Origin of the sequence: Streptomyces sp. NEAU-W12 (assembly GCF_026242095.1) — a bacterium.
Taxonomy (GTDB): domain Bacteria; phylum Actinomycetota; class Actinomycetes; order Streptomycetales; family Streptomycetaceae; genus Streptomyces.
Genome location: NZ_JAPJDM010000014.1, coordinates 1 through 57671, shown reverse-complemented (window position 1 = coordinate 57671; position 57671 = coordinate 1). Strand labels below are relative to the sequence as shown.

General features: G+C 71.7%; 51 protein-coding genes and 3 pseudogenes. 29 read left to right on the top strand and 25 right to left on the bottom strand.

Translation table 11 applies throughout. The annotated features are described in order from the left end of the window. Window positions 1-76 precede the first annotated feature (76 nt). The 4 genes from ORI94_RS19050 to ORI94_RS19035 all read right to left on the bottom strand — a co-directional run bounded on the left by ORI94_RS19050 (window position 77) and on the right by ORI94_RS19035 (window position 3738). Window positions 77-1279 (bottom strand): flavin-containing monooxygenase, encoded by a 1203-nt coding sequence (locus ORI94_RS19050; protein ID WP_266077124.1) that lies wholly within the window; start codon window positions 1277-1279, stop codon window positions 77-79. A 166-nt stretch (window positions 1280-1445) separates the two neighbouring features. Beyond that, entirely contained in the window at window positions 1446-2123 is a 678-nt protein-coding gene (locus ORI94_RS19045) for a pyridoxine/pyridoxamine 5'-phosphate oxidase (RefSeq protein WP_266077122.1), read from the bottom strand. Between the two features lie 64 nt (window positions 2124-2187). Next, window positions 2188-2613, bottom strand: coding sequence for a pyridoxamine 5'-phosphate oxidase family protein (locus ORI94_RS19040; protein WP_266077120.1), 426 nt, complete (start codon window positions 2611-2613; stop codon window positions 2188-2190). Between the two features lie 489 nt (window positions 2614-3102). Beyond that, a complete protein-coding gene (locus ORI94_RS19035) occupies window positions 3103-3738 on the bottom strand; it encodes a TetR family transcriptional regulator (protein ID WP_266077375.1) in 636 nt (211 codons plus the stop codon). A 134-nt stretch (window positions 3739-3872) separates the two neighbouring features. On the opposite strand from ORI94_RS19035, the gene ORI94_RS19030 reads away from it, so the two are divergent. Both ORI94_RS19030 and ORI94_RS19025 read left to right on the top strand, forming a co-directional pair. Beyond that, window positions 3873-4658, top strand: coding sequence for a VOC family protein (locus tag ORI94_RS19030; RefSeq protein WP_266077118.1), 786 nt, complete (start codon window positions 3873-3875; stop codon window positions 4656-4658). Between the two features lie 220 nt (window positions 4659-4878). After that, a complete protein-coding gene (locus tag ORI94_RS19025; RefSeq protein WP_266077116.1) occupies window positions 4879-7236 on the top strand; it encodes a PQQ-binding-like beta-propeller repeat protein in 2358 nt (785 codons plus the stop codon). A gap of 714 nt (window positions 7237-7950) precedes the next feature. Here ORI94_RS19025 and ORI94_RS19020 read toward each other — a convergent pair. Beyond that, entirely contained in the window at window positions 7951-8142 is a 192-nt protein-coding gene (locus ORI94_RS19020; RefSeq protein ID WP_042169177.1) for a hypothetical protein, read from the bottom strand. Between the two features lie 247 nt (window positions 8143-8389). After that, window positions 8390-11428 (bottom strand): AfsR/SARP family transcriptional regulator, encoded by a 3039-nt coding sequence (locus ORI94_RS19015; RefSeq protein WP_266077114.1) that lies wholly within the window; start codon window positions 11426-11428, stop codon window positions 8390-8392. A 501-nt stretch (window positions 11429-11929) separates the two neighbouring features. On the opposite strand from ORI94_RS19015, the gene ORI94_RS19010 reads away from it, so the two are divergent. The 4 genes from ORI94_RS19010 to ORI94_RS18995 all read left to right on the top strand — a co-directional run bounded on the left by ORI94_RS19010 (window position 11930) and on the right by ORI94_RS18995 (window position 18063). Then, window positions 11930-12787, top strand: a complete 858-nt coding sequence (locus ORI94_RS19010) for an LLM class F420-dependent oxidoreductase (RefSeq protein WP_266077112.1) — start codon at window positions 11930-11932, stop codon at window positions 12785-12787. Between the two features lie 110 nt (window positions 12788-12897). Beyond that, window positions 12898-15489: a bifunctional FO biosynthesis protein CofGH gene (locus ORI94_RS19005; RefSeq protein WP_266077110.1), complete on the top strand. Its 2592-nt coding sequence runs from the start codon at window positions 12898-12900 to the stop codon at window positions 15487-15489. Between the two features lie 112 nt (window positions 15490-15601). Further along, the gene (locus ORI94_RS19000) at window positions 15602-16192 is read left to right on the top strand and encodes a hypothetical protein (RefSeq protein ID WP_266077108.1); all 591 of its coding nucleotides are present in this window, start codon (window positions 15602-15604) and stop codon (window positions 16190-16192) included. 734 nt (window positions 16193-16926) lie between these two features. After that, a complete protein-coding gene (locus ORI94_RS18995) occupies window positions 16927-18063 on the top strand; it encodes an ADP-ribosylglycohydrolase family protein (RefSeq protein ID WP_266077106.1) in 1137 nt (378 codons plus the stop codon). A gap of 79 nt (window positions 18064-18142) precedes the next feature. Here the strand turns inward: ORI94_RS18995 and ORI94_RS18990 are convergent, their stop codons facing one another. From ORI94_RS18990 to ORI94_RS18980, 3 genes are all read right to left on the bottom strand, one after another. Then, window positions 18143-19714 (bottom strand): sodium:solute symporter family protein, encoded by a 1572-nt coding sequence (locus ORI94_RS18990; RefSeq protein ID WP_266077103.1) that lies wholly within the window; start codon window positions 19712-19714, stop codon window positions 18143-18145. Between the two features lie 265 nt (window positions 19715-19979). Then, complete coding sequence (locus tag ORI94_RS18985) at window positions 19980-21869, bottom strand: DMT family transporter (protein WP_266077101.1); 1890 nt, start codon at window positions 21867-21869, stop codon at window positions 19980-19982. 235 nt (window positions 21870-22104) lie between these two features. Beyond that, a complete protein-coding gene (locus ORI94_RS18980; protein WP_416237847.1) occupies window positions 22105-24774 on the bottom strand; it encodes a D-alanyl-D-alanine carboxypeptidase in 2670 nt (889 codons plus the stop codon). Between the two features lie 229 nt (window positions 24775-25003). Here ORI94_RS18980 and ORI94_RS18975 point away from each other — a divergent pair, with 229 nt between their 5' ends. From ORI94_RS18975 to ORI94_RS18965, 3 genes are all read left to right on the top strand, one after another. Continuing rightward, window positions 25004-25765, top strand: a complete 762-nt coding sequence (locus tag ORI94_RS18975; RefSeq protein WP_266077098.1) for a GOLPH3/VPS74 family protein — start codon at window positions 25004-25006, stop codon at window positions 25763-25765. Window positions 25766-26009: 244 nt separating this feature from the next. Then, window positions 26010-26867 (top strand): helix-turn-helix domain-containing protein, encoded by an 858-nt coding sequence (locus ORI94_RS18970; RefSeq protein ID WP_266077096.1) that lies wholly within the window; start codon window positions 26010-26012, stop codon window positions 26865-26867. A 228-nt stretch (window positions 26868-27095) separates the two neighbouring features. Then, a complete protein-coding gene (locus ORI94_RS18965) occupies window positions 27096-27287 on the top strand; it encodes a DUF397 domain-containing protein (protein WP_042169210.1) in 192 nt (63 codons plus the stop codon). A gap of 232 nt (window positions 27288-27519) precedes the next feature. Here the strand turns inward: ORI94_RS18965 and ORI94_RS18960 are convergent. The 4 genes and pseudogenes from ORI94_RS18960 to ORI94_RS18945 form a co-directional block, all read right to left on the bottom strand. Continuing rightward, window positions 27520-28372: pseudogene (locus ORI94_RS18960) on the bottom strand (MerR family transcriptional regulator). A 138-nt stretch (window positions 28373-28510) separates the two neighbouring features. Beyond that, window positions 28511-29020: a glutathione peroxidase gene (locus ORI94_RS18955; protein ID WP_266077092.1), complete on the bottom strand. Its 510-nt coding sequence runs from the start codon at window positions 29018-29020 to the stop codon at window positions 28511-28513. A gap of 500 nt (window positions 29021-29520) precedes the next feature. Further along, window positions 29521-30348 (bottom strand): SAM-dependent methyltransferase, encoded by an 828-nt coding sequence (locus tag ORI94_RS18950; protein WP_266077089.1) that lies wholly within the window; start codon window positions 30346-30348, stop codon window positions 29521-29523. A gap of 87 nt (window positions 30349-30435) precedes the next feature. After that, window positions 30436-31482: a sodium:calcium antiporter gene (locus ORI94_RS18945; RefSeq protein ID WP_266077086.1), complete on the bottom strand. Its 1047-nt coding sequence runs from the start codon at window positions 31480-31482 to the stop codon at window positions 30436-30438. 731 nt (window positions 31483-32213) lie between these two features. Between ORI94_RS18945 and ORI94_RS18940 the strand changes: the two genes are divergently transcribed. Beyond that, complete coding sequence (locus ORI94_RS18940; RefSeq protein ID WP_266077084.1) at window positions 32214-32552, top strand: MerR family transcriptional regulator; 339 nt, start codon at window positions 32214-32216, stop codon at window positions 32550-32552. Window positions 32553-32835: 283 nt separating this feature from the next. On the opposite strand, the gene ORI94_RS18935 is transcribed toward ORI94_RS18940, so the two are convergent. The 7 genes from ORI94_RS18935 to ORI94_RS18905 form a co-directional block, all read right to left on the bottom strand. Then, on the bottom strand, window positions 32836-33144 hold the full coding sequence (locus tag ORI94_RS18935) for an SCO5918 family protein (RefSeq protein WP_266077081.1): 309 nt from the start codon (window positions 33142-33144) through the stop codon (window positions 32836-32838). Between the two features lie 49 nt (window positions 33145-33193). Beyond that, entirely contained in the window at window positions 33194-33595 is a 402-nt protein-coding gene (locus ORI94_RS18930; RefSeq protein WP_266077079.1) for a CBS domain-containing protein, read from the bottom strand. Window positions 33596-33659: 64 nt separating this feature from the next. Continuing rightward, a complete protein-coding gene (locus ORI94_RS18925) occupies window positions 33660-35150 on the bottom strand; it encodes a DEAD/DEAH box helicase (protein WP_266077076.1) in 1491 nt (496 codons plus the stop codon). 276 nt (window positions 35151-35426) lie between these two features. Continuing rightward, window positions 35427-35630 (bottom strand): cold-shock protein, encoded by a 204-nt coding sequence (locus ORI94_RS18920; RefSeq protein WP_042169227.1) that lies wholly within the window; start codon window positions 35628-35630, stop codon window positions 35427-35429. 487 nt (window positions 35631-36117) lie between these two features. Beyond that, on the bottom strand, window positions 36118-36345 hold the full coding sequence (locus ORI94_RS18915; protein ID WP_266077070.1) for a DUF5133 domain-containing protein: 228 nt from the start codon (window positions 36343-36345) through the stop codon (window positions 36118-36120). Between the two features lie 265 nt (window positions 36346-36610). Further along, a complete protein-coding gene (locus ORI94_RS18910) occupies window positions 36611-37234 on the bottom strand; it encodes an NAD(P)-dependent oxidoreductase (protein ID WP_266077067.1) in 624 nt (207 codons plus the stop codon). Window positions 37235-37352: 118 nt separating this feature from the next. Then, the gene (locus tag ORI94_RS18905; RefSeq protein WP_266077064.1) at window positions 37353-38186 is read right to left on the bottom strand and encodes an inositol monophosphatase family protein; all 834 of its coding nucleotides are present in this window, start codon (window positions 38184-38186) and stop codon (window positions 37353-37355) included. Window positions 38187-38300: 114 nt separating this feature from the next. Here ORI94_RS18905 and ORI94_RS18900 point away from each other — a divergent pair, with 114 nt between their 5' ends. Both ORI94_RS18900 and ORI94_RS18895 read left to right on the top strand, forming a co-directional pair. Beyond that, a complete protein-coding gene (locus tag ORI94_RS18900) occupies window positions 38301-39257 on the top strand; it encodes a LysR family transcriptional regulator (protein WP_266077062.1) in 957 nt (318 codons plus the stop codon). A gap of 65 nt (window positions 39258-39322) precedes the next feature. Then, a complete protein-coding gene (locus ORI94_RS18895; RefSeq protein WP_266077058.1) occupies window positions 39323-40390 on the top strand; it encodes a right-handed parallel beta-helix repeat-containing protein in 1068 nt (355 codons plus the stop codon). A gap of 183 nt (window positions 40391-40573) precedes the next feature. Here the strand turns inward: ORI94_RS18895 and ORI94_RS18890 are convergent, their stop codons facing one another. Together ORI94_RS18890 and ORI94_RS18885 are read right to left on the bottom strand one after the other, a co-directional pair. Further along, window positions 40574-40870 carry a hypothetical protein gene (locus tag ORI94_RS18890; protein ID WP_266077055.1) on the bottom strand — a complete coding sequence of 99 codons (297 nt, stop codon included), beginning with the start codon at window positions 40868-40870 and terminating at the stop codon, window positions 40574-40576. Window positions 40871-40959: 89 nt separating this feature from the next. Beyond that, window positions 40960-41358: pseudogene (locus ORI94_RS18885) on the bottom strand (hypothetical protein); the annotation flags it as partial. A gap of 249 nt (window positions 41359-41607) precedes the next feature. On the opposite strand from ORI94_RS18885, the gene ORI94_RS18880 reads away from it, so the two are divergent. The 4 genes from ORI94_RS18880 (at window position 41608) to ORI94_RS18865 (ending at window position 44119) form a co-directional block, all read left to right on the top strand. Then, window positions 41608-42057: a DUF2267 domain-containing protein gene (locus tag ORI94_RS18880; RefSeq protein ID WP_266077052.1), complete on the top strand. Its 450-nt coding sequence runs from the start codon at window positions 41608-41610 to the stop codon at window positions 42055-42057. A gap of 273 nt (window positions 42058-42330) precedes the next feature. Next, entirely contained in the window at window positions 42331-42735 is a 405-nt protein-coding gene (locus tag ORI94_RS18875) for a hypothetical protein (RefSeq protein WP_266077049.1), read from the top strand. Between the two features lie 184 nt (window positions 42736-42919). Then, a complete protein-coding gene (locus ORI94_RS18870) occupies window positions 42920-43129 on the top strand; it encodes a hypothetical protein (RefSeq protein ID WP_266077047.1) in 210 nt (69 codons plus the stop codon). Window positions 43130-43234: 105 nt separating this feature from the next. Then, a complete protein-coding gene (locus ORI94_RS18865; protein ID WP_266077044.1) occupies window positions 43235-44119 on the top strand; it encodes a universal stress protein in 885 nt (294 codons plus the stop codon). A 274-nt stretch (window positions 44120-44393) separates the two neighbouring features. Here the strand turns inward: ORI94_RS18865 and ORI94_RS18860 are convergent, their stop codons facing one another. Then, a complete protein-coding gene (locus ORI94_RS18860; RefSeq protein ID WP_266077039.1) occupies window positions 44394-45725 on the bottom strand; it encodes a phosphoribosyltransferase family protein in 1332 nt (443 codons plus the stop codon). Window positions 45726-46442: 717 nt separating this feature from the next. Then, entirely contained in the window at window positions 46443-47441 is a 999-nt protein-coding gene (locus ORI94_RS18855; RefSeq protein ID WP_266077036.1) for a polysaccharide deacetylase family protein, read from the bottom strand. A 710-nt stretch (window positions 47442-48151) separates the two neighbouring features. Here ORI94_RS18855 and ORI94_RS18850 point away from each other — a divergent pair. From ORI94_RS18850 to ORI94_RS18800, 11 genes and pseudogenes are all read left to right on the top strand, one after another. Continuing rightward, window positions 48152-49315 carry an acyltransferase family protein gene (locus tag ORI94_RS18850; protein ID WP_266077034.1) on the top strand — a complete coding sequence of 388 codons (1164 nt, stop codon included), beginning with the start codon at window positions 48152-48154 and terminating at the stop codon, window positions 49313-49315. Between the two features lie 844 nt (window positions 49316-50159). Next, on the top strand, window positions 50160-51047 hold the full coding sequence (locus ORI94_RS18845; protein WP_266077371.1) for an oxygenase MpaB family protein: 888 nt from the start codon (window positions 50160-50162) through the stop codon (window positions 51045-51047). A 60-nt stretch (window positions 51048-51107) separates the two neighbouring features. Further along, window positions 51108-51221 (top strand): annotated as a pseudogene (locus ORI94_RS18840) (aldo/keto reductase); the annotation flags it as partial. 84 nt (window positions 51222-51305) lie between these two features. Further along, on the top strand, window positions 51306-51632 hold the full coding sequence (locus ORI94_RS18835) for a transposase (RefSeq protein ID WP_416237856.1): 327 nt from the start codon (window positions 51306-51308) through the stop codon (window positions 51630-51632). 130 nt (window positions 51633-51762) lie between these two features. Beyond that, a complete protein-coding gene (locus ORI94_RS18830) occupies window positions 51763-52497 on the top strand; it encodes a DJ-1/PfpI family protein (protein WP_266077031.1) in 735 nt (244 codons plus the stop codon). Between the two features lie 61 nt (window positions 52498-52558). Further along, window positions 52559-53050, top strand: a complete 492-nt coding sequence (locus tag ORI94_RS18825; protein WP_266077028.1) for a MarR family winged helix-turn-helix transcriptional regulator — start codon at window positions 52559-52561, stop codon at window positions 53048-53050. A gap of 167 nt (window positions 53051-53217) precedes the next feature. After that, a complete protein-coding gene (locus tag ORI94_RS18820) occupies window positions 53218-53424 on the top strand; it encodes a hypothetical protein (protein ID WP_266077025.1) in 207 nt (68 codons plus the stop codon). Between the two features lie 344 nt (window positions 53425-53768). Continuing rightward, window positions 53769-54041, top strand: coding sequence for a hypothetical protein (locus ORI94_RS18815; protein ID WP_266077023.1), 273 nt, complete (start codon window positions 53769-53771; stop codon window positions 54039-54041). A gap of 67 nt (window positions 54042-54108) precedes the next feature. After that, window positions 54109-54468 (top strand): PIN domain-containing protein, encoded by a 360-nt coding sequence (locus ORI94_RS18810; RefSeq protein WP_416237855.1) that lies wholly within the window; start codon window positions 54109-54111, stop codon window positions 54466-54468. Between the two features lie 371 nt (window positions 54469-54839). After that, a complete protein-coding gene (locus tag ORI94_RS18805) occupies window positions 54840-55109 on the top strand; it encodes a type II toxin-antitoxin system Phd/YefM family antitoxin (RefSeq protein WP_266077018.1) in 270 nt (89 codons plus the stop codon). Then, window positions 55099-55566 carry a type II toxin-antitoxin system VapC family toxin gene (locus tag ORI94_RS18800; RefSeq protein ID WP_266077015.1) on the top strand — a complete coding sequence of 156 codons (468 nt, stop codon included), beginning with the start codon at window positions 55099-55101 and terminating at the stop codon, window positions 55564-55566. The genes ORI94_RS18805 and ORI94_RS18800 overlap by 11 nt, the downstream gene beginning before the upstream one ends. 286 nt (window positions 55567-55852) lie before the next feature. Here ORI94_RS18800 and ORI94_RS18795 read toward each other — a convergent pair whose 3' ends face one another. Next, complete coding sequence (locus tag ORI94_RS18795; protein ID WP_189885039.1) at window positions 55853-56029, bottom strand: HGGxSTG domain-containing protein; 177 nt, start codon at window positions 56027-56029, stop codon at window positions 55853-55855. Window positions 56030-56357: 328 nt separating this feature from the next. On the opposite strand from ORI94_RS18795, the gene ORI94_RS18790 reads away from it, so the two are divergent. Beyond that, entirely contained in the window at window positions 56358-56960 is a 603-nt protein-coding gene (locus ORI94_RS18790) for a hypothetical protein (protein ID WP_266077007.1), read from the top strand. Window positions 56961-57195: 235 nt separating this feature from the next. Then, window positions 57196-57525 carry a hypothetical protein gene (locus ORI94_RS18785; RefSeq protein WP_266077005.1) on the top strand — a complete coding sequence of 110 codons (330 nt, stop codon included), beginning with the start codon at window positions 57196-57198 and terminating at the stop codon, window positions 57523-57525. Window positions 57526-57671 lie beyond the last annotated feature (146 nt).

Below are 57671 nucleotides of genomic sequence, written 5' to 3'. Positions count from 1 at the left end.
CAGAAGCGCGTGCCAGGAGTCGAGTCGACCGGCGGGTGGGCGGCCGGGTCGGTGCGGGAGCCGGCGGCGGTGGCCGTCATCCCGGGAGCCGGGAGACGCCCGGTGCCCCGCGGCGGGTCAGTGCCTTGGCGATCTTCTCCGCGTCGATGGCCAGTTCACGGAGGTTGCCGCTGATGGGGTTGGTGAAGCCGGTGAAGTACAGGCCGGGGGCGTCGGGCGGGGTGCCGGCGCCACGGGCGAGGGGTCTGCCCCGGTCGTCGAGGACGCCGAGGTGGCCGACGAGGCCTTCCAGGGCGCGCGTGTACCCGGTGGCCGCGATCACCGCGTCCGGGCCGACGCGGTTGCCGTCGGCGAGGACGACCTTCCCGTCCTCGAACCCCTCGACGGCGGCCACGATCTCCACCGTGCCCTTGCGCACGGCGTCGACCAGGCCGACGTCCTGCACGGGGATGGCGCCTTCCAGCACTCTGCTGTAGAGGCCCCTGTCGGGGCGCGGCAGGCCCCGGGCCGAGAGGTCCGGCATCGTCGCCCTGGCCTGTGCCCGGCACAACCGGTCGACGAGCCCGACCGGCAGCCGGCGCACCAGGACTGCCGAGTTCTGGGCGGGCCAGCCCGCGGTCGAGCGACGCACGATGTGCGGGGCGGTGCGGACCGACAGCCGTACCCGGGAGGCGCCGCCCTCCACCAGGTCGACGGCTATCTCCGCGCCCGTGTTGCCGACGCCCGCGACGAGGACGTCCCGGCCGGCGAAGGGCTGCGCGTTGCGGTACTCGCAGGCGTGCAGGAACGTGCCGGTGTAGGTGTCCCGGCCGGGCCAGTCGGGCAGCCGGGGCGTGTGGTGGGAGCCCGTGGCGACCACGACCGCGGCGCCGGCCAGCTCGCGGCCCCCGGTGGCGTGCAGCAGCCAGCCGGCGCCGTCGGCGGTGCGCTCGACGCGGGAGACCTCGACCCCGGTGACGATCTCCAGGCGGTGGTGCTCGGCGTACTTCTCCAGGTACCGGACCATGTCGTCGCGGGCGACCCACCGCCCGGACCGCCGCGGTATCGGCAGGCCGGGCAGCGCGGACAGGCGCCGGGTGGTGTGCAGGCGCATCCGGTCGTAGTGGCGCCGCCAGGACGCGCCCACGCGGTCGGACCGTTCCAGGACGACGGCCCGCACGCCCCGGGTGCGCAGTGCGTACGCGACGGCGAGCCCGCCGGGACCACCGCCGATGACATAGACGGGACGGTCCTCCCGGTGCGGTGCCGTGGGGTTCGGGGGTGTGGTGGAGTCGGCCATGTGCGCGAGCGTAATCTCGCACATGCTTGATGGGTCTCGGTCAAGACCGGAATTGGTTGCGGATTGATCACGTCTGCGGGATTCGGGGGTGGGGCCGGGTCGTGGGGCGCCGGGAGGTGGAGGAAGCACCGTGCGCGAGGCGTCCCGCCCCGCCGTTGCCGATTCCTCACGGCCAGAGGAGTTCCCTGGCCCACCCCTCCCGAGACGGCCGCGGTGACCGGCGGTAGCGCAGGCGGGTGTGACGGCGGAGGGAGTCGCCCTGGAAGAACTCCACCTCGTCCGGGCGCAGGCGGTACAGGGTCCAGGACGGAACCGGGGTGTCCGGCTCCCGCCGCGCCAGCTCCCAGGCGGTCCGCGAGGCGCGGTCCAGCTCCTCGGGGGAGCCGAGGACCTCGCTCTGGCGGCCGGTGAGCGCGGAGGCCAGTGCCCCGGCCGAGCGGGCGCGCAGATCGGCGCGCGCCTCCTCGGCCGGGGCGGTGGCGACGGGCCCGCGGACCCGGACCTGGCGGCCCAGCACCGGCCAGTAGAAGGTCAGCGCCGCGTACGGGCGGGCGGCGAGGTGGCCGCCCTTGCGGCTGTGGGTGTGGGTCGCGAAGGACCAGCCGTCCGCGTCCGCGCCGTGCAGTATCACGATCCGTACGTCGGGCAGCCCTTCCGTGTCCGCCGTGGCGAGCGACATGGTGTGAGGTTCGGGCTGGCCGGCCGCCACCGCCTCGGCGAACCACCGCGTGAACAGCGGCAGCGGCTCGGCGGGGGCGGCGGCCGGATCGAACACCGGGAGGTCGGTGACCTCCGGGTCCCACACCCGGAGCGACCTCAGCAGCTCGTGAAGATCGGTTCCCATGCTCCGGTTGCTCCTGCCTCTCGCGTCGTCGTACCGCCGTGCGGACCGTGGTGCGGATCCGCTCTCACACGGATCCGAGATCGGACGACACCCAGCGTTCGGGCCGCATGCGCACGACGACCTGCTCGCCGTGGTCCTTCCAGGCGAAGGCGACATAGCCCTCGACCTTGTCGGCCGGGAGATAGCGGGAGGCGAGCTCGCGCAGCTGCTCGACGGTCGCCGGGGCGGTCTCGACGACCGGCCCTTCGACCGAGACGTAGCGGATGGTGGGGTCGAGGCGGTCGACCATGAGGGAGAACCGGCCCGCCGCGCCGATCAGCCGGTTCTTGCGGGAGTCCAGTCCCGTCATGATCCATACGTCTTCGCCGGGCGCGTACTGGTACCAGATCGGCACGGTGAGGGGCGCGCGCCCCTCACCCGAGTCGACGGCGATCGCGGCGACATGGGGCTCGGCCAGGAACTGTTCGCGCTCTTCTCGGGTCAGGGCCATTCCGGGTTCCTCCTGTGACGTCTGCGGCGTGCGGGCTGCCGTGGCTGCTGGGGTGTCACTCGGGCATGCGCTCGCGCGGGCGGGCCCGCGTCCGGGCGGGCGAGTGGTCGGCCGTCTCGCGAAGTGCTCAACGAGGGTGCGCGCGGCCGTGTTCCCTTTTCGCCGATATGGACCCCTTGCCTCCGCTCGGGTCGCCGCCACGGGCGAGGGTGTCGGGCACGGTGCGGGCGGCCCGGTCGCCACGACTGCCGTGGCGGTCGCACCCGTCGGTCTCCTCGCCGGTCAAGCCGCCTGCCGCGTCACGCAGTCGGAGGCGGGCGCGGAGGCGGGCGCGGGGGAGGGAGGGCTTCGTGGCCCCGGTGTGCGGGGCGCCGCCGGCCGGGCGGCCGGAAACGTGACAGGCGGTGGACCACCGGAGTGGTCCACCGCCTGCCGGACAGGACATGGGGCAACTGGGGAACGGAGGGAAAGGAGATCCGGGCGCCTCGCTCATCTGGTCGGCTTCTTGCCGGTGACGCCCAGATGCACCAACAGGGCCAGATTGGGCTTGAGTTCCGCCTGCTTCACGCCCCAGGAGGTGAAACCTTTCTGGTGCGAGGCGGCGGCCGCGAGCATGGTGACCAGGGAGCCGGCCATCGCGGCGGGGTTGACGTCCTTGTCGACCCGCCCCTTGGCCTGCAACCCGGCGACGGCGTCGGCCAGGGAGGTGTTCACCGAGTTGAGAATCTTCATGCGGATCTTGTAGAAGCGCTTGTCGCCCTCGGCGGCACCGAGATCGACGACACGCAGGATCGCGTCGTGGCGCTTCCAGAAGTCCAGGAAGCCCTCCACGAGTTCCTGCGCGGTCTGCCAGCCGGCCCTGCCGACCCAGGAGCGGCCCTCGATCAGTTCCGTCAACTCGGCGCCCTCGGAGGCCATGTGCTCCGCGATTTCCAGGACGGCGCCCTCGACGTCGGGGAAGTACTGATAGAAGGTCGCGGGCGAAGTCCCCGCCTTCCGGGCGACATCGATGACTTTGACATCCCGGTAGGGGGAGGAGCTGAGCATCTCGCTGAGGCAGTCGAGCAGCTTCTGCCGGGTCGCCTGCCCTCGCCGGCCGGCCACGCGGCCGTCGACGGTACGCACTTGTCCTGTCATGACGTCAGCTTACCGAGGGGCGAGGGGAGCGCGATTCGGCCGACTGCAAATGGGGTGCGGGAGGTGATCGCACCGGGTGTGCCTGGTCTGCATGGTGCGTGCGGCACCGCTACTTTGGCGGTATGGCCGAAAACAGGGCATCGGAGTACACGGAGGGCACCCCCTGCTGGGTGGACGCGCAGCTTCCCGACGTGGAGGCGGGCAAGCGGTTCTACGGCGAACTCTTCGAGTGGACGTTCGAGGACCAGCCGGAGCAGCCCGAGTGGCCCTCGCCGGTCACGCGCCCCGCGCAGTCGGTACGGCCCTCGCCGCCCCTGGGGACCGTGCGGGCCCTGCTCGGCGGCAGGCCGGTGGCGTCCCTCGCGCACAAGACGGACGGCCGGCTCCCCACCGTGTGGACGGTGTCCTTCGCGACCCCGGACGCCGAGGCGTTGTGCCGACGGATCCTCGCGGCGGGCGGACAGCTCGTCTCGGCACCGCGCGCGGTCGGCGAACTCGGCGTCACCGCACTCGTCACGGACCCCGAGGGCGCAGTCTTCTCCCTGTGGCAGGCCGGCGGACAGCCCGGCTTCGGCCGCCGGCACGAGCGGGGCGCCTTCGCCTGGGTCGAGCTCTACACCCGGAACACCGAGGCGGCCAACGTCTTCTACGGCACCCTCTTCCATGACGCCCTGTTCGGGAAGGACACCGAGCCCGACTTCGGCCGTGCCCCGGTCTCCGACGTCTTCCCGGCCGAGATGCCGCCCCACTTCCTCGTGCACTTCGCCGTCGAGGACCCCGGGGCCGCCATGGCGGCCGTGACCCGGCTCGGCGGTCGCGTCCAGGTGCCGCCCTTCGAGACGTCGTACGGCACGGTGGCCGTGGTCACCGACGATCAGGGCGCCTCCTTCGCCCTGCTGTCCCGCTGAACGGGCCCCGGGGCCGCCCCTCGGCCGCCCGTCCCGCCCCCTGTACGCCCCATATGTTCTGCATATATCACTAGACACCCCCTATGTCGTCGGGTTCGCAACCAGGGCCCCGGACAGGAAGAATCGGGGTGCGTGCCGCCACGGGGCTGCGGTGGTGAGACGCTGCACTTCGGTCGCGCACAGGCGGTGGCGCGATTCGTACGGGGAGGTGGCAGGCAAAGTGGTGGATCAGCTGACGCAGCACGATCCGCGGCGTATCGGGCCGTTCGAGGTGCTGGGACGGCTGGGTGCCGGCGGCATGGGGCTGGTCTATCTCGCACGGTCGGCGTCCGGCCGGCGCGTGGCGATCAAGACGGTCCGCACCGAGCTGGCCGAGGACCAGTTGTTCCGCGTCCGCTTCACCCGCGAGGTGGAGGCGGCCCGGGCCGTCTCCGGTTTCTACACCGCGGCCGTGGTGGACGCCGATCCGCGCGCCGCCGTGCCGTGGCTGGCCACCGCGTACGTCCCCGCGCCCTCCCTCGAGGAAATAGTGAACGAGTGCGGGCCGATGCCGGCCCAGGCGGTGCGCTGGCTGGCGGCCGGAGTGGCGGAGGCGCTGCACTCGATCCACGGCGCCGGGCTCGTCCACCGCGACCTCAAGCCGTCGAACGTCCTCGTCGTCGAGGACGGCCCGCGGGTGATCGACTTCGGGATCGCCTCCGGTGTGTCGAACACCCGCCTGACGATGACGAACGTCGCCGTCGGCACCCCCGCCTACATGTCTCCCGAGCAGGCCAAGGACTCCCGCAGCGTCACCGGCGCCAGCGATGTGTTCTCCCTCGGTTCCACCCTGGTCTTCGCGGCCACCGGACACGCCCCGTTCCACGGCGCGAACCCGGTCGAGACGGTCTTCATGCTGCTGCGTGAGGGCCCGGACCTGGACGGCCTCCCGGACGAGCTGCGCCCGCTGATCGAATCCTGCATGCAGATGGAGGCCCCGGCCCGGCCCAGCCCCGCCGACCTCCAGTCCCAGCTCGCCCCGCACCTGTTCGGCTCCGGCTCCGACGACAGCGGTACGGCCTCCGCGTGGCTGCCCGAGCGGGCGGTGAGCCTGATCGAGGGACGCCGGGGCGGCCGCCCGCCCGTCCGTCCGGCTTCCGGACCGGGCCGCAGCGCCGGCGGCCGGCCCGCGGTGCCGCCCCCGCCCCCGGTCGACCCCGTCATCCCGCCGCCCCCGCCCCGGCCGCCGGTGCCGGCCGGCGCCGCCCCCGACCCGGGCCCGGTCCTGCTGGCCGGCGCCGCCGTGCCCATCGGCCCCGGCCCGCGCGTCGCCGACACACGCGCCGCCGCCGTCAAGGCGCCCCCGCCGGAGGCCGCCCTCGCCGCCTCCTGGTCCAAGCCCCGCCCCGGCGTCAACGGCGCCGACCCCACCCCGGCCGGGATGCCCGCCGGGGCGCCGGAGCAGCCGAACGGCTGGCGGCCGTGGCGCTTCAGGATGTCCAACGACGTCTGGGGCACCCCGTCCGTCGCCGGTGACCTCGTCTACGTCACCTCCTTCGAGGTGCACGCCCTCGACGTGGCCACCGGCCGCCGCCGGTTCAAGACCCGGGACGTCGCCTGGTCGATGGCGGTCGCCGACGGCCGGATCCACGCCTCCGACGGACCCACCCTGTTCGCCCTGGACGCCCGCGAGGGCGGCGACCTGTGGCGCCTGTCCACGGACGCCTGGGTGTACTCGCTCCAGGCCGACCGCGGCACCGTCGTCACCGGCACCCGCGGCGGCGGAGTGCAGGGCTGGGAGGCGTCCACCGGCCAGAAGCTGTGGGAGGTCACCGGCTGCCAGACCGACTTCGAGTCCCCGGAGGCCGGCCCCGCCGTCCACGACGGCACGGTCTACGTCTGGCAGGACGCCCGCCTGCGCGCCCTGGACGCGCGCACGGGCGACGAGCGCTGGTCGTACCCCATCGGCGACGCCGCCTCCTGCGGCGGCGTCCCGGTCCGCCTCGCCCCCGCGCCCGACGGGCGCGTGTACGTCTGCGCGGGCACCCGCGTCCTGGCCCTGGACATCGCCGGCGGGCAGGTCCGCTGGCACTTCGAGGCCCCCGCGGTCTTCCTCTCACCGCCCGCCTTCGTCCCCGGCCCGGCCGTCGCCGGCGGCGGTGTGTACCTCGCCGACTACCTCGGCACGGTCTACGCCCTGGACGCCACCGACGGCCGTGACCGCTGGCGCATCGCCACCGAGGCCCGCTCCTCCGTGGAGCCGGTCCTGGTCGCCGCCGGGCACGTCCACGTCGGCAGCGGCAAGGGCCTCTACACCCTGGACGCCGTCACCGGCACGCCCAAGTGGCGCTTCCAGTCCGGCGGCGACATCGTGGGCGCCCCCGCGGTCGCCGAGGGCCGGATCCACTTCGGCTCCACCGACCATCTCCTGTACACCCTGAAGGCCGACGACGGCCGGCTGAGATGGAAACTCGCGACCGGCGGCGAGATCACCGGCTCCCCGGTCGTCCGGGACGGTGTCGTCTACGCCTGCAGCAAGGACCGTTGCGTCTACGCCCTGGACGCGGAGAAGGGGACGGGGACGGCACGGACGACGTGACGGCCGCCGGGGGCGGGCGCGCGGTGGTCGCCCGGGGCACGCCCCGGCGTGCGGGGCCCGTCGGGCACTCGGCCACGGCCGCCGCCTGCCGCCCGCGATCCGGGGCGGCAGGCACATCCCTGCGCGGGCGCGACGGTGGTCGTCTCCGGCACGGGCTCCGGGGGCCCGGGAGCACGGGCGGGAGGTCGGCGAAGGCGGTCGGCGCCGCGCTCCGGATGTCCCGCCCGCCCGGCGGACACCCGGCCACGGCCGCCGTCCGCCGTCCGCCGCCTGCCGTCCGCGGTCCGGGGCGGCAGGCACATCCCTGTGCGGGAGCGCCCGGTGGTCGTCTCCGGCACGGGCTCCGGGGGCCCGGGAGCACGGGCGGGAGGTCGGCGAAGGCGGTCGGCGCCGTGCTCCGGATGTCCGGCCCGCACGGCGGCCGCTCCGCGCGGCGGGAGACCGCCGTCGCGCCCGTCGTTCACGGACGGGTGACGGTCCGGGCGCCCGTCCCTCCGCGTGCGGTGCCGCGAACGGCTGTGTTCCCCGCGCTGCCCCGCCGCGCGACGGGTCCGGGAGGGCGCCGGGGAGCGGGCTGAGGGGGAGAGCCGGGGCCGGCCCCGGCCCGCCTGCTGGTTCCGGGCAGACGGACGGGCCGCGACGGCTCCCCCTCCGCGCCGCCGCGGCCCATCCGTTTCCCCGTGCTGTGTGTGCTGTGTGTGCTGTGCGGTCCGCCTACCGGGTCGGCTTGAAGGGCTCCGACGTGGCGTGGATGTCCTTGGTCTCCAGCGGCTCGTCCGTGGCGTGGATGTCGCCCTGGGTGGTGGCGCCGCCGTCCTTGCTCCTGCCGCCCTCGGCCTTGGTGTCGAGCGGCTCCGAGGTGGCGTGGATGTCGCCCTGCGGCTTGACGACCTGCTCGTCGCTCATGATTCTTCCTGCTCCCCTGTGTGGTGTTCCTGTCGTCCGGCCCGTCCGGCCACTCCCCCGAGGGTGACCGGACGGGCCGTTCCGGCCGCTCGGCCCCGGTGGACCGGTGCCGCGGCCTCTCCTGACGACCCGCCTGCCCCCCGACGCGACGGATCGACTGGGTCCACCATCCCGTCCGGCGATAAACGAACGATGAACGCCTCGACGACGGGCGCCGGCACACCCCGCGGCCCCCGCCGCGCCGCCCTCAGACCGCCTCCACCGGCGTCAGCAGGGCCCGTACCGTCGTCGCCTCCGGCGACCCGAGCGTCTCGTAGATGCGGACCGCCTCCTCCCAGCAGACGCGGGCGCGGCCCATGTGGCCGACGCCGGTGAGGGCGTGGCCCAGGACCGTCAGGACGTTGCCGCGACGCCACTCGCCGCCGATGCCGCGCAGCACCGTCAGCGCCAGCTCGGCGTTGGCCGCGCCCTGGGCGTACCGCTGCCCGGCGAGGTCGACCTCCGCCAGGCGGAACAGGGTCATGCCCTCCCACAGCCGCTGCCGGCTGTCGCGGAAGACCTCCAGCGCCTCCAGGAGCCGGTCGGCCGCGTCGACGAGCCGGTGGCTCTGGGTGAGGGCCATGCCGAGGGCGTAGCGGCCGTTCGCGCCGCGCAGGGAGTTGCCCATGGCGTCGTAGATCTCCATGCCCTCCTGGGCGAGCGCCACGGCGCTGCCGGTGCTGCCCGCGGCGAGCCGGACCCGCGAGAGGTTGCAGAGCGCGCTCGCCTCACCGGGGCGGTCGCGCAGCGTCCGGAAGTGCGCGATGGCGTGGGTCAGATGCTCCTCGCCGGCCTCGGTGCGGCCCTGGTAGAGGGCGATCACGCCGCGGGCGTTGTGGGCCCAGCACACGGGCAGCAGGTCGTCGGCCCGCCGTGCCAGCCGGACGACCTGCTCGGCCTCCTCGTCGGCCAGGTCGAACCGGCCGCCGTCGAGGTGCGCGTGCGCCAGCGTCATCAGCGCCCGCGCCTCCACCCGCGCGACACCGACCTTCCGGGCGGCGTCGAGGAGGGTGCGCGCGGTGGCCTCGTACTCCCTGGAGTTGGCCCCCGACTCCGAGAGGTCCACGGCGGCCCACAGCAGGTCGATGCTCCGGCGCAGCGTGTCCGGCAGGCCGGCGCACTGGCGGGCGAAGGACAGCAGGCAGTTCGCCTCGGTGTAGAGCCAGTCCCGCGCCGCCTCGCGGTCGGGGAAACGCAGTCCGGGGTGGTCGGTGGCGGCCAGATGGTCGACCAGCCGGTCCCCCGGCCGCTCGATCGCGTACACGCCCGCCGCCGTCGCCAGGTAGAAGTCCAGCAGGCGGGACAGGGCCGCGGCGCGTTCGCCCGGGGGCCGCTCGTCGCGTTCGGCGCAGGAACGCGCGTAGAGGCGGACCAGGTCGTGCAGGCGGTAGCGGCCGGGCGCGGCGGACTCCAGCAGGGAGGTGTCCACCAGGGACTCCAGCAGGTCCTCCGTGTCCTCGGCCGGGAGGTCCAGGACGGCCGCGGCCGCCGCCAGCGAGATGTCGGGTCCGCCGGCCAGGCCGAGCAGGCAAAAGGCGCGGGCCTGGGCGGGTTCCAGCTGGCCGTAGCCGAGTTCGAAGGTGGCCTTCACCGCGAGGTCACCCGCCTGCAGCTCGTCCAGGCGGCGGCGTTCGTCGGCGAGCTTGGCCGCCAGCACGGACACGGTCCAGGTGCGGCGGGCCGCGAGACGGGAGGCCGCGATGCGGATGGCCAGCGGGAGGAACCCGCACGCCGCGACGACGTCCAGCGCGGCCTCACGCTCCGACGCGACCCGCTCCTCACCCACGATCCTCGTGAACAGGGCCAGCGCCTCGTCCGGGGACATCACGTCCAGGTCGACCAGGTGGGCGCCGGCCAGGTCCACCATCCGCACCCGGGACGTCACCAGGGCCGCGCAGCCCTCCGTGCCCGGCAGCAGGGGACGCACCTGGGCCGCGTCGCGCGCGTTGTCCAGCAGCACCAGCACCCTGCGGCCGTCCAGCGCGGAGCGGTACAGCGCCGCCCGCTCCTCCAGCGAGTCCGGCACAGCCGCCTCCGGGGTGCCGAGGGCGCGCAGGAAGGCGCCGAGGACCGTCTCCGGCTCGGCCGCCCGGGAGCCCGCGCCCTGGAGGTCGACGTACAGCTGGCCGTCGGGGAAGACGGCCCGCGCCTGGTGGGCGACGTGCACGGCAAGCGTCGTCTTGCCGACGCCGCCTATCCCGGCCAGCGCGGACACCGCCATCACCCGGCCCTCGGCCGAGGCGAGGATCGCGCCGAGTTCGCGTACGAAGGACGAGCGGCCGGTGAAGTCGGGCACGGTCGCGGGAAGCTGGGCGGGCCGGACGGGGGAGGCGGCCGGTTCGGGCGGCGCGGGGGAGGAGGGCTCCGCCAGCTGGGGGTCCGCCCGGAGGATGCGCCGCTGGAGCTCCTGGAGGCCGGGGCGCGGGTCCACGCCCAGCTCGTCGGCGAGCAGCCGGCGGGTGTCCGCGTACACCGCCAGCGCCTCCGCCTGGCGGCCACTGCGGTACAGCGCCAGCATCAGCAGCTCGCGCAGGCGTTCACGCAGCGGGTGCGCCGCCGTGAGCGCCGTCAGTTCCGAGACGACCTCCGCGTGGCAGCCCCGCTCCAGGTCCACGTCCAGCCGCGTCTCCGAGAGCTGGAGCCGCCACTCCTCCAGTCGCACCCGCTGCGCCTGTGCGTACGGGCCCGGTACGCCCGCCAGCGTCTCGCCGTCCCACAGTGCGAGGGCGCGGTCCAGGAACGTACGGGCCGCGCACAGGTCCCCGGCGTTCTTCGCCCGCTCGGCGTCGGCGGACAACCCCTGCGCCACCCCGGCGTCCAGCGCGCCCTCGCCCGCCCCGCGCACCGCGTACCCGCCGGACTCGCTGACCAGAACGCCGGGCCCCAGCGCCTTCCGCAGCCTGGACGCGTACGTACGGACCGCGGCCAGGGCCTGCGAGGGGGGCTCCTCGCCCCACAGGGCGTCGATCAGCTCGGCCGCCGTCGCCGTCCGCCCGCCGCGGAGCAACAGGGCGGCGAGCAGCGCGCGTTGCTGCGGACTGCCGGTGCCGACGGGCTCCCCGTCACGCCAGGCGCGCACCGGACCGAGCACACTGAAACGCAGCACCGGCGGTACCGGTGACGCCGACGGAGCGGGCGACGTCGAAGACTCCGGCGATTCCGGTGACTCCTGCGGCTCCTGCGGCGCCGGTGGCTCCGCCGGCGAACCGGGACGCCGCTGCTCCGGCACGCGCGGTGCACCGTCCATGCAGTCCCCCTATGCATCCTCAACAACCACGCCAGTCTGCCTTGTTCGTGACGGATGCGGCAGTCGTGCGAGACGGCGATCACACGGGCGCGCGCACGGTCCACAAGGTCCGCACACCTTCTGCGCACACGTGCGCACGCGCGGCGCACGGACGGTGCGTCGGGAGCACGCTCCCCCAAGCTCTCGGCTTCGCTCGAGCAGGGGCCCATGACATCGCGCGGCCGTCCTCCGGACGACGACGCCACTTTCGCCACAGGCCCTTGGCGCGGCCCGGGAGGGCGGGGCGGGTGAACGCGGTCGGGACACCCGGCGGCGGGCCCGTCGCCGCCTCGGGCCGCGACTCGGCGCGGGCGCGGGCACAGCGCCAAGGGAGGGGCCGCCGCCCGGTGTTCGTCCTTCTTCCGGTCCTTCGCCCCGGAGCCTGTTCCGACCGGTCGGTATGGACAGGCGGGCCCGGCCCGGGTATTGATGACCCCGTCGTCCGCGTACGAAAGGCCGCCCATGCGCATCGCCGTCACGATCTTCCTCACCGACGAGACGATCACCCCCACCCGGCTCGCCCGTGAGCTGGAGCAGCGCGGGTACGCCGGGCTGTACCTGCCCGAGCACACGCACATCCCCGTCGAACGGACCACCCCGTACCCGGCGGGCACCGAGCTGCCCCCGGAGTACACCCGCACCCTGGACCCGTTCGTCGCGCTCGGGCAGGCCGCGGCCGTCACCGAGCGGCTCGGCATCGGCACCGGCATCACACTCGTCGCGCAGCACGACCCGATCGGCCTGGCCAAGCAGATCGCGACCCTCGACCACCTCTCCGCCGGCCGGTTCACCCTCGGAGTCGGCTTCGGCTGGAACGTCGAGGAGGCCGCCGACCACGGCGTGCAATGGCGCACCCGGCGCGAACTGGTCCGGGACCGGATGGGCCTGATGCAGGCCCTGTGGTCGGAGGAACCGACTGCGTACGAAGGTGAGTTCGGAGGTGTCCGGGCCAGCTTCGCGTACCCCAAGCCGGTCCGGAAGCCGCAGGGCCCGGTCGTCGGGCCGCGCACCCTGGTCGGCGGGGCGGCGGGCCCGAAACTGTTCACACACATCTGCGCGTACGCCGACGGCTGGCTGCCGATCGGCGGGCGCGGCCTGTCCGAGTCCCTGCCCGCGCTGCGCACCGCCTGGGCCGAGGCCGGCCGCGACCCCGGCGCCCTCCAGGTCGTCCCGTACGCGGTCCACCCCAGTCCGGGGAAGCTCGCCCACTACGCCGACCTGGGGATCGACGAGATCGTGGTGCAGCTGCCGCCGGAGCCGGAGGCGGGGGTGCTGCGGGCGCTGGACGCGTACCAGCCGTACGTCACCGACGCCCGGTGACGGCTCCCGGCGAGCACCTTCCGGGCGCCCCGCCGGGTGCTCATCCGGCACCCGCCCGGCACCCGGCCCGGCCCTCCATGCCCTGATCGCCCCGAACGTATCCTCGAGGAATGACGACATCGGCATCCGCGACCTCCGGAACCGGCCCGACCGAGAACTCCCTGCGTCGCGCCCTCAGACGGGCGAGGGACGGGGTGTCACTCGACGTCTCCGAGGCGGCCGTCCTGCTCCAGGCGCGCGGTGAGCAGTTGGAGGACCTGTCCGCCTCGGCCGCCCGGGTCCGGGACGCGGGCCTCCTGGCCGCGGGCCGGCCCGGAGTGATCACGTACTCGAAGAGCGTCTTCATCCCGCTGACCCGGCTGTGCCGGGACACGTGCCACTACTGCACGTTCGTCACCGTGCCCGGCAAGCTGCGCCGCGCCGGGCACGGGATGTTCATGTCGCCGGACGAGGTGCTCGACGTCGCCCGCAAGGGAGCGGCCGCCGGCTGCAAGGAAGCCCTGATCACCCTCGGCGACAAGCCCGAGGACCGCTGGCCCGAGGCGCGTGAGTGGCTCGACGCGCACGGCTACGACGACACGATCGCGTACGTCCGCGCCGTCTCCGTGCGCATCCTGGAGGAGACGGGCCTCCTCCCGCACCTCAACCCGGGCGTGCTGACCTGGACCGACTTCCAGCGACTCAAGCCGGTCGCGCCGTCCATGGGCATGATGCTGGAGACCACCGCGACCCGCCTGTGGTCCGAGCCCGGTGGTCCGCACCACGGCTCCCCGGACAAGGAGCCCGCCGTCCGCCTGCGCGTCCTGGAGGACGCCGGCCGCTCCTCGGTCCCCTTCACCTCGGGCATCCTCATCGGCATCGGCGAGACGTACGAGGAGCGTGCCGAGTCGCTCTTCGCGCTGCGGAAGGTCTCCCGGGCCCATCACGGCATCCAGGAACTGATCATCCAGAACTTCCGCGCCAAGCCGGACACCGCGATGCGCGGCATGCCGGACGCGGAACTCGACGCCCTGATCGCCGCGGTCGCCGTCGCCCGGCACGTCCTCGGCCCCGGCGCCTGCATCCAGGCCCCGCCCAACCTCGTGGACTCCGCGTACGAGCGGCTGATCGCCGCCGGCATCGACGACTGGGGCGGCGTCTCCCCGCTCACCATCGACCACGTGAACCCCGAACGCCCCTGGCCGCAGATCGACGAACTCGCCGAGAGGTCCCGCGCGGCCGGCTTCGAACTGAGGGAACGTCTCTGCGTCTACCCGGAGTTCGTCCGGCGTGGCGAGCCCTGGCTGGACCCGCGGCTGCGCCCGCACGTGGCGGCGCTCGCCGACCCGGCCACGGGCCTGGCGCGCTCCGGCGTTCTCCCCGAGGGGCTGCCCTGGCAGGAGCCGGACGAGGCGTTCACCGCCACCGGCCGCACCGACCTGCACCGCACCATCGACACCGAGGGCCGCACCGGCGACCGCCGTGACGACTTCGACGAGGTGTACGGCGACTGGGGCGCCCTGCGCGAGGCCGCCGCCCCCGGGATGCGGCCCGAGCGCATCGACACCGACGTACGCCAGGCCCTCGCCACGGCGGCCGGCGACCCGACCCGGCTCACCGACGACGAGGCCCTCGCCCTGCTGCACGCCGACGGCCCGGCGCTGGACGCCCTGTGCCGGATCGCGGACGACGTACGGAAGTCGGCGGTCGGCGACGACGTCACCTACATCGTCACCCGCAACATCAACTTCACCAACGTCTGTTACACGGGCTGCCGTTTCTGCGCCTTCGCACAACGCCGCACGGACGCCGACGCGTACACGCTCTCCCTGGACCAGGTGGCCGACCGTGCCCAACAGGCCTGGGAGGTGGGCGCGGTGGAGGTCTGCATGCAGGGCGGCATCCACCCCGACCTGCCCGGCACGGCGTACTTCGACATCGCGAAGGCGGTGAAGGAACGCGTCCCCGGCATGCACGTGCACGCCTTCTCCCCGATGGAGGTGGTCAACGGCGCCACCCGCACCGGCCTGTCGATCCGCGCATGGCTGACCGCCGCCAAGGAGGCCGGCCTGGACACCCTCCCCGGCACGGCGGCGGAGATCCTCGACGACGAGGTCCGCTGGATCCTGACCAAGGGCAAGCTGCCGGCGGCCGCCTGGACCGAGGTCATCGAAACGGCCCACGAGCTGGGCATCCGCTCCTCGTCCACGATGATGTACGGCCACGTGGACCAGCCCCGCCACTGGCTCGGGCACCTGCGCACCCTCGCCGGTATCCAGCAACGCACCGGCGGTTTCACGGAGTTCGTCACCCTTCCCTTCGTCCACACCAACGCCCCCGTCTACCTGGCCGGCATCGCCCGACCCGGCCCGACGGCCCGCGACAACCGCGCGGTCACGGCGATGGCCCGTCTCCTCCTCCACCCGTACATCCCCAACATCCAGACCAGCTGGGTCAAACTGGGCGCGGAGGGTGCGGCGGAGATGCTCCGCTCCGGCGCCAACGACCTGGGCGGCACGCTGATGGAGGAGACCATCTCCCGCATGGCGGGCTCCTCCTACGGCTCGTACAAGTCGGTCAAGGACCTGATCGCGGTGGCGGAGGCGGCGGGCCGCCCGGCCAGGCCCCGCACCACCCTGTACGGCGAGGTCCCAAAGGAGCGGCAGCGGGCGGCCGAGGAGTCGGACGGCCACCTGCCGGAACTGCTGCCGGTGCTTGACTGAGGGGCCGAGGGAGAAACCGAGCCGGGCAGGCCTGGCAGTAGGATGATCTGACCCCCCGGTGCCCCTGGCGCCAGGGGGTCGGAACTCCGCCCGACCTAGGAGATGCGTACCGGTGCCTGCCCGTCTTCCTTCGTGGGCCTGGGTGACCGGGCTGACCACGGGGGCGATAGCCGTAGTGGCGGTCCTGGCCGTCCAGGCGGACCAGGGGACGAAGCCCACCGCGTCCACGAGCCGCCCGAGCACACCGGCGGCGGACCCGGACGCGAAGCCGTCGGCCGATTCCGGGGACAGGGAGAAGCCGGAGGAGGAGGAGCCCGGGGCGGAGGCGGTTCCTGCGGACTCCGGCACCGGCCGCCGCATCGTCTACTCCCTCGACGCGCGGCAGGTGTGGCTGGTCGACGCCAGCGACGCCCCGCGCCGCTCCTTCGAGGTCTGGCCGGGCACGGTCGACCCCGACCCCGGTGCGTACACGATCGGCACCCGTACCGAGGCCACGACCGGCAGCGACGGCGTGGAGGTCGAGCACATCGTCTACTTCGCCGCGAAGTCCGGCGTCTCCATCGCCTTCTCCAACGCCGTCGACGGCTCCTCGCCCCCGCCCGCCGAAGGCCGCCAGACCGGCGGCATCCGCGTGGCCAAGGCCGACGGCGAGGCCCTGTGGGCCTTCGGAACGGCGGGGACACCGGTGCGGGTCGTCGAGTAGCGGCAGACCCCCGCCGATCCGACGCCGCCGAGGGCGACCAGCCGGTGTCCTCGGGACGCCGGGGCAGACACGCACGAGGTGGGCCGTCCGGCGCTCTTCGTCGACGAGGTGGCGGACGCGGCCGCCTGCCGTCACCTCGTACTCCCCCTGGGCGAACTCCTGACCGCGGAGGTTGCGCGTGGCCGGTCGGCCGTGCAGCCGGTGCTGACGACCGGGGCAGGTCCGGGACAGCGGGTCGCCGCGCTGGGCCTCGTCACAGCGACGTGTGTTTCCCGGTGCCTCCGCGTCCAACTCACCCCGTCCCTTCGCCGCCTCGTTCGTCGCGCGTCGCAGAGGCCACTCCTCGCCCACGGAGGGAGGCGCGACGTCGTCACCTCGCTTCGGGGTCACGGCGCGCTCACCTCGCCGTGGTCCTCGTCCGGCAACCGGCGGGTGGGCTGTGCGGTGGGTTCGGGATCGGGGTCGGGATCGGCGAGGACGCGGGCCGTCGCGCACCACGCGCCGCCGGCCGCGGGGAAGCGCCGAGCCCGTCGTGCGAGGGGGGCGCGGACGCGGCACGACGAGGTCCGGCGCCGTCCGGACGAGGCCGGGCGTAGGCGACCAGGTGTGGTCAGGCCGGTCACTCCGGTCACCGCTCACATACCTCTCCGTGCCCTGAACCGGCCCTGATCCGACCGCCCCGTTCGCATACAGTGCTTGGCGTCGCACGTACGCACGGGGTCCGGGAGGTCTGGGTGGACGCGACTGGCGGACCCGTGTGGGGGCGCCGCGAGCAGCAGGACTTCCGCAGCCGGGTGCGCGGGACACTGCTCGGGGTGGCCCTCGGGGACGCGCTGGGCGCGCCCGTGGACGGCCGGGACGTCGAGGCGATCCGTCAGGCGCACGGTGCCGCCGGGATCACCGGGCTCGCCCCCGCCCACGGCCGGCGCGGCGCCGTCACCCATCTCACCCAGATGACCCTGTTCTCCGTGGACGGCCTGATCCGCGCCCAGGTGCGGCGCGACACCGGTGCCTGGCACCCGCCGACCGATCTGCACCGCGCGTATCTGCGCTGGGCCGCCACCCAGCGGGACTGGGGGCCCGACGAGCGCCGCGAGGAGGACGGGTGGCTCGCCCGCGAGGAGTGGCTCTACTCCCGACGCGACCCGGCCCGCGCGCTGCTGATCGGGCTCGGGGACGAGAGGATGGGCACGCCCGAGGCGCCCAAGAACCCCCGTGAGGCGGGCCCCGAGGCGGCGGCCCGGTCGGCACCCTTCGGGCTGCTCGTCGGCTGGGAGCCGCAGCTCGTCGCCCAGCTCGCCGTGGAGTGCGCGGCGCAGACCCACGGTCATCCGACCGCCTGCCTCGCGGCCGGCGCGTACGCGGTGATCGTGCACGGGCTGGCCCGTGGCGAGAGCCTCGACACGGCGGTGCAGCGGGCACTCGCGCTGCTGGCCGCCCGGCCGGGGCACCAGCCCGTGTCGGACGCCCTGCAGCAGGCGCTGGGCGTCGTGCGGCAGGGGATGCCCACACCGGAGCGGGTGACCCGGCTGAGCGGGGCCGGGGCCGCCGAGGGACTCGTCGCCGTCGCCGTGTACTGCGCGCTGGTGGGGGAGGACGTACGGCACGGGCTGTGCCTCGCCGTCAACCAGGACGGGCCGAGCGCGGCGGCCGGTGCGCTGACCGGCGGGCTGCTGGGGGCCCTCCACGGCGAAACGGCCCTCCCGCCGGCCTGGCTGGCCGAACTGGAGGGCCGTCCCACGCTGCTGGAACTCGCCGACGACTTCGCCATGGAGATGACCCAGGGCCCCGCCCTGCACGGGCCCGACGGGTCGTCCCCGGCCTGGATGGCGCGCTATCCGAGGGGGAGGGGAGGCCCCCTGACCGGGTGACTCCCGTGGCTTTTCGGCCGCCGGTGGCTTCCCGGACGCCCGTGGCTCTCCGGACGCCCGTGGCCCGTGACGGGCGGTCCTAGTCCGTCGTCCGGGCGGGTGCCACGTCCGGGGCTCCGGACTGCGCCGGCACCGCCGCCGCGGCGGAGCCGTCGTCGCCGTCGGTGTTGACGCGCTCGATGACCGCCATCCGTTCCGGGGTGTCCTCCGGCTTCGCGTAGCCGGTCAGGACGTACAGGACCAGGGAGACGGCGAGCGGGATCGAGACCTGGTACTCCAGGGGCACGCCTCCCTCGACGGCCCAGTTGACGGGGTAGTTGACCAGCCAGAAGGCCAGCAGGCCCATGGACCAGCTGGTGAGCGCCGCGGTCGGGCCCGAGCGGCGGAACGGCCGCAGCAGACCCAGCATCATCGGGATGGCGATCGGGCCCATCAGACCGGCCACCCATTTGATGACCACGGTGATGATGTCCTTGAACGTGGGCGAGTCGACCTGTGTCGCCACCGCCATGGACAGGCCGAGGAAGACCACGGTCGTCACCCGGGCCGCGAGCAGCCCCGACCGGTCGTTCCAGCGCCGCGCCCTCGCCGACAGCACCGGGGCGACGTCCCGGGTGAACACCGCCGCGATGGCGTTGGCGTCCGAGGAGCACATCGCCATCGTGTGGGAGAAGAAGCCGACGATGACCAGGCCCAGCAGACCGTGCGGCAGCAGCTGTTCGGTCATCAGCGCGTACGAGTCGGAGCCGTCCGCCTTCTGGGACTCCACCAGCAGCGGCGACATCCACATCGGGAAGAACAGCACCAGCGGCCAGACCAGCCACAGCACCGCCGAGAGCCGCGCCGAGCGCTCCGCCTCGCGGGGTGTGGCCGTGGCCATGTACCGCTGGGCCTGGTTGAGCATGCCGCCGTTGTACTCGAAGAGCTTGATGAACAGGAACGCCAGCAGGAAGATCGTCCCGTACGGTCCGACCAGCGGCTCCGCGTGACCCTGGAGCTCGGGCTCGTCCCACACGCCGAAGAAGCCGCCGTAGTCGCCGAGTTCGACCACCACCGCGAAGAACATGGCGAGACCGGCAAGCAGTTGGATGATGAACTGGCCCAACTCCGTCAGTGCGTCCGCCCACAGGCCGCCGATGGTGCAGTAGATCGCCGTGACCACACCGGTGATGAGGATGCCCTCGTTGAGTGAGACGCCGGTGAACACCGCCAGCAGCGTGGCGATCGCCGCCCACTTCGCGCCCACGTCCACGATCTTCAGCAGCATGCCGGACCAGGCCAGCGCCTGCTGGGTCTTCAGGTCGTAACGGTTCTTGAGGTACTCCAGCGGGGACGCCACATGGAGCCGGGAGCGCAGCCGGTTGATCCGCGGGGCGAACAGCTTCGACCCGATGGCGATACCGAGGGCGATGGGGAAGGACCAGGTGACGAAGGACGTCACGCCGTACGTGTACGCGATGCCGGCGTAGCCGGTGAACATCACCGCGCTGTAGCCCGACATGTGGTGGGAGATGCCCGAGAGCCACCAGGGCATCTTTCCCCCGGCCGTGAAGAAGTCGCTGACGTCGCCCACCCGCTTGTGCGACCAGACACCGATGGCGACCATCACCGCGAAGTAGCCGATGAGCACCGCCCAGTCGAGACTGTTCATGTCCCCCCTTCCAGGGTCCGCCTTGTGAACTCCACTCAGCTGGTTGGCACTTCGCCCGAGCGGGGTAGGTCTGCGGTGGGGCCGGGGTGTTTCTGGGGCAGGGCGCGAAGTGCCCGCTCATCGTGGGTGTGTAGGCGTGATCATGACAAGCGAGGGGAGGGTCAAGAGCGCGCAAAAATGTTCACGCTGATGACCGGTGTTCATGAAGTCGAATGCGTGGGCGGGGCGGGAGCGCCGTGTCAGCCGGTCGGCGCAGCTCCTCCGGTCAGCGCAGCTCCTCCGGGCACGGCGTGCCCCGCGGCACGTCGTACGGCGCCGCCAGCCGGTACGTGCCCGGCTCCGGCGCGAGCAGCACGGTCCACTTGTCGCCGTTCTCGTCCTCTTCGGTCTCCATCAGGCAGCCGTTGAGGTTGTCGTACGTCCTCGGCCGGTCGTCCCCGTCCCCGTCGACCTCGCCGTCGGAACGGTTCCTGGACTCCTCCGTCTCCTGCGGCCCCTCCAGTTTGTTGCCGTCCGCGTCGACGATGCTCAGCCACGGGGAGTACGGGATGCGCACGACGACCCGGCCCGCCTTCTCGACCCGCATCGTCATCTCGCCCTGGCTGGCCCGCTCCACGACCGCGTTCGGCTCGGCCAGCGAGGAGGGGTCCTGCACCGCGAACAACTGCCAGTTGGCGTCGCCCCAGATCTGCTGGAGATACGGCAGCCCCCGCTGCACCAGTTCCCGCTCCCGCTTGCTGCCGTCACCGTCCGGTTCGTCCTTCGGCAGCACCACGAAGTGCACCGCCCAGCGCTTCAGCCACTCGTGATAGTTCGCCGAGTTGAGGGTGTCGTCGTAGAAGAGCGGGTTGCGCTCCATGTCGGCCTGCCGGTTCCAGCCCCGCGCCAGGTTGACGTACGGCGCGAGCGCCGAGGCCTCGCGGTGCGAACGCGCCGGGACGACCTCCACCCGCCCCTTGTCGGCACCGACCTCCTGGAGCTCGTTCACCAGCGGCGCGAGCTCCCGCGCCCAGGACGCGGTCGGCGTGGTGTGCACGACGTCGTCGACCGACTTGAAGCCGATCCACCCGACGAACCCGACGAACGCCACGACGATCGCGTACCACTTGCGGCTCCGCGGCACGGCGAACGGCAGCGCCGCCACCAGCGCCACCCCGGCGAACAGCATCGCCAGCCGCGTGATGTTGGAACCGATCTGCGAACTCACCAGCCAGACCAGCACCACACCCAGCCCGTACACCGCGGCCGTGATCCGGACCGTGATCCACTCCCGGGGCACCAGGACGTACACCAGGACCGAGAACACCAGCGGCAGGAGCACCGAACCGAACCCCATCGGCTGCGTCCCCGAGAACGGGAACAGCCAGGCCGACGCCGCCACCACCGCGGTCGGCCCCAGCCCCAGCGCCCACGCCCCCGGCCGCCGCTTCTGCAGGAACAGCGCCACCGCCACCAGCCCCACGAACAGGCCCGCGACCGGCGAGGACATCGTGGCCAGTGCCGCCAGCGGCGCCGCGCACAGGGCCTTCGCCCAGCGCTTGTAACGCCAGCGGTACGGCCAGCAGAACACGACGGCGACCGCGGCCAGCCCGAACAGCACGCCCAGCCCGAACGTCACCCGTCCCGAAGCCGCGTTGCCCAGCAGCCCGAACACGCCCGCGAGCGCGGCCCACAGTGGATTGCGCACCACCCGGCTGCGGATCAGCAGCATCGTCAGCAGCCCGGCCGACACCGTCCCCGCGAGCATCATCGTCGACCGCACGCCGAGGAACGACATCAGGTACGGCGACACCACGCTGTACGACACCGCGTGCATCCCGCCGTACCAGGCCATGTTGTACGCGGAGTCGGGATGCCGGCCGACGAACTCGGCCCAGGCGTCCTGCGCCGCGAGGTCACCGCCGCTGTTCGCGAACGTGAAGAACCAGACGACGTGCAGCGCCCCGGCGAGCGCGGTGACGGACAGCACCGGATACCGCAGCATCCCGGCACGCACGGCCAGAACGGCGGCTCCGGGCCGGGAGGCGCGGGAGGGAGCGCGGGAGGGAGCGAGGGCGCCCGGCGGCCGGTCGTCGGCTTTTGGCAAGGGTATTCGCGGGCCGGACTCCGGGCCCGGATCGGCGTTGTCGGCGCGTGTCGGCTCCGCAGTGGCCACCTGAAGGCACTCCCCGTATGGCGTCTTCGTCTCGCGTCTTCGTGTACGCGTCGTCGTAGCGCGTCGTCGTGATGCGTGGTCGTGGTGCGTGGTGCGTGGTCCGGTCACGGTGGCGGTGCGGTCACCGGCGACCCGCCCGTTTCGTGACGCTAGCACGCACCCCGCCGACCGTCGCCCGCGGTGGGCACCGGCCGGCGGGGTGCGGTGCCCACCGTTCCTCGTCGAGCGTCGTGGGTCAGGTCACGCGGGTCAGCTTGTCCGTGAAGCCCGGTTCCACGAGGTCCTCCTGGAGAGCGACCGGGACCTTGACGGCACCGCTGTCCGTGCCGTCGCCCACGGTGAGCGAGCCCACCTCCGTACCGGCCTTCGCCTGGTGCGGCACCTCTGACCCGGCGAACGTCAGCTTCACCTTCAGCCCCGGCCAGCCGGCGGCCTTGAGGTCCTCGGTGAGGACGACGGGCGTCCGGCCGCCCAGTCCGTCGTCCACGTACCCGACGACGCTGCCCTTCTTCAGCACCGTCGTCGACTCCAGTACGTCCTGCGCCGCCCGGATCAGCCGGTCGCCCGCGGAGAGCGCCCCGGCCAGGATCGTGTTGTCGGCGCCGCCCGCGGGCTGGCGCACCACGGCACCGACGATGGTCCGGATCTCGCCGTCGACGTCCTCCTTCGCGGCGAAGACGAGGTTGCCGAGCGCCGAGGTGGTGGTTCCGGTCTTGATGCCGACGACGCCGTTGGACCCCACCAGCTGGTTCCAGTTGGGGTGGTTGACACCCTTGTAGTCGTCGTACGACATCATCGCGGCGATCTCGCGGAAGGCAGGCTGCTTCATCGCGGCCCTGGCCAGCTTCACCTGGTCCACTGCCGTGCTCACCGTGGTGTTGTTCAGACCCGAGGGGTCCGTGTACGTCGTGTTGGTCATGCCGAGGTCCTCGGCGGTCTTGTTCATCTTCTCGACGAACGCCTCCTCGGACCCCGCGTCCCAGCGGGCGAGCAGCCGTGCCACGTTGTTCGCGGACGCGATCAGCACGGCCTCCAGGGCCTCCCGCTGCGAGATCTCGTCACCGGCGGTCACGTTCACGGTCGACTCCTGCCCGGCGTCGGACTGCTCCTCCGCGAGGTCGTCGATCTCGATCGCCGGACCCTCGGCGCCGCTCTTGAGCGGGTGCTCGCGCAGAATCAGATACGTGGTCATCACCTTGGCGACACTGGCGATCGGCACGGGCTTCTGCTCACCGGAGGAGCCGAAGGTACCGATGCCCTGCACGTCCAGAGCGGCCTGCCCGTCGTCCGGCCACGGGATGTCGACCTTGCCGCCGTCGAAGGTGTAGCTGTCCTCGGCGGTCAGTTCGAGTGTGGGGGCGGGGAGCGCCCGCATGTTCTGTACGACCGCGAAGACGATCACCAGAAGCGCGACCAGCGGCGTCCAGATCTTGACCCGCCGCACGGTCGTGCGCAGCGGCGTGTCCGGCGGCGGCGGGGTGTTGGTCAGCTCGGCCAGCAGATCCAGCGGCGGCTTGGGCGGCAGGGGCTGCTGCCGCGTCAGCTCCGGCCCGACCTGCGGGACGGAACGGGTGCCCTCGGCCGGGGGCGCGGACGGTGCGGAGGACCGTGCCCGGGCCGAAGGCGGCAGCCGCAGCGCGGTGGTGGCGGAGTCCCCGTCCTTCGGAAGCTTCGAGGGCTTACGGGTCTCGGGATCGTCCAGGTCCTTGAGCGGCACGAACGTGCCGGTGCGCCGGGGGTCGGACGTGGGGTCCGACCCGGCTCCGGCCTTGTCCTCGGCCTTGTCCTTGTCTTCGGCCTCGGCCTCGGCCTCGTCGGCTGTGCCGGTGCCCTTGGCCGCGTCGCCCAGCTTGAGCATGGTGGTGGGCTGGTCGACGGCGGACGCGGAGGGGCGCGGGGCCTTGAAGACGGCAGTGGGCTGATCGGTGGGGGGCTTGGCGTCGCCGGTGCCGTCGCGGTCGTCGTCGTCCGTGCCGGTGTCGTCGGCCTGGTGCGCGCTCGGCTCGGGGCCGGCCTCGGGCTTGGCGTCGGCCCTGGGTCCGGACTTCGGCTCGGAGATCGCGTCCGTGCCGCTGCCGCTGCCGCTGCCGCTGCCGTCCTCGGCCGTGGGGGTGGCGTCGTCCTCGGGAGAGGCGTCGGCGGTGGCCCGGGAGGCGTCCTCGGCGGCGTCCGGGGCGGCGTCGGTGGTGTCGGCGACGGGGCCTGTGCCGGCGTCGGTCTCCGTCTCGGTCTCGGCGGCGGGCTTCGGCTCGTCCTCCGCGCCGGAACCGTCGGGCTCGTCAGACCTCTCGGACCCCTCGGTCACGTCGGTCGCGCCGGCATCGTCGGCAGAACCGCCCTTGGGAGCCCCGCCTGAGCACTCGTCCCGGCTCGCGCTGCCGTCCCTGCCGCCCTTCGGGCCGCTCTTGGCGTCCGTGTCGCCCTCGCCCTCGCCCTCGTCGGCGTCCTCGGCCTCCTGGGCGCCCGTGGCGTCCTCGCGGCTCTCGTCCCGCTCCACCTCGTCCGCCGACCGTACCCACGCCGCGACGACGGCATCCAGCGGATCCTCCCCGCCGTCCGCGGCGGAATCGTCACGCCGGCCGGACGTCCCGTCCCCGGCCTCGACGGAGTCCGCGGCCCCGGTGGAGTCCCCGGCCTCCTCGTCGTCGGTCTGCGTGTCACGCACCGAAAGCACCCGGGTGGCCGTGTCCACGCCCCCGTGCTCCCCCACGGACTCCGACGACGTGGATGACTCCGACGTCGAAGCGTCCCGGGTCACCCCCAGCCGGGGGTCCCGCTTCCCGGCGGAGCCCCCCGCACTCCTGGCCTCGGGAACCGGACCCGCGCTCCCCGGCGTCGCTCCTTCCGACGACTCGCGCTGCTTCGACCTGTCGGGGGACTCGCCCGCCACCGATGCCTCCTCCATGCGCCGCGCGTCGCGCGTACGCCAACCGAACCGTGAACCCGTTCCGCCCGCCCGCGACAGCGCTCCGCAGCCCTGTCCGAACCATCTACCAGTGTCCTGTGTGCGGACTTCCCCCACGTGGTAGACGAGAACGACATACCTATCGGTTCCCTCACAAACCAGTCACGTGCTCTCGACAGACCAATGTGAGAGGGGTCACCCTGTCATTCATCCACGCGGGGAGGCATGGATGGGCAGGAGCCGCAGAACACTTCCGGAAGAGCTTCTGCTGCTGGCGCTGGACCCGACCACGGGTACCACTGCACAGCCGCAGTCGCTCGACCTCGGTCTGGCCGGAGCACAGCTAGTGGAGCTGGCGCTGGCCGGACGGATAGCCCCAGACGGGGATCGTATCGCCGTGGTGGTACCACGGCCGACTGGAGATCCGACATTGGACTGCGCGTTGGAGTTGCTGCGAAGGCGCGGCGCTCCGGTCCGGGCGGTCAACTGGATTGGCGGGCCGCGACTGGGGCTCCGCCAGACCTACCTCTCGTATCTCGAGCGGTGCGGCATGGTGCATGCCGTGGCCGGTCAGATGTGCGGGGTGTTGCCGACGACTCGCTACCAGGCGACGGACAACGAGATCAGCCGGGAGATCAAGGTCCGGCTGGACTCCGCGATCCGTACCGGAGTGCCACCGGACCCACGGACCGCGGCGCTCGCCGCACTGGCGCACGCCGTGGGCCTCGGCAAGCACCTGTACCCGGGGAACGAGGGTCGCTCCTCACGTTCCCGGTTGCGGGACCTGATCCGGCACGACCCGATGGGCGGCCTGGTGGCGCACGCCGTGATGGACGTGCAGAACGGCGTGGCGGCCCAGCCGCGCCGCAACCCGGCCCCGGCAGGAGGCCGTCAGGCCGCCACCGCCGACGGCAGGGGCGGACCGGAACCCGCCCGTGGCGTTCCGGCCCAACCGCGCCACGGATCCATGGCGCGCGCCGTGGCCCACTAGGACCACTGACCGGCCACGGCACCACAGACCCGGTCACGGGAGCCGCTGTCCGAGCGGGAAACCCGCCACCGTACCGACTTCGCACCGTTCCGTGCCGGCGGCACCCCCGAACCGGGGTGTACCCGCTGGATATCCGCTGTTCTCCAGCGGCAGGAAGCACCTTGGTGGCAGTCTGCTCAACACCAGATACGCAAAGTGGCAAGTACGAGTAAGTACGAGGCACGCAGTCGGAGGTGCACGTCCCGTGGCGTCCAATGTCAATCCCACCGTCAGGCGACGCCGGCTGGGCCAGGAGCTGCGCAGGCTCCGTGAGCTCAAGGGCATGACGGCGGAGGAGGTGGCGGAGCGACTGCTGGTCTCACAGTCGAAGATCAGCCGGCTGGAGAACGGCCGGCGCAGCATCAGCCAGCGGGACGTCCGCGACCTCTGCGGTGTCTACCAGGTCGAGGACCAGCGGATCGTCGAGTCGCTGATGCAGATGGCCAAGGACTCGCGCCAGCAGGGCTGGTGGCACGCCTTCGGTGACATCCCGTACAGCGTCTACATCGGTCTGGAGACGGACGCGGAGTCGCTCCGGGTCTACGAACCGCAGATCATCACCGGCCTGTTGCAGACCCGCGCGTACGCCGAGGCGATCGTCCAGGGCGGTTCGCCGGAGTCGTCCGAGCAGGACAACGACAAGCGGGTCGAGGTCCGCCTGCGCCGGCAGAACCGCATCACCGCGGAGACGGACCCGCTGCGACTGTGGGTGGTGCTGGACGAGGCGTCGTTGCACCGGGTCGTCGGAAGCCGGCAGGTCATGCGTGAACAGCTGGAGCACGTCATGGAGCTGTCGCAGCAGCCGCACATCACCGTGCAGGTCCTTCCGTTCGAGGTCGGCGCGCACTCCGGCATCAACGGCCAGTACTCCATCCTGGAGTTCGCGGACGCGGCCGATTCGAGCGTCGTCTACATCGAGGGCGTGACCAGCGACCTGTACCTGGAGAAGCCGCAGGACGTGCAGAAGTACACCGTGATGTACGAGCACCTGCGGGCCCAGTCCCTGAACGTGGAGCAGTCCCGTCAGCTGGTCGAGCGGGTCGCGAAGGAGTACGCGCGCTGACGTTCCGTTAGGCAAAGAGGCGGAATTGTACACCGCTGACATGCCTGATTGGAAGGCTCTCCTGGAATGTGCCACCCGGTCGAGTGAATGGCTCCTCCGGAAGAGGAGGGTGGCGAGTAGCGTCGATCACGCCAGCCGTCAGTGAAGGTTGGCGCAATCCGTTCTGCGGGTCCCTGCCGGAATGCGCAGCCCGGTGACAGCAACTCAGCAACTGGCTACGGAGCGAACATGGCAATTCGTCTGGGCACCACGGAAACGTGGACGACGTCCTCCTACACCAACAACAACGGTGCGTGCGTGATGGTCAGGTCGACCACCGAGGAAGCACTCGAGCTCGGGGACACCAAGATTCCCGAGGGCCCGAAGCTGGCCTTCCCCACGGACGCGTGGAGCGCTTTCGTGGCCTCGGTGAAGGCCTGAGAGGACCGCACGGAGACGGACAGCGGGCCGCCAGCAGCCCCGCCCCTACGAGGGGACACCTGCCGGCGGCACCACCACTGGCCCGTTCCAGGGCCTCGTCACAAGCCTGAAGCCTGATCCCGGCACGACTGCACGACTGAAGAGCCCTCTCGACGAGATCGCCGTCCTTGCCGAGAGGGCTCGGCTTGTGCCCGCGTCCCGCGTCCTGCCTCCCGAAGCCGCGGCTGCGCCGTCACCGCACCGGGAACGCCACGTCGCACACCGGGTCCTCGGCCCCCGCAGCGTCCCAGTCCGCGAAGTACACCTCCCGGCAGGGCCCCCTGCGGCCGTCAGCCCCTCGGCCGCCATCCACTGCTCCACGGCCTCGAACGCGGCCGGAATCTGAGGACGAGCCACCTGAGCCCTGGCGATCCGGGTGCGGGCCAGTCGCTGGGCCGGCTCCACCCGCACCGCCGTCTCCCGGGCCCGCCCCCGAGCCTCGGCCCAGGTCCGCGCCGCCGCCTCGTCGGCGACCGGTACGCACGCCTCGGCGGGACCGTCGCTCTCCAACGACACCTCGCAGTGGTGGGCGACGAACGGCACGCCGACCACACCCCCGCACGCCGACGCGGCCTCCTCCAGCCGCCCCGGCGACGACCCGATCCACGCCGGCAACTCGTCCGCCAGCGTGTGCCGCGTCTCGGTGATCAGCACCTGCCGCGGCACGTCCGCCGTCTCGACCACGAACTTCCCGTACATCTCGCAGCTCCTCCCGGGAGTCGTCCACGGAGGTACTCGGCGAGTGTCCGCTGCCCGGCGATCCGCGCCTCGACGTCCGCCCAGTGGGCGGCGAGCCGGTCGGCCGCCACGGCACCGTCGTCCGCGTCGACGACCTCGGCGATCCAAGCGAGCGGCATGTCCGACTGCCGCAACAGCGCCACCGTCCGGGCCCGCTCGACCTGGCCCGCCCGGTAGGACCGGTACCCGGTCACCTCGTCGACCCGCGCCGGAACCAGCGGCCCCAGCCGGTCGTGCAACCGCAACGCCTTGGCCGACAACCGCGCCCGCGCCGCGAACGCGCCGATCCCGAGCAGTTCCTCGTCCACCGCGCAGTCCTCCGTCGCCGGGCAGCCCTCCCGCCCGGCGACGCGAACGCTCACCCCTGCCCCAGGGGCAAGGTCAACACCCCGGTGAACCCGGGGCGCCGTACGGGGGGCCGCTCTCCTCGAGGGAGCTCCGCCCGGCTATCCGAGCGCGCCCTCGACCGCCGTCACGACCTCCGCCGACTCCGGCTCGGTCTGCGGCGAGAAACGGGCGACGACCTCGCCGTCCCGCCCGATCAGGAACTTCTCGAAGTTCCAGCGGATGTCCCCGCTGTGCCCCTCGGAGTCGGCGAAGCCGACCAGCCGCTCGTACAGCGCGTGCCGTCCCTCCCCGTTGACCTCGACCTTCTCGGTCATGGGGAAGGTCACGCCGTAGGTGGCGGAGCAGAACTCGGCGATCTCCTCCGAGGTACCGGGCTCCTGCCCCATGAACTGGTTGCAGGGCACGCCGAGCAGCGTGAAGCCCTTCGCCGCGTACTGCTCGTGCAGGCGCTCCAGCCCGGCGTACTGCGGGGTCAGCCCACACTTGGAGGCCACGTTCACGACGAGCACGACCTGGCCCGCATACTGCGCCAGCCCGGCGGAACCGCCGTTCAGAGCACCGATCTCGACATCGAGGGGAGAAGAACCGTTGGTCTCTACAGTCGTCATGACCGGATGCTAGCTCCGAAACAGCACACGTCGCTCCCGACCCCGCCACGACGGGCCACTGATTCCCCACACCACCGAACCGCCTCTCCTTCCTCCTCGCGTCCCTGGCCATCCGCGCACGACGGCCCGTCCGGTCCAGGGCTCCCACGGCCAGGGGGACGAGGACGGCGCCCCGGCCGACGACATGCGGCATCCCGGGAGAGAACGCGAAGAACGCCAACGCGACGACACCCTCTCCCGAGACGAACGACACGCCCCCGCCCCGCCGCCGACGCGCTTGGTACCCCAAAACCACGTCCGGCCCATGCTGCTCGGTCATGAGGGACTCACGGAGTGACGTGACGACACCGACTGACCCGCTCCACCGCTCCGGTGCCAGTCGTCCCGATCATCAGTCCGCCCCTCAGCAGTCCTGAAGGGTGCAGGAGGGGAGGGCGGGGGACCGGCCCCTGCCGGTTGCTCCCCGCCCTCCCCTCCTGTTCTCCCGTCGGCCGGGCCGCCTACGGCTTGCGGGCCACTCCGCCGTAGGCGTCCACGGCCTTCCCGTCGTCCTCGCCCGGCGCCCCGGCCCCGGGCCGCCATTCCGGGACCTGTACGACACCCGGTTCGACCAGCTCGAGACCGTCGAAGAACCCGGCGATCTCCTCGACCTCGCGCACGTAGTACGGCACGGCGCCGCTCGAGTTGTACGCGTTCGACGCGGCGATCATGCCCTCGCTCGTCGCCGTGCTGTCGCTGATCACGAGGTAACTGCCCGGGGCGAGCCCCGCCATGAGCCGGCTCACCAGTTCACGGGCCTGCTCGTAGTCGGCGACGTGGCCGAGCGTGTTGAGGATGATCAGGGCGACGGGCCGGGACAGGTCCAGCGTTTCGGCGGCGGCCCGCAGGACGGACTCGGGGTCGTGGAGATCGGCGTCCAGATAGTCGGTGCGGCCCTCGGGAGTGCTGGTCAGCAGGGCGTGGGCATGGGTCAGCACGATCGGGTCGTTGTCGACGTACACGATCCGCGCGTCCGGAGCGACGCGCTGCGCCACCTGATGCGTGTTGTCGGCGGTCGGCAGGCCCGTACCGATGTCCAGGAACTGCCGTATCCCCTGCTCCAGGGCCAGATGCGTGACAGCTCGCCCGAGGAACCGCCGGCTGGTGTGCGCCACGTCGACCAGGCCGGGGAAGATGCCCTTGATCTGGTCCCCGATCTCCCGGTCGACCTCGTAGTGGTCCTTGCCCCCGACGAAGTAGTTCCAGAACCGTGCCGAGTGCGGCTTCGTCGTATCGATGCGGGCGCGTGTCCCGAAACCGGCGCTGTCCTGAGTGGTGTCCTCCGACACGGCTGAGCCTCCTGTGATGAGCGTGACCAGTGGGTCCAACCTAGGCCAACTCGCCGTGGAATCCGTTCGGTTGCCGGCATGCCGTGTCTAGAAGGCGAGGACGGTGACAATGCCGAAGTAGACGGCCAGGAGCAGGACACCGTCGAATCCCACGCGCAGCCAGTTGGCCCTCTGGCGGACGAGCAGGCCGCTGAGGAGGACGGCCGTCATCGCCAGGGATCCGCTGGTGAGGAACAGTTCCTGCGAGGAGGCGGCGTGGAAGAGCGATCCTCCTCCGTAGGCGATGTCGCCCGCGACCAGGTTGAGCGCGTCGAGGCAGTTGCCGCCGATGATGGCGGCGATGGCCAGGGTCACGGCCCCGCGGCGTACGGCGGCGATGGACGTGATGGTCTCCGGAAGCGCGTTGACCACCCCCATGAACACCGCGCCGACGAGACCCGCGCTCAGACCGGTGTGCTTCATGAGGCTCTCCGCGGCATGGGCCACGGCCCACCCGCTGACCGCGACGAGCACCGCGGCGGACGCGAACTCCGTCCACAGGCGCCGGGTGCTGTGGGAGGTCACGGCCTCGTCGCCGTCGTCGCTGTCGGGGACGTCCGCCAGCGTGTCCGTGGTGCGCACGGCCCGCCACATGGGAGACCCCTGCCCGCGGATGAGTCGTAGGCCACCCCAGTACAGAGCCACCATGGCGACGGACGCAGGGTGGACCCCCAGTACGGTCACGTCCGGACTGAACGTGGCCATCAAGGCGATGCCCAGCAGCACGATGAGCAGGCAGCCGAACATCATGTTCTGCAGCGAGGCGGCGGCGTGCTCCAGGTTGGCGTCCCGGTGGAACGCGTCGGCTATCGCGATCGCCACGGTCTGCGCGGCGATGCCGCCGACGGCGTTGCTGTACGCGAGCTGCGGTTGGTCCGAGGCCGCGCTGACCGCCGTCATCACGATCCCGGACATCGAGGTGACCAGTCCGAACAGCACGGCGCCGAAGAACGCCTCGCCCCACCCCGTCCGGTCGGCCAGGACGTCACCCACACTTGCCAGCCGGACACTGCAGACCACGGTGACGCTCGTGGCCAGGACGAAGACGGCGATGCTCCAGCCCAGCGGCCACAGCTCGTTCAGGAATGCAGGCACGATCACCTTTCGCACGGTCAGGGGGCGGCAGAGTGGACCAGTTACCCCGGCCCTCCTCTCTTCATGTGCACGCCGAGGCGGTCGAATCCGCGCCCCCCGTCTCGGAGGGAAGGAGCGCCACGCGGCCCGAGCCGGGCACCACCCGTCCCGGCCCGAGCCGGGCGGCCGTGGCTGCGGCTGATGGGTGCCGGTGGAGAACCTTTCACCCGCGCGGGCTGAAATCTGTTGTGGCTGCTGTAGACATGCGCCCGTGGAGGAGCTAGTGTCTCTGTTGTAGCCAGGAAGTCGGTAAGGCGCGGCAGACACGAACTGCCCGCACGAAGGACAGAGGTACTGGCACGGCGGTGGAGTGGCGGGGCCGGAGTCAGCTTCGGGGCCCCCTCGCTGGCCGCCGGGCTCGGTGGCCGCACGAGGGTCACCAGAAGTACCGGCAGTACGCAGGATCCGCAGTACCAAGAGGTCCGTCAGCAAGGAAGAAAGAAGGAGGGCGACGCCATCAGGATCGCCCGGGCGAGAACGGTTCGCCCGGGTACCGCAGGCCCCGGAACGGAAGGTGGTCCCACGGTCACGCATCCGCGATCCCCGCACTCTCCGCCCCCCGACGGGGGCCGGTGCGGAAACAGAAGGCCGGTATGGCAAGAAGCCGGCCGATGGTGTTAGAAATCCCTCGGGGCCGTTGGTGCCGTCCGCCACCACGGCCCCTCGACGCATTCCCCCCATCAGAGGTGCAGATGACCGCAGAAACACCGCTCGACCGAATCGACGACGACGACTACCCCGCCTACACCATGGGGCGAGCGGCGGAGATGCTCGGCACCACGCCCGCCTTTCTGCGGACCCTCGGTGAAGCCAGGCTGATCACACCCCTGCGCTCCGAGGGCGGACACCGTCGCTACTCCCGTTACCAGCTGCGCATCGCCGCCCGGGCCCGCGAGATGGTCGACCAGGGCACGTCCATCGAGGCCGCGTGCCGCATCATCATCCTGGAAGACCAGCTCGAAGAGGCCCGGCGCATCAACGACGAACTGCGACGCGGTGACGTGGGGGCCGGCCACACGGCGGATGCCTGACCCGCACCCCCGGCGGGCGGGTGGACCGCAGGGTCCGTTGCCGCCGGTCGATCAGGCCGGGTGCGTCGCCCGGCCCGGGACGGCAGCCCGAGGAGACGAGGGGCCCGGGCCGCCGGGCGACCTCCGGACCGGCGGGCCCCTGCCGCGCAGGCTCACCCGCAGGAGTGATCCCCGCAGGGCGGCCGCCCGACGGCTGACGAGACCGAAAAAACGAGCCGGCCCCGGCAGCCCCCACCGTCGTGCTGGTGGCTGTCCTGGTGCCGGCTCGCGTTTGTCCCGTCGGTCAGACGGACAAGGGGGCGCCGAGCATCGCGGAAGCCCGCTGGAGCGGGTCGACGTTCTTCGCGGGCGCGGCCTGGGAGACGGTGCGGCAGGTGAAGCCGAGCTGGGCCATGGCCCGCAGGACCTCGCCGGCGCTGAAATCACGGCGGTCCTGGTGGGTGATGACCTGGCCGACCTGCTTGGCGGGGTAGTGACGGCGTCCGATGATCACGGAGTCGCCCACGACCGGCTCGGGCTTGACGCCCTTCATCGATTCCAGCACGCCGTTCCTGGTGAGTTCGAACGGGAAGCGGGCGATGACACAACGCATGATGCCTCACAAGGAGAAGAAGGGGAGAGGGCCGGCCCGGCGAAGCGGTTCAGCGGGAGAGAGCCAGGACGACGGGGGCGTTGCCGTGCTCGTCGGCCCCGGGCCGGGCCCCGGGCCGGCGCCGCACGGCGCGCTCGGCTTCGGCCGCCGTGGCCGATGGCGAGGTGAAGAGCCCGCCGCCGTCGGCGATGTCCCGCAGGCGGACCCGGTCCGTGTACCCGGCGCCGTCCCGCACGGCGGTGAGCCGGGCCCGGGTGACCAGGCCGGTGCACCGGCCGTCCTCGTCACAGACGACGAGGTGCCCCGTGCGGGCGGCGGCCATGACGGACAGCGCCACCTCGACGGTCATGTCGTCCCAGACCTGAGGACCGGCCGCGTCCACGGCGCCGGCCGCCGTCCGGTGCACGGCGTCGGTGTGCGTTGAGCGGGACTGCGCCTGGGCCGGCGTCAAGAGATGCCTCCTGCGGAGATGGTTCGGCTTCCTGACCGGGACGACGGGAACGCGACGACAGGACCTAGGCTGCCGCGTCGGAGACGGACTGCCGTGCGGGCGCGCGCCGGGTGGCCGAAGCCGGACGGCGCCGGCCGCGGGTGGCGCGGCGCTTGGGACGCTCGGCCACCGGTGCGGTGATGACCACCGGGATGCCGGAGGGGGCCTGGGCGCCGGTGATGCGGTGCAGGGCCTCCGCGCCGGCGCGGACCTGGGTCGTCTGCGGGACGATGCCGGCCGTTGTCATGAGGCGGGTCATGGCCCGGCGCTGGTTCGGGGTGACCAGGGTGACCACGCTGCCGGACTCACCGGCGCGGGCGGTGCGGCCGCCGCGGTGGAGGTAGTCCTTGTGGTCGGTCGGAGGATCGACGTTGACGACGAGGTCGAGGCTGTCGACGTGGATGCCGCGCGCGGCGACGTTGGTCGCCACCAGCACGCTGACGTGACCGTCCTTGAACTGCTTCAGCGTACGGGTCCGCTGCGGCTGCGACTTGCCCCCGTGCAGGGCGGCGGCCCGTACCCCGCTGTTCAGGAGGTGCTCGGTCAGGCGGTCGACGGCGTGCTTGGTGTCCAGGAACATGAGCACGCGGCCGTCGCGTGCGGCGATCTCGGTGGTGGCCGCGTGCTTGTCGGCGCCGTGGACGTGGAGCACGTGGTGCTCCATCGTCGTGACCGCGCCGGCCGACGGATCGACGGAGTGCACGACGGGGTCGCTCAGGTAGCGGCGCACGAGCAGATCGACGTTGCGGTCGAGCGTGGCGGAGAACAGCATGCGCTGGCCCCCGGGGCGGACCTGGTCGAGCAGGGCCGTGACCTGCGGCATGAAGCCCATGTCGGCCATCTGGTCCGCCTCGTCGAGGACGGTGACGGAAACCTGGTCCAGCAGGCAGTCGCCGCGGTCGATGAGGTCCTTGAGGCGTCCGGGGGTGGCGACGACGATCTCGGCGCCGCCCCGCAGCGCGTGGGCCTGCCTGCCGATCGGCATCCCTCCCACGACCGTGGCCAGGCGCAGCCGCACGGAGCGGGCGTACGGCGTGAGCGCGTCGGTGACCTGCTGCGCCAGCTCACGCGTCGGTACGAGGACCAGCCCCAGCGGCTGCCGGGCCTCGGCGCGCCGGCCGGCCGTACGGGCCAGCAGGGCCAGCCCGAAGGCGAGGGTCTTGCCGGAACCGGTGCGCCCCCGGCCGAGGACGTCGCGGCCGGCGAGGGAGTTCGGCAGCGTCGCGGCCTGGATCGGGAACGGTACGGTCACGCCCTCCGAGCCGAGTGCGGCCAGCAGCCCCGCGGGCATGTCGAGGTCGGCGAAGTCCGCCGCGGCGGGGAGCGCCGGGGTGATCGTCCGCGGGAGAGCGAACTCACCCGACACCGCGGAGGGCCGGCGGCTGTGACCGCCGGAGCGGATCGGCCCGCCGGAGCGGCCCGGGACCGACGAGCCGAACCGTTTGCCGCTCCTGCCCGGATCGGCGCCGCCCGTACGGGTGCGGGCGAAACGGTCGTTCGTGCGTGTGCGGTTCATGGGGGACCTTCCTCGATGCGGCACATATCAAGGAATTCCCGCAGCGATGAGCGGCATGGAGAATTGCAAGAACAGGCCGAATGGAATGAAAAAGTGGATCGTGCGCTGCGGAGCAGTCGAGAGGCCGTGTTCCGGTACCCCTCCGAAGGTGATCCGTATGCGCAGGTCTGCGATTTCTCGCAGTGGTCCCGCAGGTGAAAACACCGCGGGACGTGCGTACAGCTGGGGCCCGCACCCCGAAGGATGCGGGCCCCAGCTGTACGGTGTGCGCCGGCGTCAGGCGGGAACGATGTTCTCGGCCGTCGGGCCCTTCTGGCCCTGCGCGATGTCGAAGTTCACCTTCTGGCCTTCGAGCAGCTCACGGAAGCCCTGGGCGGCGATGTTCGAGTAGTGGGCGAACACGTCGGCGCCGCCGCCGTCCTGCTCGATGAAGCCGAAGCCCTTTTCCGCGTTGAACCACTTCACAGTGCCAGTAGCCATGTCTTGTCTCCTTCGGGGGCAGTGAATCGACGTCCGCACTGCGCGGACGCCGTGTCGCCGCGATGATCAACCCGCCGGAAAAAAGACCGGTGCCAAAAAACACTTCCAGTGGCGCAGAAGCCGACTGAGGAGAATTTGGAATTTCGGGAACCACAACTGCAACTGGGATCGACAGTAGCACGATGTGGCGGTCGATGTACGGTGAATAATTCCGCTCTGCTCGTTACTGCAGGGAAACTGCCCGCACGGTTCCGTAGAACTCTCACTCCGCGGGTACAGATATCGTGCGGTCCGGAGCCCGCCGGTCCGTGAATCCCCGGCTCCGGCCGCCGAGGTGCGGGGCGCGCGCGACGTGCGGTCGCCCGCTTCGGCGGGGCGGGCCGAGCCGTGCGTTTGGTGGTGTGCCAAAACCGTCGGCCGGAGATCCGGGGCCGAGGTGACTCCCGGCACCAGGGCTGCCGGCCCGGCGGGTGCGGAACGGGAGCAGTCAGCCGGCCACGAGGGCGTCGTCGGCGGTACGGACCTCGGACAGCCTACGGCGCGCGGCGACGAGGGCGGAGCCGATGTCACGGGTACCGGTGGACACGCACAGGGTGTAGGCGACGTCCTCCATGCGCCGGCGTGCTTCCTCGCCGCCGTTCTCGGCGTGCACCACGTGCAGCGTCTCGTACTGCTCGATCAGGTTCTCCAGCACGGCCGGGTGTGCCATGAGCATCGGAAGCTTCCCTTCTACCGTCACCCTCATGGGTCATACGCGGAGCCGTTTGCCCCGGACTCCGGCCGCTATTCCCCATGCTCCGGGCGAACGGCCGAAGCGCGGGAGACCGGCGGGGGGCGGGCAGCCGGCGGACGGGACCCGGAGCAGGTCGCCCGCCTTCGGGTCGAACGCGCGGCAGGGTCTTCGCCCGCGTCCAGCACCGTCTCCTCGGCGCTGACACCGGGCAGCGGGCGGCAGTCCAGCAGTCCAGCGGCTCAGCAGGTCAGTGGCTTTCGAACAGGGCGATGGTGTCCGCGTCGGCGAAATGCGGCGTCTCTGCTTCCGCGACCATGAGGGCGGCGATTCCCGCGCGCGGTGCCATGGGCGGGATCATCCGGGGCTTGAAGCCCTCGGCGCGGATCAGGCGCCCGTCGCCCCGGTAGGGCTTGGTGGTCAGCGGCCCGGCGTGGACGGTGGTTCCGCCCGCGTCGCGCACGACGCGGCCGGCGACGCCCTTGGCGTCCCACTCGTGGCGCAGGACGCGCCTGAGGAGAGCTCCGTTGAAGGCGCCGAGCGCTCCTGCGGTGGCGCCCATGCCCAGGGAGGTGAGCCAGATGACGCGGGGCGCGGCCGAAACGACCTGACGGGCGCCCTCGACGAGAATCGCCGGGTCCTGCTTCCTGGTGACGCCCAGGCCGCTCACGACGACGTCAGCGCCCTCGACGGCGGCGGCGACACTACCGGGATCGGTCACGTCCGCCCGGACCACACGCAGGTTTCCGCAGGTGGGCGCCTCGACCTGTTCCGGTCGGCGGGCCAGGGCGGTGACGCCGTGTCCGCGCTCCAAGGCGCGTGCGATCAGCAGGCGTCCGGTCTGTCCGGTGGCACCGAGTACGGCGATTTCCACGATGATCTCCAGTCGGGGCAGCAGGGGAGAGGGAGAGGGCGGGAACAGGAGAGGGTGCGCGGCAGAGCACCCGGCAGCCCGGGTCGGCTCGGGGCGGACCCGGAGTGGGCGGTGCGGGTCAGCCCAGGCCGGACAGGACGTCGACGGCCTGGGCGTGCAGACCGGGAGCGGAGGCCAGGAAGTCACCGCCGGCCAGGTTCCACGGTTCCCCCCGGGTGCCGGTGACCGTGCCGCCGGCCTCGGAGACCAGCAGCGCGCCGGGCAGGAGGCCCGAGCGCACGTCGGAGAACTGCCAGAAGGCGTCCATGCGGCCGGACGCGACGTGCACGAGCTGCATCGTGGCCGGCACCGAGACCCGCACGACCAACGCGTTGGTCAGCATGGCGGTCACCGAGGCGCCCATACGGCGGAGGGCCGCCTCGTCCTCACCGGGCTTGGCCTGGCCGGTGCCCACCAGAGCCGCCCGCAGGTCGGTCTTGGCGGAGGAGCGCAGCGGCTCACCGTTGAGGAGAGCCCCCCTGCCCCGGAGAGCGGTGTAGGTGTCGCCGGTCAGCGGCAGGTGGACCACGGTCAGCACCGGGGCGTTGTCGCACACCAGCGTGGCCGTCACCGCCCAGTCGCCCATGCCGTGGATGTGGTTGATGTTGCCCTCGGCCGTGTCCACCACCCACCACTCGCCCTCGGGCAGCGGGCCACCGGCCAGTTCGTCCTCCACCCACCGGGATCCGGGGCGTGCCTCGAGCAGCGGCTGCTCGAGGACCGCCAGGACCGCCTCGTCATTGGCGTGGATGGCGCGGACGATCTCATCGAGGTTGCCGGGGCGCGCGCCCGTGTCGTAGCGCTCCCGCAGATGTTCTCCGGCCGTCTTCACAGCTGTCACGGCGCGCTCCAGGACCGCTTCGAGCCCGTCGGTCCCGGTGGAGACGGTACGGGGGTCGGAGAAGGCGTTCATGATCGCTCCTGACGCGAGAGGGGGAATGCGCCGCCTTTCGGCCGCTCGCCTTCGACGTTAGGGCCGGGCATGATTAACATCAAATGCAATCTAATTACGACTGGATTTACCCTCATGCAACTGGACTTGAATCTGCTCACCGCGCTCGACGCCCTGCTGGAAGAAGGCAGCGTCACGGACGCCGCCGCCCGTCTCCACGTCTCGGCCCCCGCGATGAGCCGCACCCTGGGCCGCATCCGCCGGGCCACCGGGGACCAGATCCTTGTGCGCACGGGCCGGACCATGACCCCCACCCCCCGTGCCCTCGCTTTGCGCGCGACCGTGCACGACCTGGTCCAGCAGGCCCAGTCGGTCCTCTCCCCCCACACGGAAGTCGACCTCGCGACCCTGGAGCGGACCTTCGTCCTGAAATGGCACGACGCGCTGGCCGCGGCAGCCGGCCCCGCCCTGCTCCACTCCCTGCGCACCGAGGCCCCGGGGGTGCGTCTGCGCTTCCTGGCCGAACCCGGTACCGACACCCACGACCCGCGACGAGGGGACGTCGACCTCGAAGCCGGATCCGGCGAACCCTCCTCGCCCGAGATCCGCCACGAGGTCGTGGGCCACGACCGGCTCGTCCTCGCCCTGCGCCCCGCCCACCCCCTGTGCCGTGGCCCGCTCACCCTCGAGGACTACGTGGCCACCGAACACGTCACCGTCTCCCGCCGGGGAAGGCTGCGCGACCCCGTCGACGACGCGTTGGAGGCCCAGGGCGCGAGCCGACGGGTGGTGGCCGCCACCCCCACCAACGCCACAGCCCTGCAGTTCGTCCGCCACCACGACCTCGTCGCGGCGGTCCCCCGGCTCGTCAGCCGCCCTCTCCTGGACGACCTCGGCCTCCGCACCCGGCCCCTGCCGCTGACCATGCCCCCCATCCCCATCCGCCTCGCCTGGCACCGGCGCTACGACAACGACCCCGCCCACGCCTGGCTGCGCGAGCGGGCCCGCACCGCTCTGCGCCACGCGTGCGGACCCGCCGGCGATGCCGCCGGATGGCCGGCCGCGGAGCCGGGGAACACACCCGATCGGTGACCTGGTGTATCCATATGGTCGCCAAGAGTGGCGGCGCCGCGGGGGTGGCCCATACCGTCGAGTTCATGAGGAAATACCAGGTCACAGGCCTCAGCTGCGCCATCGCGCCCCTCGTCGTCGGCATGGGCGCCCTCGCTCCGGCCGCCTCCGCCCGCAGTGGCTCCGAGCAAGTGGTCAGTCCGGGGCAGTCCATCCAGAAGGCCGTTGACGCGGCCGCACCCGGAGCCACCATCGTCCTGACGCGGGGCACCTACCGCGGAAGCGTCACGATCACCAAGCCGCTGACCCTCCGGGGCGCGGAGGGGCAGACCGTGATCGTGCCCGGAGAGGACGAGGAGGAGCGGAGCGCGTGCGCGGAGGCGGGGAACGGCATCTGCGTCACCGGCACGGACGCACAACCCGTCACCGGGGTGCGGGTCCGGTCGCTGACCGTCGAAGGGTTCAAGAAGAACGGCGTCCTGGCCACGCGCACCGACCAACTGGAGGTCCACCGGGTGACCGCCCGGGACAACGGCCAGTGGGGCATCGCGCAGGACCGCTCCACCCGCGCCTCGTTCCGCCACAACACCGCGAGCGGCAACGGCGACGCCGGGCTGTACACCGCCAACGTGTTCGAGGCGGACGCGGAGAGCGAGACCCTCGACACCCGTGGCACGGTGATCAGCGGCAACCGCCTGACGGGCAACCGGATCGGCATGACCACCCGTCGGCTCAGGAACCTCACCGTCGAGCACAACGCCGTCACCGGGAACTGCGCGGGTGTCTTCGTCGTGCTGCCGCGCACGGTGGGGGACCTGACCGTCCGCCGCAACGCGGTCTACGAGAACAACACCTCCTGCCCCGCCACCGCGCGCCTGCCCCACCTCCAGGGGATCGGCATCGTCCTCGTCGGTACGAAGGAGGTGCTGGTGGCGCAGAACGCGGTCCACGACAACGTGGGTGACTCGCCGTATTCCGGCGGGATCGTCGTGTTCGGCAGCATGGACGGCATCCCCAACGACCGGAACGTCGTCCGTGACAACCTCGTGCTGGGCAACCACCCGGCGGACCTGGCCACTCGCGACGACAAGGGGAAGGACAACAAGTTCATCGACAACATCTGCCAGACCTCCGAACCGGCCGGCGCCTGCTGACCGGCCGGCCCGCCGGCGGCCACCGTGCCCCGAACGGGGCCCCTCACCCCACCGGGACGTCCACCGTGACGTCCACCGGGACGCCCTCGGTGCCGGAGCGCCGAGGGCGCCTCCGGCGCCGAGGACGTCCCGGCCTGCGGTGCTTCCCGCGCTCCCGGCCGGAAACGGCCGGAGCCCCGGTGCTCAGAACCATCCGCCCCTCCGCGCGGGCTGTGGAACGGCAGTGCCGCCGCCGGCTCGCACGGCTTCCACCACCGCCTGGTGCAGTTGCCTGCTGTCCTGCTCGGAGCGGCACGGCACCGGGCTGCCGGCGAGGGCGAACCACTGCGCGGTGTCCGTGTACCGCACCGAGACATCGGCCTGCCCGCCGTCCCAGGTGGTGCGTACGGTCAGATCGCCGGTCATGATCCCGGTCCCGTCCGTACGGACGCCTCCCCGCCCGGTGAACACGCCTTTCGTCGTCCATGTCGCTCCGGCCATGACGTCGTCCTCCTGTTCCTGATCGTAGGCGAGGGCCTCCGGCAGCGCCCTTCCGGCGGGCGTCGCGGCACCGCGCCACCCCGGCGGCATCAGCCGAGGAGCCGTCGCACCCGGATCGTGTCGGTACTTCTCGTCCTGCCCCCGGCAGCCGCAGCCGCAGCCGGGCGACCGCGGCGCCCGGGCCGCCCGGGCCGCTCGGCCGTGCGATGCCGGCCCCGTCGGTGCCGCGCCCGCCCGGAGTGCGGCGCGGTGTGCCGGCAGCCCGGCACCGCAGGTGTCCCGGTCGGCCCGCGGCCCTTCTCGGGCACGGCTGGCCACCGGCTCTCCCGAGTCGTGTGCGGCCGCGCGGCATCGTGTGCCGAGCGGGCCCCGGTTGCGCAGCCGGGGCCGGGGCGGACCTCGCTTTCGTGGCCGTCGTCGCAGCGCGGAGGGCAGGGCGACTCCCCGTTTCGGCCCGGCACCTCCACCACGGTGGCACGGTGCTCCGGACCTCCGGCTGCCGACCGGTACCGTCCGCCCTAGCATGGAGCCCATGGGGCGGGGAGAGGAAAGTCACCGCGTGCGAGCCTCTACCGCGCAGGAGGACGGACGGCGCCGGACAAGCGCGCCCGCACACTCGCCACTTCTTTCCGATTGAGCCGACTGCTCTTCATGGCGGCCCCTGCCCGCGGGCAGGCGTGCCCTCCCGGGCAGCGAAAGGCAGCCACGGAGAAGCAGGAGGCAGAAGGGGAAGACCCATGCCCTCCACACACCCGTCCGATTCCGCGCACGCCCTCCACACCGCCGGAATCCGGCGGAGAGCGACGTCGAAAGCTCTGAGGGCCGACGACCGCCACCTCGCCCACCGGGTGCTGCGCATGCTCCGCGACCGGCTCACCGTCGATGCGGCCGCCCAATCCGCCGCCCGGCTCCCCGATCTGGTGCAGGGTCCCTGCCGCGACGGCCGGGGTCCCTGCCGCGACGGCCGGGGTCCCGGCGTCGTACCGCTCGAGTACGACCGCGAGGGCCACATCGACCGCTTCGTCCAGGGAGCCGAGGTCACGGCCGAGGAAGCCCTCCGGATCGCTCCGGCGGTCGGCGTCGTCGTACGCGAGCACGGCGAGCACGTCTCCCCCGGACAGCTGGAGGCGGCGCTCAACGAACTCCCGCACGACACCCGTGCGCTCCTCCTCCAGCCGACTGCCTGACCGGCTCCACGGACCCGGGCACATGACCGCACGGCGTCGACCGCCCGATCACCCCGGCGTCACTTCCCGGCACCGGGCAGGGGCGCCGGCCCCGTACCGCCTCCGCGGCCGGCGCGGAGGCGACGCCCCGGGGGACGCGGGCCGGGACCGACGTTCACGCCGGGCGCGGAGGCGAGGGACGTCTTCACGCTCGCGCTCTGCGCACGCTCCGGCGACGCGCGGTTCCCACTCGCCGACCTCCGACGGAACACCTCTCGCATACGGAAGCGCGACATGACCGGTATCTACGCACTGATCCGTCCCGACGGCGGACTGGAGTTCCGCGACGGCGTCCCGGAGCAGGTACGCAGGGACGCCGACCCGCACCACGGGGCCTCGGCCGCCTTCACCATCCAGCTCCCCGGCCGGGGCGGTAACGGCCTGCACGGACACGTCGCCGACACCTCCGCCCTGGACAGCGACGCACATCCGCCGAACCGCGTCGCCGGTCCGCTCGTGGCCGCCCTCGGCGGCCCGGACCAGTACCTCTTCGGCAACCTGACCATCTGCGGCAGCCGAACCACCCCCGACACCGGAGAAACAACCCTGTGCGGCCTCACCGAAGCACAGCGGCGACTCATCCGTGACGTCCACGGTCTGTCTCCGAGGAAACCCCAAGCGCCCGACAGGTCCGGCTGACGCCGCCTCCACGGCCGGATGCCCGGCTTCCACCCGCGGCACACCCGACGCCTGCACCCGCGCGAGGAGGTCCGGTGGGAGCACGGGCGCACGGCCCACCCGGACATGGCGGCCGGTCCACCACGGCCTGATCGCTCCGCCGAGTGACGGCCCGGCCCGTCACCGCCTCGAAAGGAAGCACGACATGACGCAGAACCACTCCCCCCGACCCGGTGCCGCCCTCGGGCCGGAAGCCCGGCTGAGCCGGCTGGAAGCACAGGTCGCGACCCTGGCCGAGGCCGTCCGGGCGCTCGCCCGGGGTCTGGAGAGCCTCCCGTCGGAGGACACTCCGCCCGAGGAAGCAGCACGCGGCGCACGACTCGCCCACGAACTCCTGCTCTCCGAGGGCATGTAGACGCACGGGGGCGCCGGAGACGACGGAGCCGAACGCAGGTGCCGGCACCGGACCCCGGCCGGCACCGGGAACGCACCGGCCGAAGAAGACACCGGGAGTCGTGCGATGACACATGCACAAGAACGCGAACCGATCGTGGTCGGCATCGACCCCGATCCCGGCAGGCGCACGGCACTCGCCTGGGCCGCCGACGAGGCGGACCGACGCCGTCTGCCCCTCCTGCTGGTCCTCGCGCAGAACCTACCGGTCCCCGGGGACCGGCCGACGGGCGGACGACCGTCCTGGGAGGAGTGGAACGAAGCGCTGCATGAGACAGGGGACCGCGCCCTGTCGGAGGCGGTGACGTTCGTCAGGTCCCGGCATCCGCAGGCGGAGGTCGCCGGGCTGCTGGCGGAGGGGCACCCGGCGTGGGTGCTGCGCGAGCAGGCGCAACACGCCACGGAGGTCGTGCTCGGGTCCTGGCATCTGAGTGCTCTCCAGGAACTGCTGACCTCTGCCGCCGTCGCCCTGCCGCTCATCGCCCACGCGCCCTGCCCCGTGGTGGTCGTACCGGACTCGGAGCACGTCGCCCAGCAGCCGCCGTACTTCGTGGTCGGGGTCGACGGCAGCTCCCACTCCGCCGCCGCCGTCGACTTCGCGTTCGAGGAGGCCGCCCTACGTGGCGCGGTCGTGCGGGCCCTGTACGTGTGGCACGCCCCGCTGCTCGGAGTCCTGGACGAGGAAGCGGCCCTCCAGGAATGCCGGCGGCTGCTGTCGGAGACAGTGGCCGGGCGTACCGCCGCCCACCCGGAGGTGGACCTGCGTCAGGAGGTCGTGCGGGGGCACCCGGTACAGGTTCTCGCCAAGGCGTCCGAACGCGCGCTCGGGCTGGTCGTGGGCACACGCGGGCACGGCGGCTTCACCGGCATGCTGCTCGGCTCCGTCAGCCAGGGCGTACTCCACCACGCCCGCTGCCCGGTCATCACCGTCCCGTCCACGCACCACCGGTAGGCCGCGCGGCCCCGCCCGGTCCACCGGAAGGAGAAGCTCCCCACGCCGGAACGCGAAACGGCAGCCGGGTCCCGGTACCGGCGCAGGGGAGCGCGCACCGGATGTCACCGGTCGACGCACCGGGGCACCGCGCGCCGTCATGGTGACGAGGCGCTCGCCCGTCATCAGAACGCCAGAGCGGCAGAACGCCAGACCGGCAGAACGCCAGACCGGCGGAGCGGCAGTGCCGCTGAGCCCGAGTCCCCGCCCGGGGACCGGGGCGTGCGTGCAGGATTCAGCGCGCCGCATGCGGGACCGGGGCCATGTGGTCGGTGAACCAGTCACGGGCCAGATCGGTGACCTTCTCCAGGGCACCGGGTTCCTCGAAGAGGTGGGTCGCGCCCGGGACGACCTCGAGCCGGCTCTCGCAGCGCAGCCGGGCCCGTGCGTCGCGGTTGAGGTCGAGCACCGACCCGTCGTGGCCCCCGACGATCAGCAGCGTGGGTGCGTTCACCGCCGGCAGCCGTGCCCCGGCCAGGTCGGGCCTGCCACCCCTGGAGACGACTGCGGCGATCCGCGCGCCGGGCTCGGCGGCCGCCCACAAAGCGGCGGCCGCGCCGGTGCTCGCACCGAAGTAGCCGACAGCCAGCCCCTGGGTCTTTGGCCGACCGCGCAACCAGCCGGTGGCGTCCGCCAGCCGTCGGGCCAGCAGGCCTGTGTCGAACACGTTGGACCTGTCCTCCGCCTCCTCCTCGGTGAGCAGGTCGAACAGGAGAGTGCCGAGCCCGGCCCGGTTCAGCCCGAGCGCGACGAACCGGTTGCGCGGGCTGCGCCTGCTGCTGCCGCTGCCGTGCGCGAACAGCACCACCCCGGCCGCGCCCTCGGGCAACGTCAACTGCCCGCGCAGCACCGTCGCACCGGCCTGCACGTCCACCTCCGGGTCCTCCGGCACCGCGTGACGCGGCTCAGTCCGGCGGGTGCTCGGCGGACGGGCCACGGTTTCTTCTTCCAGACAGGCGACGACCTCGTCGTCGTCGGTCTGGGAGAAGTCGGAGTAGAACTGCCCGATCGCATAGAAGTCCCACGGGGTGTGCGGGCATACCAGTTCGTCGGCGTCACCGCCGAGCCGTGAGGCCCAGTCGTGCGGTGCCACAGGGACGGCGAGCACGATCCGTGCCGCTCCCCTGGCACGGGCGATCCGGCAGGCCGCACGCGCCGTCGACCCCGTGGCCACCCCGTCGTCGACCACCACCACCGTGCGGCCCTCCGTGCCCACCGGTTTCCGCCCTCCCCGGTAGCGCCGGGCTCGGTTCTCCAGCACTTCCCGCTCACGGGCCTCGACCCGGGCCAGCTCGTCCGGGGCGACCCGCGCGGTGCGCACCACGTCATCGTTGATCACCCGCACACCGCCCTCGCCGATCGCTCCCATCCCCAGCTCCGGCTGGAACGGCACCCCCAGCTTGCGCACCAGGCAGACATCGAGTGGCGCGCCGAGCGCCTCCGCGACCTCCGCTGCGACCGGAACCCCTCCACGGGGCAGCCCCAGCACCACCACCTCGGTCCCCTTCAGATGCTCCAGCCGGGCGGCCAGCTGCCGGCCGGCGTCACGACGATCCCTGAAGAACACGACCCGACCTCCTCGTCCCGTGGGAACACGGTGGGCGACACGCGCCCCATACCTCCATCCTCACTCGCGCAGCGAACACCCGCGCATCACCACGCGACCCGCTCCGGCCCGGCCGTCGACGGCGACCGAAGGGGTGTTCCCCCCGCCGGCCCGCCGTGGACTCCGCCGGCGCCCGCCGCACCTCGTTCTTCGCATCCCCCGGAGCCGGATCGCGGAGATGGGGCGGCTGCCGGGCCGGGACCGCGACCGGACGGGCCCCGCGGAAGGCGGACCGCGTCGGCGGCCCCGCAGGGGGCCGGGCCACGGGCCAGCCGTGCTCCAGGGAGTGGCGGGGCCCGGATCTGCGCCGGGGCAGTGCGTGCGGCACGAGGTGATCGTGAAGCGCTCACCACCGTGGCGGCGACAAGGGCCGCTGCGGGGTGTCCGCACGCGGGCCCAGTCGCCCCGCAGGCGCCGCGGTGCCCGTCCTCGGCCGTCGGAAAGGCGTTGCGGGAACCGGTGCCGTGCCACCCGCGGTCAGCACCGTCTCCGTGCCGCGGTGACGAGCCGCCCTCGGACGAGCCGCGGTGACGAGCCGCCCCCGTGGACGAGACGGGCCCTGGACGGGACAGGTCATGGGGGAGTGCCGGCGGGGCACGGTTTTGCAGGCCGGGTGGCGCGGCGGCACCTGGCCGCCGCGCCACAGGAACGGTGTTTCCCCGGGGCGTTCCCGGGGGGTCAGTTCGCGCTGCAGGAGACCGTCGGCCAGGTCCGGTTGCCGTTGTGCTGGATGGTGACGCCCCAGTTGTTGCCGTTGCCGTTGGGCCGGGCGGTCAGTACCTGGGAGCTGGGGTAGGTGGCGCTGACGTTCCAGGTGGAGAGGACTTTCGCGGGGGAGGGGACGTTCATCGTCGCGGTCCAGTCGCTGGAGCCGGTGACCGAGACGTCGAGGTTGTACCGGTCGCTCCACTGCTGGCCCGCGGACAGGGTCACGCTGCACCCGCCACCGCCACCGCCACCGCCACCGCCGCCACCTCCGGAGCCACCGCCGTCGGGTGCCACGGCGCGGCCGGTCTGCGGCGAGATCATTCCGGCGCACAGGCCACGGCTGGCCAGCCCCTGCGCGATCCGCGGAATCGCGGCGAGCGAGTTGGCGGACCAGTCGTGCATGAGCATGATCTGGCCGTTGGTGAGCCGGGCGGCGGCCTGCACGATCGCGTCGGTACTGGCGCCGTTCCAGTCCTGCGAGTCGACGTCCCAGATGATCTCGGTCAGACCGTACCTGGCCGCTACCGACTTCACCGTCGAGTTGGTCTCGCCGTACGGCGGACGGAACAGTTTCGGGGTGCCGCCGCCCGCGTTCGCGATGGCCTGCTGGGTCCGGGAGATCTCCGAGTCGATCTGAGCCTGGCTCTGCTGAGTCAGGTGCGGGTGGGTGTAGCTGTGGTTGCCGACCCACATGCCGGCATCGACCTGGGCCCGGACCTGCGCCGGGTTGGCTGCGGCGTACTGGCCCTGGTTGAACATCGTGGCCCGCAGTCCGTTCTGCCTGAGCGCGTTGAGCAGGTTCGGCGTACTGCCGGACGGTCCGTCGTCGAAGGTGAGCCCGACGTATCCGCTGCAGGCCGCGGCCTGGGCCGGGGCGGCGTTGGCGGTGAGGGTGCTCGCGGCGGCCAGCGCGACGACGGCCAGCCGCGTGACCAGGGAGCGTATCGAGAGATGCGGTCCGGTTCTCATACGGAGTGGTTCTCCTCCGGCATCGTGGGTTCGGGGGTCGGTTCGCGCTGCGGGAGACCGTTGACCAGGTCCGGTCGCCGTGCGGGTGACGGCGACCGCTCGTGCGTTGCGCGACGCGGCCGGACCTGGCCGGTCGGGAAAGTGTTCGGCGACCGGAGGGCCGGGGCACGGTGGCGATCCGGCTCGGCAGTGAGGGAGCGCTGTCGATGGCGAACAGTTTTGATGTGGACCCGTCAACTGTCAATAGTTTCGGCACTGATCCCAAAACATTCGCTCACGATGGACGCTGCACGGGTGCGCGTTTCGCCTGGACCGGCTCGTGCATGTCGACCTGTTCGAAATCGATCACTCGGATCCATCGGGTCCTGGACCAAGATGGGAGATCAAAACTACGAATGTTTCGAAGTTCTTTACGATCTGTGATGCGAGATGTGGGTCGGGGTCGGGCGTGATCATCGGCGGGCGGCCCCCGCGGAACCGAGGATGCGGGCGGGGCGGGCAGTGCCGCGGGGCGGGCAGTGCGGCGAGGAGCACGCCGGCGAGAGGTGCGTCAGGGCCCCTGATGTGCAGGTGGAGTTCACCGTATGGATCCGAGCCGGCAACCGAGCCCTCCACGGAGATCGGCACGGTGTGCCCAGCCCCGTCAAGCCGAGCACCGGTACGGCGGCCGATATCCGCTGCCGAGCCGCTGCCAGGAGCCCGCCGTCACGATGGACAAGCCACTCCCGAGACGTGCCGCCACGGTCTCCACCGACCGCACCGGCGGGGCGGAGCGGACCAGGAATCCGTGGTGGGACAACACCCGGTTCCTCTCCGCCCTGCTGATCGTGATTCTGCACACCGGCGGCAGCATCCTGGCGCGAGAAGACGTACTGCACTCCTTCCACATCGCCACCTGGGCCTTCCGGGTGCCCGCCTTCGTCATGTTGGCCGGCGTGTTCAGCAACGCGGGTCCGCTCGGCCCCCGTTCCCTGCGCACCCTGCTGCAGAGCATCGTGCTGCCCGCCCTCGTGTTCAGCCTGCTCTACTCGCTGGAGAAGTACTGGCTGGGCAACGAGTTCATCGTGCACGTCGCCCAACTCCCGTGGACCCTGTGGTTCCTGATGTCCCTCTTCTTCTGGAGGCTGCTCCTGCCGCTGGTGGTCCAGCTGCGTCACCCCCTGCTCGTCACCACGGGCGTCGCCCTCGCCGTGGGGTACGTCGAGGAGTTCGGGCTGGCCTTCTCGGCGAGCCGCACGCTCGTCTACCTTCCGCTGTTCTACCTCGGCTGGCGGATCGGCCAGGGCTCCCTGAACACCTGGTTCACCAGCCGCTGGAGCCTGTTCGTGGCGGTCGCCGGGATCCTTGCCTCCTGCACCGTGGGAGGGCTGTGGCACAGGGACATCAAGGGCAACTGGCTTTCCATGCGCCATCCTTACTCCGTCGCCGACCCGCTGAGCCTGGAATGGGCCTGGGTCATCCGGCTGCTGGTGCTGGCCGCGGCCGCGGCGCTGGTGCTCTGTCTGCTGCGGCTGATGCCCCGGCGGCGGCTGCCGCTGATCACCACGTTGGGCGCCGGCGGGTTCACGATCTACCTCCTGCACCCGCTGGTCATCTTGCCGTTCCGGGAACTGGGCTGGATATCACGGGTGAACACCCCGGTCGAGATCGTCGGTCTGGTGCTGTGCGCGGTTCTGCTGACGATGGTGCTCGGGTCCCCGCCGGTGCGTCGCCTGGTCCGTCCGCTGACCCGGCCGTCCACCGGCTGGCTGTTCGCCCCCGTCACCCCCGTCGCCCCCGCCACCCTCACCGCCTCTGACGCCCCCGGTCCGCAGCAGCCGGAGCGGGTTCCTGCCCACGTACCCCCCGTACCGGAACCCGCGCGCACTCCGTAGTCCTCCGCGGCGGGCTCCTCGTCACTCCTCGCACGTGGCCCCCTGCCGGCGATCCCTGCCGCGGCACCCGGCACGGCACCTACGGCACCCACCGCTGGACGACCGAGCGAACCTTCGCCCGCCTGCACGGCTCTTGGCGCCTGCGAATCCGCCGGGAACGACGAGCCGCCCTCCACGCGAGGCCCGCCTCGAGCTCGCCTGCTGACCGGCCCCACACCGCCAGGCGCTGTCCATCACCCGACCCGCACCCGTCTCACTCGGACGTCAGAAGGCGGGGTCCGACAGACCGGCCGCATGCACCGCGACGGCCTGGCGTCCGCACGCGGCCGGGACCAGAGCGCCTCTGCGCGCGCCGCCCAGGCCGAGCCGCGGGCGGACGCCGGCTCCAAGCCGTCCGGACACCACGCCGCCTCCGCCCCTCGGCTTCGGGCGAACCGGCCCCACAGGCACCAGACCATGCCGGACACGGGCGCCACCCCCCGCCCCGGGCCGACCGGGGCCACCGACCGGCTCTACGCCGCAGGAACCGATCCCGTCTCCTTGGCGGCGATCAGTGGCGATCAGCGGCGATCAGCGGCACACGGCACCGGTTCACCTGCTCCCTCCCGGAAGGCCTCACCCGTTGCGTCACCTGCAGGGGCTGACCAGCGACCTCATCACGCCGGCCCTTTGTCCCCCGACTTGTCCTCCGACACCGAACCCGGAGCGGTTCGCCTGGCACAGGGCCTGCGGACCCTGCCCACCGTGCTGAACGCCTTCCCCAGCGTGGCTGCTCCGACTGACCGTCCGTCTCCTCCTGCTCGACGTAGAGTTGGAGTCCCGGCGGCAGAAGGGGGACGGCGTGGTGAAGCGCTTCGAACGTCTGGAACAGATCCGGGGGATGGACCCGTGCAAGGACGCCTCGGAGATCTACCGGCTCGCGTCGGCGTACGAGTTTCCGTGGGACTTCGCCCGGTCCCTTGAGCTCGCCCTGTACCGAACGTACGCCGTGCCCAGCATCGGCCGACTGCTCGCCCAGACCGCCGAGTTCACCGACCGGACCCAGAAGCGGTACGACGATACGGCCCTGCTCCTGGACGCCGTCGTCGAGCACGGATTCGACAGTGAACAGGGCCGCACGGCGATCCGCCGCATCAACCAGATGCACCGCAGCTATGACATCAGCAACGACGACATGCGGTACGTGCTCTGCACGTTCGTCGTGATGCCCAAACGGTGGATCGACGCCTACGGCTGGCGCAGGCTGTCGCGCCACGAAACCGTGGCCGGCGCCGTCCACTACCGCACACTGGGCCTGCGCATGGGCATCAAGGACATCCCCGGGACCTACGAAGAGTTCGAGCACTGTCTCGACACCTATGAGGCAGCCCATTTCGCCTGGGACGAGGACGCGCGGCGGGTCTCCGACGCCACGCTCGCCCTGATGGCCTCCTGGTATCCGCGCCCGCTGCGCCCCCTGCTGCGCACCGCGACGCTCGCACTGCTCGACGAACCGCTGCTGCGGGCCTTTCGCTACACCCCGCCGAGCGCCGCCACGCGCGCGTTCGTCCGCCGCGCGGCACGGCTGCGCGGGCGTGCTGTCCGTCTGATGCCGCCACGGCGCGCCCCGCACCACGCGCGGCAGAACTGGGAGATCAAGGGCTACCCGAACGGCTACCGGCTGGACGAACTCGGCACCCGCCCGGTCCGCGGCTGCCCCGTCCCGCCCGGGGAGCGGCCTGTCGCCGACTGAGCCCGCTCACCACCAGGGCCGGCCTGCCGACGGGCGACGGGCGACGGGTGACGACGGACGACGGGCGACGGCCCAAGCGATGCGGGCTCCTCCCGTTCACGTCCGATCACCGCAAGCGAGGACACCCTGCGCCGGCTCGGCACCGACGACGCCGACCTGTTCCAGCTGCACGCCTCCGAGCGATGTGCCGAGCCCCATGGACCGGCTGCTCAGAAAGAGGCGCCCCGGTCGGGCATGACCCCCCTCGCCCTGAAGCCGATGCTGTCCCATTTCCACATGGGACACGAACTCCACGCGGCCGACTCCAAACCCGTGCGCCTCCATGCAGACAAGGCGTACGACGTCCCTCAGCTGCGGCGATGGTTATGGGGTAAGCGCATCGGTGTCCGTATCGCTCGCAAGGGCATCGACTCCAGCGAGCGGTTCGGCCGACGCCGGCGGGTCATCGAACGCACCGTGTCCTGGCTGACCGGCTACCGACGGCTCAACCACCGCTACGAACGCAATCCCCGCAACTACCTGGCCTTTCTTGGACTGGCAGCCGCTCTCTGCTGCTACAAGCGGTTCCTCAAGCTGACCGTGTAGGACACGGTCCTACCCGGCCGGCGGGTTGCCTCTGGCCGGGCCCTACCGCGTTGACGTCGGACGACGGCATGGTTACAGTCTGGGTTTAAGTCAGGCTACAAGTTAGCCTGCAACCAATGAAAGGTTTGCCATGTCTGCCGAGACGTCGCCCCTCTTCGACCTCTCCCGTACCCAAATTCGCCCCCTGCAGGTCGGCATCCTGGTGGCACCGGGGTTCGCGCCGTGCGACATCATCGGGTTCCAGACCATCTTCGGGTTCACCCCGGGAGTGACCATTCACCTGCTGTGGAAGGACCGTGAGGAAGTCATCGGCATTCCCACCTTCCCCACGCGTGCCACCACGACGTTCGACGAGTGCCCGGCTGATCTGGACGTCCTCTACGCCGGTGCGGTGCCGCCAGAAATCTTCGAGGACGCCGAAACCCTCGACTTCCTCGCGGACCGCGGTTCACGGGCCGGGTGGATCGCCGGGTCGTGCGTCGGCTCGCTGCTGCTGGGCGCGGCCGGTCTGCTCGTCGGCTACCGTGCCACCACGAACTTCCACGTACATCATCTGCTGCCGTACTTCGGCGCGATCCCTGCCACCGGCAACGTCATCGAGGACCGCAACCGGATCACCGCCGGACCGGTCACAGGGTCCAACGAGATCGGCCTGCGGCTCATCCAGCACTTCTACGGCGACGACCTGGCCCGACAGCAGGAACTGGCCATGGAGTACGCACCGACTCCACTGTTCAACGTCGGGACTCCGGAACTGGCCGGCCCGGAACTGACCGCGCGGGCATTTGCCGCATCGGCCGCGATGAGCGAATCGTTCGAAGCTCTGGGCCGACGCGCCGCCGAACGACTTAACGTGACCGTCTAGCTCCTCGGCCGCGCCTCCCTCGGGGGCCCGGGCCGGCGAACACACGAATGGAGAAAACGTCATGACAGAAGGAACCGAGGCTGCAAGCCCGGATGCGGCCTCGGTGCCTGCCGGAGGCGAGACGATCACGATGCTCGTCATCGCGGGGCGCCGACTGCGGGAGCGCATCGACAGCTCGCTGACACCCATCGGGATGACCATGCGCCATGTCAGCGCGCTCGGGCACCTCAAACGCCAAAACGACCTGTCCTACAGCGACCTCGCCCGCCGAGCAGGCGTCACAGCGCAAAGCATGCGAGCCACGGTCGCCCACCTACAGCAGCTCGGCACGATCAGCGCCACCACGCCCGGCCAAGGCCAGCGGGCACGTCTGGAACTGACCAGCACCGGACACGACCTGTTGCAGCGCGCCCACCGAATCATCGCCGAGACCGAAGCCAGGACACTCGGCAGCCTCGACGACAACACGCGTCAGGTACTTCGCCACGCCCTGCCCGTCGTTATCGCGCAGACTGCCGATACGCCTCCCCCCGGCACGCGGCCCGGACGATGACGCGTCACACGCACCGTCCGGGGGCCGCACGCGCGGCTCGGCCCGGAGCCAGGACAAAGCTGCCCCCGGGAACAGCCCCACGCGGGGCTGGTGGGCGCAGGGTGCGGCTCCGGACGGCCGCTCCGTAGCATCCCCAAAGGGGCATGAGGCCTACTTCCTTACCGCGCATGGCGCGGCTCACCTCCACGGCTCTCTCCGTGGTGCTCCTCGTCGGTGCCACCGTCCGCCCGTCCGCCCGTCCGCCCGTCCGCATCCGGGTCGACGGTGCACGCCGCAACCGGCTCAACGCCGACAGCGCCGTTCGGCACGTGCTCATCCCCGCGGTCGACACGTTCACGTTCGGGCAGACCCTGGCGGAGCTGTCGACCACCTGACCCTTCTCGGCCTCGCCGCCGCCATCTGCTGCTACAAACGGATTGTCCGCCTCACCATGTAGGACACGGTCTTGGGAGTTTTCCCTGAGCCAGGCTGTGACCTGCAGAGACGTAGGCCGCAGAGTGTCCGGCCAGGGAAATTACCCTCCGTAGTTCTCACGTGTTCGCGGGGTTTCCTGGCCACATGTGTGCCGAATCTGTTCTGGCCGGTTCACGAGCTGAGGGTGAGGTCCTGGATCCGGACGGATGCCGGCACCGGTGACAAAGCTGGGAGCGGGTGGGCAGGAATCCGTAGCCTGAGACCACCGGCAGCACACGGTTCTGATCAAGCGGAGGGGATGCCGATGGCCACAGCTCCTGGCGGTGTGCCTCACCCACCGCCCTCGTCGTCGCACCCACTGCGGACCATCCGTGACATCCGTGAGTCCCTGCCGGAGGATCAGCGGCGGCATTTCGATGCGGAGCTCGCCGACACGGAGATCGAGGCACTGCCCGAGATGCTTCACCGTTGGGTGGCATTGAGCAACGACGGCTTCGAGGAGTTCCTGCTCTCCCGGCCGTTCGAGGGTCTGGAGTTCGGCGCGCGATCCTACGACGAGCAGACGGACGCCGAGTGATCTACCTGTTCGACACCAACGTTGTCGCCGACCTCACGACCCGGGCCGCGCCCGATCCGCGCGCCTCCTGGCCTGGTTCCGGTCCACGGCCCGGCCCAACCGCTTCCTGAGTGTGATCACTGTGGCTGAGATCGAGGCCGGCGTGGCCGCTGCCCCGGATCCCGTACGACAGGCGCGCTACGCCCGAGCTCTCGCTGCGGTACGGCATGAATACCGCGACCGCATCGCGCCGATCGGCGAATCGGAAGCGGCTGCCTACCTGATCATCCACAAGGCGCTCAAGGCTGCAGGCGCCGGCATCGACCCACCGGACGCACTGATCGCCGCCACCGCTCTGGCCAACGGGCGGACGGTCGCCACACGCAACATCAAACACATGGCCCGAACCGGGGCTCCGGTCGTCAATCCGTGGGAGCGGAAACTGTAGTTGAGGGGCACCTCACATGCACGTGGTGCGAGACCGGAGGCCCTGCCGCCCACCCGGGCGGCAGGGCCTCCGACCTACTTTTTCTCTGTGTCCCCGGCAGGATTCGAACCTGCGACACCCGCTTTAGAGTTCGATCCAGGCGCGGTCTGACTGCTGTCGTCGACTGGCGCGACGGCCGGTGGGAGTCGCTGGCGTGTGTCCCCGTCCGACGTCGTTGATGTCCGCTGTGGATGTCGGACGCCTTCTCATCCGTAGCTCCAACCGGATCGATCAGCGAAGGCCGTACCCGGCCGCTACGGCCGGAGGTTCGTCGGCGCGAGCCTTCGGCCGTCATGTGTCACCTGGTAGCACCCGGTGCTACCTTGGTTGGTATGAGCGTTCAGCCCGAAATCACCCAACGGGATCTACGCAGCCGGTCCCGAGAGATCATGGATGCCATACAGGGCGGCCAGTCGTTCACCGTCACCCGCGACGGACATCCGATCGGCCAGCTCGTCCCTCTTCGTCGACGGCGTCGGTTCGTCTCCCGCCAGGAGTTCGCCGCGATGTCCAGGACCGCCCCCGGCACCGACCTCGACAGGTTCCGCGCTGATCAGGACGCCACGGCCGACACCTATCCGGACGACCCCTATGACCGCTGACCGCTCGACGCATCAGCAGGGCCTCCTCGACACCAACATCATGATCCTGCGCCGCTGGGTGGCCCCCGAGGAGCTACCGGACGAAATGGCGATCACCGCCATCACCCTGGCCGAGTTGTCCGCCGGTCCGCACGAGGTCCGTCGCAACGACGAACAGAGCAGTTACGACGAACACGCCGAACGCGCCCGCAGGCTCGACGTCCTGCAACGCGCCGAGAACGAGTTCGACCCCATCCCCTTCGGTTCCGAAGCGGCCCGCATCTACGGCCGTATCTGTGCCGCAGTGATCAGCGCCGGCCGCAAGCCACGCCGCCGGATGGCCGACCTGATGATCGCTGCCATCGCCGTGGCTGAGGACCTTCCCCTCTTCACCACCAACCCCGACGACTTCAAGGGGCTGGACGACCTCCTCACCGTCGTGCCGGTCACCCGCCCGAGGGTGCCCCACGAAGGCTGACGGCAGGGCACTGGTGCAGTGGGAGCACGCCGGACTTCATGGTCCGCGCGTGGCGCGGATGTGATCACGCAGCAGGGCCGGTTCGAGGGATCAAGCCCTTCGAACCGGCCCTGCCTCGTGTGCCCCCGGCAGGATTCGAACCTGCGACACCCGTTTTAGGAGTTCGGTCTGACCGCCCGTCCCCCCGTGCTGCGCGGGGCGGCCGTGGCCGTGTCAGACCGCACGGCGCCGCCGCTGTCCGCTGTCGTCGATGTCAGCCATGGATGTCACCTCACACCGGCCGGGGTCACTTGCGCCGCTTGCGTGTCTTCGCCTTGCGTTCGGCTTCCTTGCGCTTCTCGATGGTGTACGACGACCACTCGCCACGGTGCAGGTTGCATCGCGACGCACCGACCATCGCCAGCCGTCGGCACCGAGTGCCCTTCTCCGTGAGCGCTCCACACCTGGACTGCGTACGAGCCACGTCTCCCACCCCCGGTCTCGACCGTCGTGCGGACCAGTGCAGGATTGCCGGACACATGTCCTCTGTGGAAGGCGCACTGCTCCGCGCAGCGGTGCACGGCGGCCCAAGGAGGTTGCTCGGGGGCGCACGCTTTCCAACTGTGGTGGTGCCTCGCAGTGTCGCGTACAGGGCCGTTCACCTGCGTTCACGAGCGGCCCGCTCGTGGGTTGCAGCCGACTCGTGGTCTCGCCTGAACGGCCGTGAATGGGGCTGAATGACACGGAAGCTGAGACGGAGCCCGCACATAGCCCGGGTGACGGTTGGATGCGGTCGGCGCTAGCGTGCGGCGGTGATCAGCAATGAGGGAGCACGCCTGGGTGCGGAGGCCGCACATCACCTGGCACAGACGGGCCTCTATGAGTTTGAGGCGGGGCTGACGGAGGCCGAGTTCACGCGCATCGAGCGCGAGTACGGATTCGAGTTCGCGGACGATCACCGGGCATTCCTTGCGGCCGGGCTCCCGATCAACGTCCCTCCCGAGGACGGGCAGACCTGGTCCAGGCCCTGGCCGGAGTGGCGCGGCGGCGATTTGGACAGCTTGCGTCGACAGCTCGACTGGCCGGTCGAGGGTGTTCTGCTCGACGTTGAGCACAACGCGTCCTGGTACGAGGGTTGGGGTGAGCGTCCAGCCGATGGAACGGCGGCACTGGATACGGCGCGGCGTCATCTGGCGGAGGTGCCGGTGATGGTGCCCGTGTATGCCCACCGATACCTGCCCGCCGGCCGGGGAAGCTTCGGGCATCCGGTGCTCTCGATGTGGCAGACCGACGTCATCTATTACGGCCTGGACCTGGCCGACTACATGCACCAGGAGTTCGACGAGGCGCGGGGCGAGGTCGACGACAGTTGGAACCCGCGAGCGACGGCCCTCTTCTGGCGGGACCTTCTCTGACTCTTCGAGGAGCCCGGGCAGGCGGCGGACGCTCTCAGCTTGGGAAGCTGAGGTGAGCTACGGGCGATTGTCCGGCTGACCTGGGCGGGAGCGCTGCCAGCGTCCGATTGCGTGTCGGACCGGTACCCGGTGTTCCCCGTGGTTCCCCGCACGATCTGGCACGGGTCTGGCACGTCTGCCTTCTACGGACGGCAGAGCCGGAGTCGCTAGCATCCTCCATATCAAGGGGGGAGTCATGGCACTGGGACGTAAGGGCGCACGGCGCATCGTCGTGGATGGCACGGCCTACCGCTGGCGGTTGCGACGCCGGCCGACCTACTTTCAGGGCCTGGCCTGGTCACCGTGCACGTACGCGGTCGAGCACGCGGACACCCCGGGGACGACGCTAGTGGTCACCACCAGTCAGGCGCACCCGAGCAATTGGATCGGGCGCGAGGCTGAAGCGGTACTGCCGTCCGCCGTTGCCCGAGCCATCGAACGAGCCCTGCGCGAGGGCTGGATTCCAACGGCTTCAGGATCCCCCTTCCACCTCAACCTGCCCGCCGACTTCACGCCCTGGCCCTAAGCGGAAGGTGAGCACCGCTTTAGAGGTCGTCTCATTTGGAGTGCTGGGTATTCTGCACCGTGTGGTGATGGTCGAGCGCATGGTGCCAGACGATTTGTGGGAGTTGTTCCAGCGGGTGGTCCCACCTGCTCCAACACGGCCGCAGG

Coding starts and splice junctions, on each gene's coding strand:
- ORI94_RS19050 (WP_266077124.1), bottom strand. CDS start 1,279: ATGGCCGACTCCACCACACCCCCGAACCCCACGGCACCGCACCGGGAG.
- ORI94_RS19045 (WP_266077122.1), bottom strand. CDS start 2,123: ATGGGAACCGATCTTCACGAGCTGCTGAGGTCGCTCCGGGTGTGGGAC.
- ORI94_RS19040 (WP_266077120.1), bottom strand. CDS start 2,613: ATGGCCCTGACCCGAGAAGAGCGCGAACAGTTCCTGGCCGAGCCCCAT.
- ORI94_RS19030 (WP_266077118.1), top strand. CDS start 3,873: ATGGCCGAAAACAGGGCATCGGAGTACACGGAGGGCACCCCCTGCTGG.
- ORI94_RS19020 (WP_042169177.1), bottom strand. CDS start 8,142: ATGAGCGACGAGCAGGTCGTCAAGCCGCAGGGCGACATCCACGCCACC.
- ORI94_RS19015 (WP_266077114.1), bottom strand. CDS start 11,428: ATGGACGGTGCACCGCGCGTGCCGGAGCAGCGGCGTCCCGGTTCGCCG.
- ORI94_RS19010 (WP_266077112.1), top strand. CDS start 11,930: ATGCGCATCGCCGTCACGATCTTCCTCACCGACGAGACGATCACCCCC.
- ORI94_RS19005 (WP_266077110.1), top strand. CDS start 12,898: ATGACGACATCGGCATCCGCGACCTCCGGAACCGGCCCGACCGAGAAC.
- ORI94_RS18990 (WP_266077103.1), bottom strand. CDS start 19,714: ATGAACAGTCTCGACTGGGCGGTGCTCATCGGCTACTTCGCGGTGATG.
- ORI94_RS18980 (WP_416237847.1), bottom strand. CDS start 24,774: ATGGAGGAGGCATCGGTGGCGGGCGAGTCCCCCGACAGGTCGAAGCAG.
- ORI94_RS18975 (WP_266077098.1), top strand. CDS start 25,004: ATGGGCAGGAGCCGCAGAACACTTCCGGAAGAGCTTCTGCTGCTGGCG.
- ORI94_RS18965 (WP_042169210.1), top strand. CDS start 27,096: ATGGCAATTCGTCTGGGCACCACGGAAACGTGGACGACGTCCTCCTAC.
- ORI94_RS18955 (WP_266077092.1), bottom strand. CDS start 29,020: ATGACGACTGTAGAGACCAACGGTTCTTCTCCCCTCGATGTCGAGATC.
- ORI94_RS18940 (WP_266077084.1), top strand. CDS start 32,214: ATGACCGCAGAAACACCGCTCGACCGAATCGACGACGACGACTACCCC.
- ORI94_RS18935 (WP_266077081.1), bottom strand. CDS start 33,144: ATGCGTTGTGTCATCGCCCGCTTCCCGTTCGAACTCACCAGGAACGGC.
- ORI94_RS18925 (WP_266077076.1), bottom strand. CDS start 35,150: ATGAACCGCACACGCACGAACGACCGTTTCGCCCGCACCCGTACGGGC.
- ORI94_RS18920 (WP_042169227.1), bottom strand. CDS start 35,630: ATGGCTACTGGCACTGTGAAGTGGTTCAACGCGGAAAAGGGCTTCGGC.
- ORI94_RS18915 (WP_266077070.1), bottom strand. CDS start 36,345: ATGCTCATGGCACACCCGGCCGTGCTGGAGAACCTGATCGAGCAGTAC.
- ORI94_RS18905 (WP_266077064.1), bottom strand. CDS start 38,186: ATGAACGCCTTCTCCGACCCCCGTACCGTCTCCACCGGGACCGACGGG.
- ORI94_RS18900 (WP_266077062.1), top strand. CDS start 38,301: ATGCAACTGGACTTGAATCTGCTCACCGCGCTCGACGCCCTGCTGGAA.
- ORI94_RS18895 (WP_266077058.1), top strand. CDS start 39,323: ATGAGGAAATACCAGGTCACAGGCCTCAGCTGCGCCATCGCGCCCCTC.
- ORI94_RS18890 (WP_266077055.1), bottom strand. CDS start 40,870: ATGGCCGGAGCGACATGGACGACGAAAGGCGTGTTCACCGGGCGGGGA.
- ORI94_RS18880 (WP_266077052.1), top strand. CDS start 41,608: ATGCCCTCCACACACCCGTCCGATTCCGCGCACGCCCTCCACACCGCC.
- ORI94_RS18875 (WP_266077049.1), top strand. CDS start 42,331: ATGACCGGTATCTACGCACTGATCCGTCCCGACGGCGGACTGGAGTTC.
- ORI94_RS18870 (WP_266077047.1), top strand. CDS start 42,920: ATGACGCAGAACCACTCCCCCCGACCCGGTGCCGCCCTCGGGCCGGAA.
- ORI94_RS18865 (WP_266077044.1), top strand. CDS start 43,235: ATGACACATGCACAAGAACGCGAACCGATCGTGGTCGGCATCGACCCC.
- ORI94_RS18855 (WP_266077036.1), bottom strand. CDS start 47,441: ATGAGAACCGGACCGCATCTCTCGATACGCTCCCTGGTCACGCGGCTG.
- ORI94_RS18850 (WP_266077034.1), top strand. CDS start 48,152: ATGGACAAGCCACTCCCGAGACGTGCCGCCACGGTCTCCACCGACCGC.
- ORI94_RS18835 (WP_416237856.1), top strand. CDS start 51,306: ATGCTGTCCCATTTCCACATGGGACACGAACTCCACGCGGCCGACTCC.
- ORI94_RS18830 (WP_266077031.1), top strand. CDS start 51,763: ATGTCTGCCGAGACGTCGCCCCTCTTCGACCTCTCCCGTACCCAAATT.
- ORI94_RS18825 (WP_266077028.1), top strand. CDS start 52,559: ATGACAGAAGGAACCGAGGCTGCAAGCCCGGATGCGGCCTCGGTGCCT.
- ORI94_RS18820 (WP_266077025.1), top strand. CDS start 53,218: ATGGCGCGGCTCACCTCCACGGCTCTCTCCGTGGTGCTCCTCGTCGGT.
- ORI94_RS18815 (WP_266077023.1), top strand. CDS start 53,769: ATGGCCACAGCTCCTGGCGGTGTGCCTCACCCACCGCCCTCGTCGTCG.
- ORI94_RS18805 (WP_266077018.1), top strand. CDS start 54,840: ATGAGCGTTCAGCCCGAAATCACCCAACGGGATCTACGCAGCCGGTCC.
- ORI94_RS18800 (WP_266077015.1), top strand. CDS start 55,099: ATGACCGCTGACCGCTCGACGCATCAGCAGGGCCTCCTCGACACCAAC.
- ORI94_RS18785 (WP_266077005.1), top strand. CDS start 57,196: ATGGCACTGGGACGTAAGGGCGCACGGCGCATCGTCGTGGATGGCACG.